At 68.2% G+C, this 55,416-nt stretch carries 52 protein-coding genes; 25 read left to right on the top strand and 27 right to left on the bottom strand.

Annotation, left to right across the window (positions count from 1 at the left end):
- Positions 1–76: 76 nt before the first annotated feature.
- Entirely contained in the window at positions 77–574 is a 498-nt protein-coding gene (locus FBZ88_RS11895; protein ID WP_145617080.1) for a hypothetical protein, read from the bottom strand.
- A gap of 312 nt (positions 575–886) precedes the next feature.
- Between FBZ88_RS11895 and ispH the strand changes: the two genes are divergently transcribed.
- A complete protein-coding gene (gene ispH / locus FBZ88_RS11890; protein ID WP_004272219.1) occupies positions 887–1,834 on the top strand; it encodes a 4-hydroxy-3-methylbut-2-enyl diphosphate reductase in 948 nt (315 codons plus the stop codon).
- 130 nt (positions 1,835–1,964) lie between these two features.
- The gene (locus FBZ88_RS11885) at positions 1,965–2,567 is read left to right on the top strand and encodes a methylated-DNA--[protein]-cysteine S-methyltransferase (protein WP_145617078.1); all 603 of its coding nucleotides are present in this window, start codon (positions 1,965–1,967) and stop codon (positions 2,565–2,567) included.
- Positions 2,568–2,721: 154 nt separating this feature from the next.
- Here FBZ88_RS11885 and FBZ88_RS11880 read toward each other — a convergent pair whose 3' ends face one another.
- The 3 genes from FBZ88_RS11880 to FBZ88_RS30195 form a co-directional block, all read right to left on the bottom strand.
- Positions 2,722–2,994 carry a PspC domain-containing protein gene (locus FBZ88_RS11880; RefSeq protein WP_081486478.1) on the bottom strand — a complete coding sequence of 91 codons (273 nt, stop codon included), beginning with the start codon at positions 2,992–2,994 and terminating at the stop codon, positions 2,722–2,724.
- A gap of 113 nt (positions 2,995–3,107) precedes the next feature.
- Positions 3,108–3,785, bottom strand: a complete 678-nt coding sequence (locus FBZ88_RS11875; protein WP_145617076.1) for a PspA/IM30 family protein — start codon at positions 3,783–3,785, stop codon at positions 3,108–3,110.
- Between the two features lie 73 nt (positions 3,786–3,858).
- Positions 3,859–4,005 (bottom strand): hypothetical protein, encoded by a 147-nt coding sequence (locus FBZ88_RS30195; protein WP_186464355.1) that lies wholly within the window; start codon positions 4,003–4,005, stop codon positions 3,859–3,861.
- Positions 4,006–4,304: 299 nt separating this feature from the next.
- On the opposite strand from FBZ88_RS30195, the gene FBZ88_RS11870 reads away from it, so the two are divergent.
- Positions 4,305–5,297, top strand: a complete 993-nt coding sequence (locus FBZ88_RS11870; protein WP_145617074.1) for a homoserine kinase — start codon at positions 4,305–4,307, stop codon at positions 5,295–5,297.
- Positions 5,294–5,767, top strand: a complete 474-nt coding sequence (gene rnhA, locus FBZ88_RS11865) for a ribonuclease HI (protein ID WP_145617072.1) — start codon at positions 5,294–5,296, stop codon at positions 5,765–5,767. The genes FBZ88_RS11870 and rnhA overlap by 4 nt, the downstream gene beginning before the upstream one ends.
- A gap of 99 nt (positions 5,768–5,866) precedes the next feature.
- Here rnhA and FBZ88_RS11860 read toward each other — a convergent pair whose 3' ends face one another.
- Positions 5,867–6,349 (bottom strand): peroxiredoxin, encoded by a 483-nt coding sequence (locus FBZ88_RS11860; protein ID WP_145617070.1) that lies wholly within the window; start codon positions 6,347–6,349, stop codon positions 5,867–5,869.
- 323 nt (positions 6,350–6,672) lie between these two features.
- On the opposite strand from FBZ88_RS11860, the gene FBZ88_RS11855 reads away from it, so the two are divergent.
- From FBZ88_RS11855 to FBZ88_RS11835, 5 genes are all read left to right on the top strand, one after another.
- On the top strand, positions 6,673–7,245 hold the full coding sequence (locus FBZ88_RS11855) for a YqgE/AlgH family protein (RefSeq protein WP_145617068.1): 573 nt from the start codon (positions 6,673–6,675) through the stop codon (positions 7,243–7,245).
- A 52-nt stretch (positions 7,246–7,297) separates the two neighbouring features.
- Positions 7,298–8,158, top strand: a complete 861-nt coding sequence (locus FBZ88_RS11850) for a DUF3108 domain-containing protein (RefSeq protein ID WP_186464354.1) — start codon at positions 7,298–7,300, stop codon at positions 8,156–8,158.
- Positions 8,159–8,497: 339 nt separating this feature from the next.
- A complete protein-coding gene (locus FBZ88_RS11845; protein WP_145617065.1) occupies positions 8,498–8,935 on the top strand; it encodes an NUDIX hydrolase in 438 nt (145 codons plus the stop codon).
- 422 nt (positions 8,936–9,357) lie between these two features.
- On the top strand, positions 9,358–16,722 hold the full coding sequence (locus tag FBZ88_RS11840) for a hypothetical protein (RefSeq protein ID WP_145617063.1): 7,365 nt from the start codon (positions 9,358–9,360) through the stop codon (positions 16,720–16,722).
- Positions 16,723–16,815: 93 nt separating this feature from the next.
- The gene (locus FBZ88_RS11835) at positions 16,816–17,316 is read left to right on the top strand and encodes a DUF2199 domain-containing protein (RefSeq protein WP_145617061.1); all 501 of its coding nucleotides are present in this window, start codon (positions 16,816–16,818) and stop codon (positions 17,314–17,316) included.
- Between the two features lie 22 nt (positions 17,317–17,338).
- Here FBZ88_RS11835 and FBZ88_RS11830 read toward each other — a convergent pair whose 3' ends face one another.
- From FBZ88_RS11830 to thrC, 3 genes are read right to left on the bottom strand one after another with little or no spacing between them, the layout of a single operon-like run.
- Positions 17,339–17,929, bottom strand: coding sequence for a GNAT family N-acetyltransferase (locus FBZ88_RS11830; protein ID WP_004272455.1), 591 nt, complete (start codon positions 17,927–17,929; stop codon positions 17,339–17,341).
- A gap of 51 nt (positions 17,930–17,980) precedes the next feature.
- Positions 17,981–19,252, bottom strand: a complete 1,272-nt coding sequence (locus FBZ88_RS11825) for a M16 family metallopeptidase (RefSeq protein WP_145617059.1) — start codon at positions 19,250–19,252, stop codon at positions 17,981–17,983.
- Positions 19,249–20,670: a threonine synthase gene (gene thrC / locus FBZ88_RS11820; protein WP_145617057.1), complete on the bottom strand. Its 1,422-nt coding sequence runs from the start codon at positions 20,668–20,670 to the stop codon at positions 19,249–19,251. The genes FBZ88_RS11825 and thrC overlap by 4 nt, the downstream gene beginning before the upstream one ends.
- A gap of 324 nt (positions 20,671–20,994) precedes the next feature.
- On the opposite strand from thrC, the gene FBZ88_RS11815 reads away from it, so the two are divergent.
- Both FBZ88_RS11815 and FBZ88_RS11810 read left to right on the top strand, forming a co-directional pair.
- Positions 20,995–21,567, top strand: a complete 573-nt coding sequence (locus FBZ88_RS11815; RefSeq protein ID WP_186464353.1) for a hypothetical protein — start codon at positions 20,995–20,997, stop codon at positions 21,565–21,567.
- Positions 21,564–22,142 (top strand): hypothetical protein, encoded by a 579-nt coding sequence (locus FBZ88_RS11810; protein WP_145617054.1) that lies wholly within the window; start codon positions 21,564–21,566, stop codon positions 22,140–22,142. Before FBZ88_RS11815 ends, FBZ88_RS11810 begins: the two co-directional genes overlap by 4 nt.
- Positions 22,143–22,284: 142 nt before the next feature.
- Here FBZ88_RS11810 and FBZ88_RS11805 read toward each other — a convergent pair whose 3' ends face one another.
- The 8 genes from FBZ88_RS11805 to coxB form a co-directional block, all read right to left on the bottom strand.
- A complete protein-coding gene (locus FBZ88_RS11805) occupies positions 22,285–23,052 on the bottom strand; it encodes an SURF1 family protein (RefSeq protein WP_145617053.1) in 768 nt (255 codons plus the stop codon).
- Positions 23,049–23,399 (bottom strand): DUF983 domain-containing protein, encoded by a 351-nt coding sequence (locus FBZ88_RS11800; RefSeq protein WP_326486328.1) that lies wholly within the window; start codon positions 23,397–23,399, stop codon positions 23,049–23,051. Before FBZ88_RS11800 ends, FBZ88_RS11805 begins: the two co-directional genes overlap by 4 nt.
- A 122-nt stretch (positions 23,400–23,521) precedes the next feature.
- Complete coding sequence (locus FBZ88_RS11795) at positions 23,522–24,391, bottom strand: cytochrome c oxidase subunit 3 (protein ID WP_040845183.1); 870 nt, start codon at positions 24,389–24,391, stop codon at positions 23,522–23,524.
- 186 nt (positions 24,392–24,577) lie between these two features.
- Positions 24,578–25,207: a cytochrome c oxidase assembly protein gene (locus FBZ88_RS11790; protein ID WP_281290126.1), complete on the bottom strand. Its 630-nt coding sequence runs from the start codon at positions 25,205–25,207 to the stop codon at positions 24,578–24,580.
- Positions 25,208–25,305: 98 nt separating this feature from the next.
- The gene (locus FBZ88_RS11785) at positions 25,306–25,500 is read right to left on the bottom strand and encodes a hypothetical protein (RefSeq protein ID WP_145617051.1); all 195 of its coding nucleotides are present in this window, start codon (positions 25,498–25,500) and stop codon (positions 25,306–25,308) included.
- Positions 25,501–25,544: 44 nt separating this feature from the next.
- Entirely contained in the window at positions 25,545–26,456 is a 912-nt protein-coding gene (gene cyoE / locus FBZ88_RS11780; RefSeq protein WP_145617050.1) for a heme o synthase, read from the bottom strand.
- Positions 26,457–26,590: 134 nt separating this feature from the next.
- Positions 26,591–28,204 (bottom strand): cytochrome c oxidase subunit I, encoded by a 1,614-nt coding sequence (gene ctaD / locus FBZ88_RS11775; RefSeq protein ID WP_004272470.1) that lies wholly within the window; start codon positions 28,202–28,204, stop codon positions 26,591–26,593.
- A 55-nt stretch (positions 28,205–28,259) separates the two neighbouring features.
- A complete protein-coding gene (coxB, locus tag FBZ88_RS11770; protein ID WP_145617049.1) occupies positions 28,260–29,150 on the bottom strand; it encodes a cytochrome c oxidase subunit II in 891 nt (296 codons plus the stop codon).
- Between the two features lie 582 nt (positions 29,151–29,732).
- Here coxB and tldD point away from each other — a divergent pair.
- The 3 genes from tldD (at position 29,733) to FBZ88_RS11755 (ending at position 32,311) form a co-directional block, all read left to right on the top strand.
- A complete protein-coding gene (gene tldD / locus FBZ88_RS11765; RefSeq protein ID WP_145617048.1) occupies positions 29,733–31,166 on the top strand; it encodes a metalloprotease TldD in 1,434 nt (477 codons plus the stop codon).
- A 23-nt stretch (positions 31,167–31,189) separates the two neighbouring features.
- Positions 31,190–31,774: a DUF5655 domain-containing protein gene (locus FBZ88_RS11760; RefSeq protein WP_145617047.1), complete on the top strand. Its 585-nt coding sequence runs from the start codon at positions 31,190–31,192 to the stop codon at positions 31,772–31,774.
- Between the two features lie 192 nt (positions 31,775–31,966).
- A complete protein-coding gene (locus tag FBZ88_RS11755) occupies positions 31,967–32,311 on the top strand; it encodes a hypothetical protein (protein WP_145617046.1) in 345 nt (114 codons plus the stop codon).
- A gap of 165 nt (positions 32,312–32,476) precedes the next feature.
- On the opposite strand, the gene FBZ88_RS11750 is transcribed toward FBZ88_RS11755, so the two are convergent.
- A complete protein-coding gene (locus FBZ88_RS11750) occupies positions 32,477–33,844 on the bottom strand; it encodes a glutamate--cysteine ligase (RefSeq protein ID WP_145617044.1) in 1,368 nt (455 codons plus the stop codon).
- Between the two features lie 86 nt (positions 33,845–33,930).
- On the bottom strand, positions 33,931–34,722 hold the full coding sequence (locus FBZ88_RS11745) for a 16S rRNA (uracil(1498)-N(3))-methyltransferase (protein WP_145617043.1): 792 nt from the start codon (positions 34,720–34,722) through the stop codon (positions 33,931–33,933).
- A gap of 197 nt (positions 34,723–34,919) precedes the next feature.
- On the opposite strand from FBZ88_RS11745, the gene ubiA reads away from it, so the two are divergent.
- Genes ubiA through FBZ88_RS11720 form a run of 5 tightly spaced genes read left to right on the top strand, consistent with a single transcriptional unit; the run spans position 34,920 to position 38,693 of the window.
- Entirely contained in the window at positions 34,920–35,852 is a 933-nt protein-coding gene (ubiA, locus tag FBZ88_RS11740; RefSeq protein ID WP_145617042.1) for a 4-hydroxybenzoate octaprenyltransferase, read from the top strand.
- Positions 35,849–36,502, top strand: coding sequence for a class I SAM-dependent methyltransferase (locus tag FBZ88_RS11735; RefSeq protein WP_145617041.1), 654 nt, complete (start codon positions 35,849–35,851; stop codon positions 36,500–36,502). The genes ubiA and FBZ88_RS11735 overlap by 4 nt, the downstream gene beginning before the upstream one ends.
- Before the next feature lie 58 nt (positions 36,503–36,560).
- Entirely contained in the window at positions 36,561–38,090 is a 1,530-nt protein-coding gene (locus tag FBZ88_RS11730) for a UbiD family decarboxylase (RefSeq protein WP_145617040.1), read from the top strand.
- Between the two features lie 44 nt (positions 38,091–38,134).
- Positions 38,135–38,374, top strand: coding sequence for a hypothetical protein (locus FBZ88_RS11725; RefSeq protein ID WP_145617039.1), 240 nt, complete (start codon positions 38,135–38,137; stop codon positions 38,372–38,374).
- Between the two features lie 28 nt (positions 38,375–38,402).
- Entirely contained in the window at positions 38,403–38,693 is a 291-nt protein-coding gene (locus tag FBZ88_RS11720; protein ID WP_186464352.1) for a type II toxin-antitoxin system RelE/ParE family toxin, read from the top strand.
- Here the strand turns inward: FBZ88_RS11720 and FBZ88_RS11715 are convergent.
- Together FBZ88_RS11715 and FBZ88_RS11710 are read right to left on the bottom strand one after the other, a co-directional pair.
- A complete protein-coding gene (locus FBZ88_RS11715) occupies positions 38,681–39,439 on the bottom strand; it encodes a copper homeostasis protein CutC (RefSeq protein WP_145617036.1) in 759 nt (252 codons plus the stop codon). The two genes, FBZ88_RS11720 and FBZ88_RS11715, sit on opposite strands and share 13 nt — an antisense overlap.
- 16 nt (positions 39,440–39,455) lie before the next feature.
- A complete protein-coding gene (locus FBZ88_RS11710; RefSeq protein ID WP_145617035.1) occupies positions 39,456–40,379 on the bottom strand; it encodes an ROK family protein in 924 nt (307 codons plus the stop codon).
- Positions 40,380–40,468: 89 nt separating this feature from the next.
- Here FBZ88_RS11710 and FBZ88_RS11705 point away from each other — a divergent pair, with 89 nt between their 5' ends.
- Complete coding sequence (locus FBZ88_RS11705; RefSeq protein ID WP_145617034.1) at positions 40,469–41,479, top strand: LacI family DNA-binding transcriptional regulator; 1,011 nt, start codon at positions 40,469–40,471, stop codon at positions 41,477–41,479.
- Here the strand turns inward: FBZ88_RS11705 and FBZ88_RS11700 are convergent.
- The 5 genes from FBZ88_RS11700 to FBZ88_RS11680 all read right to left on the bottom strand — a co-directional run bounded on the left by FBZ88_RS11700 (position 41,476) and on the right by FBZ88_RS11680 (position 45,463).
- Positions 41,476–42,255 carry a transporter substrate-binding domain-containing protein gene (locus FBZ88_RS11700; RefSeq protein ID WP_145617033.1) on the bottom strand — a complete coding sequence of 260 codons (780 nt, stop codon included), beginning with the start codon at positions 42,253–42,255 and terminating at the stop codon, positions 41,476–41,478. The two genes, FBZ88_RS11705 and FBZ88_RS11700, sit on opposite strands and share 4 nt — an antisense overlap.
- A 147-nt stretch (positions 42,256–42,402) precedes the next feature.
- On the bottom strand, positions 42,403–43,320 hold the full coding sequence (locus FBZ88_RS11695; RefSeq protein WP_145617032.1) for an isoaspartyl peptidase/L-asparaginase: 918 nt from the start codon (positions 43,318–43,320) through the stop codon (positions 42,403–42,405).
- Entirely contained in the window at positions 43,317–44,090 is a 774-nt protein-coding gene (locus tag FBZ88_RS11690) for an amino acid ABC transporter ATP-binding protein (RefSeq protein WP_145617030.1), read from the bottom strand. Before FBZ88_RS11690 ends, FBZ88_RS11695 begins: the two co-directional genes overlap by 4 nt.
- Positions 44,091–44,108: 18 nt before the next feature.
- Complete coding sequence (locus tag FBZ88_RS11685; RefSeq protein WP_145617029.1) at positions 44,109–44,780, bottom strand: amino acid ABC transporter permease; 672 nt, start codon at positions 44,778–44,780, stop codon at positions 44,109–44,111.
- The gene (locus tag FBZ88_RS11680; RefSeq protein WP_145617028.1) at positions 44,780–45,463 is read right to left on the bottom strand and encodes an amino acid ABC transporter permease; all 684 of its coding nucleotides are present in this window, start codon (positions 45,461–45,463) and stop codon (positions 44,780–44,782) included. The genes FBZ88_RS11685 and FBZ88_RS11680 overlap by 1 nt, the downstream gene beginning before the upstream one ends.
- Positions 45,464–45,993: 530 nt before the next feature.
- Here FBZ88_RS11680 and FBZ88_RS11675 point away from each other — a divergent pair.
- A complete protein-coding gene (locus FBZ88_RS11675; RefSeq protein ID WP_145617027.1) occupies positions 45,994–47,346 on the top strand; it encodes a TldD/PmbA family protein in 1,353 nt (450 codons plus the stop codon).
- A gap of 79 nt (positions 47,347–47,425) precedes the next feature.
- Complete coding sequence (locus tag FBZ88_RS11670) at positions 47,426–48,433, top strand: alpha/beta hydrolase (RefSeq protein ID WP_145617026.1); 1,008 nt, start codon at positions 47,426–47,428, stop codon at positions 48,431–48,433.
- Between the two features lie 53 nt (positions 48,434–48,486).
- Here the strand turns inward: FBZ88_RS11670 and FBZ88_RS31325 are convergent, their stop codons facing one another.
- On the bottom strand, positions 48,487–49,212 hold the full coding sequence (locus FBZ88_RS31325; RefSeq protein ID WP_145617024.1) for an RT0821/Lpp0805 family surface protein: 726 nt from the start codon (positions 49,210–49,212) through the stop codon (positions 48,487–48,489).
- A 208-nt stretch (positions 49,213–49,420) separates the two neighbouring features.
- Between FBZ88_RS31325 and FBZ88_RS11660 the strand changes: the two genes are divergently transcribed.
- Complete coding sequence (locus FBZ88_RS11660; RefSeq protein WP_145617023.1) at positions 49,421–50,569, top strand: helix-turn-helix domain-containing protein; 1,149 nt, start codon at positions 49,421–49,423, stop codon at positions 50,567–50,569.
- A 48-nt stretch (positions 50,570–50,617) separates the two neighbouring features.
- Positions 50,618–52,612 carry a S41 family peptidase gene (locus tag FBZ88_RS11655; protein ID WP_145617022.1) on the top strand — a complete coding sequence of 665 codons (1,995 nt, stop codon included), beginning with the start codon at positions 50,618–50,620 and terminating at the stop codon, positions 52,610–52,612.
- On the opposite strand, the gene FBZ88_RS11650 is transcribed toward FBZ88_RS11655, so the two are convergent.
- Positions 52,605–54,845 (bottom strand): primosomal protein N', encoded by a 2,241-nt coding sequence (locus FBZ88_RS11650; RefSeq protein ID WP_145617021.1) that lies wholly within the window; start codon positions 54,843–54,845, stop codon positions 52,605–52,607. The two genes, FBZ88_RS11655 and FBZ88_RS11650, sit on opposite strands and share 8 nt — an antisense overlap.
- A gap of 313 nt (positions 54,846–55,158) precedes the next feature.
- Here FBZ88_RS11650 and FBZ88_RS11645 point away from each other — a divergent pair.
- On the top strand, positions 55,159–55,416 hold a 258-nt coding region (locus tag FBZ88_RS11645; protein ID WP_145617020.1), incomplete at its 3' end, for an IS110 family transposase.

Raw genomic sequence — 55,416 nt, 5'->3', positions numbered from 1 at the left:
CGCCTTCCCCCTGGTGGTTCCCCGGCCCTGGCGCCCCTGCCCGGCCGGCCGAACCTTCACACCGTACTTCCTGCGCTTACTTCCCGGCCGGAACCGGCGGCACCGGCGGCTTGGAATTGAAGCGGATGTTGGCCTCCAGCTGCTCCGGGGACAGCTGGAAGCCCACCAGTACCTCGTAGTAACGGCCGTCGACTTCCGGGCTCAGCGGGATGAACTGGGTCAGCCGCTCCACCGAACCGCCGCTGCCGGTGCTGACATCCAGCGTGACGTTGTAGGTCTGCTTGGTCAGGATCTTGCGGTCGGCATCGGTGACGGCGACGAAATAGGTCAGCGGCAGCGGACCGCCGGTGTAGGCCGGCCCCGTGCTGGCGCCCACGCGCAGCTGCTCGGTCATGGTCACGCCCTTTTCGCTGTACTCGCAGCGGCCCTCGATGTTGGGCATCACGGCGGTGTAGCTCAGCTGGCCGTTGGCGCCGGGCACGCCCACCGACGAAGCGTCGCGCACGATGGCCACGGTCGGGCAACCCGGGCGGTAGCCGACATTCTTGTTGGCGCATGCCGCCAGCGACAGCATGAGAGGCATCCCCAAAAGCAGGGCCAGGCGGCCGCGGGTGCCTTTCCTGGTGGGCGAACCTATATTAGTGTCCGTGTGGATGTTCATTGAAGCGGGGCTCGTCTGGAGTTGGACGCCGGCCGGCGTCGGGGCCCCGCGACAATAGAGAAGCAGCCATACCGGCACAAGACATCGACTGCGCCGTCCCTATATTGAAGGGCGACGAGATTTAACGTAACGGCGCTGGCGATCCACAGACCCGCCGTTTTATGATCCGCCGCCATGATCGGCCCCGTACCCGGGGCTTACCGGAACCGAGTAGACCCAATCACCATGACCAAGCCGACGCTCAACATCCTCCTGGCTTCCCCGCGCGGTTTCTGCGCCGGTGTGGACCGCGCCATCCAGATCGTGGAGGTGGCGTTGCAGCGGTATGGCGCGCCGGTCTATGTGCGGCACGAGATCGTGCACAACCGCTTCGTCGTGCAGGGCCTGGAGGCCAAGGGCGCCATCTTCGTGGAGGAATTGGATGAGGTGCCGGATGGCCGCCCCGTCGTGTTCTCCGCCCACGGCGTGCCCAAGTCCATCCCGGCGGAGGCGGAAAGCCGGCAACTGCTGTATGTCGACGCCACCTGCCCTCTGGTGTCCAAGGTCCATCGCGAGGCGGAACGCCACTTCGCCGACGGCCGCCAGATCATCCTGATCGGCCATGCCGGCCACCCCGAGGTGGTGGGCACCATGGGGCAGCTGCCGCCGGGCGCGGTGCTGCTGGTGGAATCGGAAGAGGATGTGCGCACCGTCCAGGTGGACGACCCGCTGAACCTGGCCTTCGTCACCCAGACCACGCTGTCGGTGGACGACACGGTGCAGATCGTGGCCGCGCTGAAGGCCCGCTTCCCCGCCATCGCCGGGCCGCGCAAGGAAGACATCTGCTACGCCACCACCAACCGCCAGACGGCGGTGAAGGCCATCGCCGAGAAGGCGGACGCCATCCTGGTGCTGGGCGCGCCCAACAGCTCCAACTCCATGCGGCTGGTGGAGGTCGCGGCCAAGCACGGCTGCGTCAATTCCATGCTGGTGCAGCGGGCCACCCAGATCGACTGGTCCATGATGGACAAGGTCAAGGTGCTGGGCATCACCGCCGGCGCCTCGGCCCCGGACATCCTGGTGCAGGAGGTCATCGAGGCCTGCCGTGAGCGCTATGACGTCCAGATCGAGGAAGTCGTGACGGCGGTGGAAAACATCACCTTCAAGCTGCCGCGCGGCTTGGCGGCTGAATAAGTGTTCCTCAGGCGCCGGCGGGCCATCCGGCCCTTGGCTTGTCCTCCGTTTTGAGTCCGCTGCGCTCCCCGAAAACGTCCGGCGGCTGCGGTCGCAGCCTAGGGGCGGTAGTGCGGATGGAGTTCATGGCATGACCGTGCGCGCTCACATCCTGTTCGACACCGCCATCGGCGTTTGCGCGCTGGTATGGGGGCCGGATGGGATCGTGGGTGCCCAATTGCCGGAGGGCGGGCCCGAGCAGGCCGGGGCCCGGCTGGCACGGCGCTTCCCCGGCGCCATGGCGGCAGCGGAGCATGACCTGCCGCCCGTGATCAGCGAGGCCCGGGCCCGCATCCGGGCCCTGATGGCGGGGGAGGCGGTGGACATCGCCGACATTCCCCTCGACCTTGCCGGTCTCGATCCCTTCGCCCTTAAGGTTTATGCCGTGACCCGAGCCATTCCGCGCGGGGAGACACTGACCTACGGCACGGTTGCCGGCCGGATCGGCGCGCCGAAAGAGGCGGCGCGGGCAGTGGGCCAGGCGCTGGGCCACAACCCCATTCCCATCCTGATCCCCTGCCACCGCGTGCTGGCGGCAGGCGGCGGCACCGGCGGCTTTTCCGCCCGGGGCGGCATCGACACCAAGTTCCGCATCCTGGCCATCGAGCAGGCCAGGACGGAGGACGAGCCGCCCAGCCTGTTCGACCAGTTGCCCCTGGCCATCAAACCCCAAGCACTGAAAACGGGGCGCTGAAACCGGGGCCCTGAAGACAGGACGCTGAAAATGGAACCGGCCCCCGCCGCGCTTCCGGGCATCCCTGGCCTATTGGGCCGGGTTCCCGGGGCGGCGGGGGCCGGTCGGGACGGTCCCCCGCGAACCGTCCGATGCCGTCACCGGGCCGATGCGCTTACCAATGGGCGCGGTAGAAGCTGCGGCTGACGTAGATGTCCTCGCGGTCGGCGTATTCGCTGTCCAGCACCAGGGCCAAGACGCCGTAGACCACCAAGGTGGCGCCGAAGAAACAGAACAGGCTCAGCACCGTCAGGATGCGAATGAAGGTCGCCGGCAGGCCGGTGTAGCGCGCCAAGCCGGCGCAGACGCCGAACAGGACGGCGCGGCTGGGGTCCTTGGCCAGGCGATGGCGACGCATGGTGGCGGAAATACGCTGAAAGCTCCTCATAATCCCCTCTCCCGTGTTCATAAGGCGCGAGGTGCGCCGGTGTTCAGTGAAGCCAAGCGCCGGCGGGCGCTGCGGTCGTGCGGGTCGTCTCAAACTTGGCCTTGCGGGCGGGCTTAGCCTTGCGGGTTGGCGCGGGCGGCCACGCGGGCCTTCAGCGCCTCAAGCTCGGCGGTCACCTTGTCGTCGCCCAGGGCGTCGATCTCGGCGGCCAGGCCGCGCGGCTGGCGCCCCATCTCCATGACCTCGGCCTCGCTTTCCAGCAGGTCGATGTCGCGTTGCAGGGTGCCGTAATGGGACAGCGCCTCTTCCAGGCGGTTGTCGTGGATTTGGCTGCGCAAGCGCAGGCGGGCGGTGGCGCTGCGGTGGCGGGCCAGCAGGGCACCTTGGCGGCCGCGGGCATCGGCCAGCTTGGCCTCCAGCCGCGCCACGTCGTCGGCGCCCTTGGCCAGGCTGTCGCTAATGGCCTGGATCTCGCGCCGGATTGGGTCGGCGGCGTCGGCCAGCCGGGCCTTGGCCACCAGGGCGCCCCGGGCCAGATCCTCGCGGCCCTTGGTCACCGCCAGTTCGGCCTTGCGGTCCCATTCCAGCAGCTCGAACTCCACATCGCGGTAGCGGGCCTCCAGCTCCTTGCGGCGGGCCATGGAGCGCACGGCTTCCGCCCGCACCTCCACCAGCGTGTCCTCCATCTCCTGGATGACCAGGCCGATCAGGCGCTCCGGGTCTTCAGCCCGGTCCAACATGGCGTTCAGGTTGGCATCGATGATGTCGCCGAGGCGGGAAAACAGTCCCATGGCAGGCGTCCTTGAAATGAGGCGTTGGTGGCGGACGGGGGCGGTGACGGCGGGCGCTTAGAACAGGCTGGCCTTAAAACGCGCTGAGGATGGCGACCGACAGCAGGGCGGTCACGGCCAGCAGCGGCAGGTGCCGGATGGCGGCGGCCAGGCCCCGGGGGGCGTGGCCGGCGTGGGCGGTGAAGGTCCGGGTAGCGGCGGTCATGGTCAGGTCGGTCATTTCAATCTCCGTGAACGGAAGCTCGGTTGTCTCGGGGGCCGGTCGCCGGTGGCGGTGTCGGCCATGTCCCCTTGAAAGCAACCGCCGTGCCAGTTTCGGAGCGGAATGATAATTCATTGTTTTTGCTATATAAAATTTTCGGACGGCCATAGCGGACGGCAAAGGCGTGACAATTCTCGCCACTAAATCGCCGAACTCGCCACCAGCGCCATCTGTATCCTGGCGACGGGCCCGAAAAGGCGCGGTCCGCCCCGCCGCGACCATTGACCCCAGCCGGGAATCCCGCTACCTCGCAAGGCATGGCCGTCTATACCGAAGTCACCGATGAGGAACTGCGCGCGTTCATCGCCGATTACGCGATCGGCGAGGTGATCTCGTGCAAGGGCATCGCCGAGGGGGTGGAGAACTCCAACTACCTGCTGGTGACGACGGACGGGCCCTACATCCTCACCCTCTATGAAAAGCGGGTGAACCCGGCCGACCTGCCCTTCTTCCTGGGCTTGATGCGCCATCTGGCGGCGCGCGGCATCGTCTGTCCCCAGCCGGTGCCCGGCCGTGATGGCGAGGCCTTGCGCGTGCTGGCCGGCCGGCCGGCGGTGATCGTCACCTTCCTCACCGGCATGTGGCCCCGCCGCATCCTGCCGGAGCATTGCGCGGCCCTGGGCAAGGCCCTGGCCCAGTTGCACCTGGCCGGCGCCGACTACGCCACGCCCCGGCCCAACAGCCTGTCGCTGGACGGCTGGCGCGCCCTGGTGGCGGCGACGGCGGACGGGGCCGACGGCGTGAAGCCCGGCCTGAAGGCGGCTTTGGCGGATGAGCTGGCCGCCCTGGCGGCCCTGTGGCCCGGGCGGGACGGTCGCCCCAGCCTGCCGCAGGGCATCATCCATGCCGACCTGTTCCCGGATAACGTCTTCTTCCGGGACGGCGCCCTGTCCGGCCTGATCGATTTCTATTTCGCCTGCAGCGACATGCTGGCCTACGACCTGGCCATCTGCCTGAACGCCTGGTGTTTCGAGCCGGACGGCGCCTTCAACGTCACCAAGTCGCGCCTGCTGCTGGCCAATTACGCCAAAGTGCGGCCGCTGACGGCGGCGGAGGTGGCGGCCCTGCCCCTGCTGGCGCGGGGCAGCGCCCTGCGCTTCCTGCTGACCCGGCTATATGACTGGGTGAACACACCCGCCGGCGCGCTGGTGAAACGCAAGGACCCGCTGGAATACCTGCACAAGCTGCGCTTCCACCAGCAGGCCCGTGGCCTGGCCGACTACGGCTTGGCGCCGGAGGAACTGACGTGACCGACACCCCCGCCCACCCGAAGGTTCCCAGCCCGCGTGTGGAGATCTTCACCGACGGTGCCTGCAGCGGCAACCCCGGCCCTGGCGGCTGGGGCGCCATCCTGCGCTGGAATGGCACGGAGCGGGAGCTGAAGGGCGGGGAGCCCGACACCACCAACAACCGCATGGAACTGATGGCCGCCATCCAGGCGCTGGAAACGCTGAAGCGGCCGGTGAAGGTGGACCTGCACACCGACAGCCAGTACCTGCGCGACGGCATCACCAAGTGGATCCACGGCTGGCGGGCCAAGGGCTGGCTGACCGCCGACAAGAAGCCGGTGAAGAACGTGGATCTGTGGCAGCGGCTGTCCGCCCAGGCCGACAGGCACGAAGTGGTGTTCCACTGGGTGCGCGGCCATGCTGGCCATCCCGAGAACGAACGCGCCGACCAGCTGGCACGCGAGGGCCTGGCGGAGGCCAGGGCAAGATAGTTCGGTCGCCTCGAGCGCCGGCCCTGGGCGGCACGTCATGAAGAAGGCCCGCGCGGGTTGGGGAACCGGCGCGGGCCTTCTGGCGTTATCGTGCTGGTTTTACAAGTTCTTCAGCACCGCCTCGGCGCTGGACACCTCGAAAGCGCCCGGCTTTTCAACGTCCACCCGGGTCACGACGCCGTCATCGATGACCAGGGCGAAACGCTGGCTGCGGTGGCCCAGGTTGTAGGCGGTGCCGTCCATGGTGAGTCCGAGTTCACGGGTCAGCGTGCCGTTGCCGTCGGGCAGCATGAACACCGTGTCGCCCACGTCGTTGGCCTTGGCCCAGGCCTGCATTACGAAGGCATCGTTGACCGCGAGGCAGATGATGGCGTCGACGCCCTTGGCCTTCAGGGCCTCGGCGTTCTGGATGAAGCCGGGCAGGTGCTTGGCGGAGCAGGTGGGGGTGAAAGCGCCGGGCACGGCGAAGAGGACGACCTTCTTGCCCTTCAGCAGGGCGTCGGTGCTGGTCTCCTGCATGCCGGCTTCGGTCAGGTGCTTGACCGAAACGCTGGGGAAGGTATCGCCAACCTGGATGGTCATGGACTGGAACTCCCGTTGATGTTTGGCCTGGGATGTTTGGCCTGGAGCGTAAATGCCGGAGGTGCTGGATGGTTCAGGCCCTGTGGTTCTATGTCCCACCGGGCGGTATGGGCAAGGGAAACGGGTATCCACCCCTTGTCAGCCGGCGCCCGCGCGCAATATGACCAGAATAGGGATGTTTCCCCGCCCCCACGGGGGCGACGGAGCGATACGGCCATGCTACGCTGAAGGCATGGACAGGCAGTATGACAGCGTCGGCCACAGGGGCCGGCCCCGGTGGTCGCCCCTGGCGAAGGACCGGGTGACAAGGGAAGGCGCCGCCCATGAAGGACACCACCATCCGACGTTTCCTGACCGGGCAACTGCTGGTCGCCATGCCCGCCATGCCGGACGAGCGCTTCGCCCGTACCGTGATCTATGTCTGCGCCCATACCGACGACGGCGCCATGGGCCTGGTGATCAACCGGCTGTTCGACGGCATCGACGCCGGTGGCCTGCTGGAGCAGTTGGGCATCGACGGCGGTGATCCGGACGACCGGCTGCGCGTCCATTTCGGCGGGCCGGTGGAACCGGGCCGGGGCTTCGTGCTGCACAGCACCGATTATCAGCGCGAAGGGACGCTGCGGGTGGAGGATGAGGTGGCGCTGACCGCCACGGTCGACATCCTGCGCGCCATCACGGAAGGGCGCGGCCCCCGCCAGTGCTTGCTGGCCCTGGGCTACGCCGGCTGGGCGGCGGGGCAACTGGACCAGGAGATGCAGGCCAATGGCTGGCTGCACGTGCCGGCCGACGCCACCCTGCTGTTCGATGACGACATGGACACCAAGTGGGAACGGGCCATCGCCAAGCTGGGCGTCAGCCTGCCCATGCTGTCGGCCGAGGTGGGGCACGCCTGACGGCGCCCTTCATGCCTTGGGGCCGCCATCTTCACACCGCAGGATGGCCGGCATGACCTCGTTAGCCCTATCCCGTTGCGCACGCGCGACCACACTCTCAATGACGGTGCTGGTCCTTCCGCTGTCCGGCCACGCGGCTGAAGCCCCACAGCACCTGCGCCTGGGCTACGATGTCTATGTCGGCGGGCTGAAGATGGGGCGCATGACGCTGGAGACGGAGATCAAGGGCGAGGACTACCGCGTCACCGTGGCGGCAGAGGCCGGCGACATGCTGGCCCGTCTCATCAAGTGGTCCTATACCGCCGAGGCGGACGGGCACTTCGGCGGCGTCAACGGCGTCGCACCGCGCCACTTCCACAGCCTGCGCACCCTGCGGGACAAGAGCTGGGACGCGACGCTGAGCTATGCCGCCCCCTATGGCACACGCGACACGGCCGTGACCTTCACCCAGACGCCACCGCCCTCGCCCGACGACGCCACCGCCGTACCGGCGGACCAGCGCCCCGGCACCGTCGACCTGCTGAGCGCCGCCGTCGCCATCAGCCGCCATGCCGAGGGCGGCGACTGCGCCAGCCGCCTGCCCGTCTATGACGGCCGTCGCCGCTATGACGTGCTGATGGAAAGCCGGCCCCGCCGCCATATCGAAAAGTCGGACTATACGGTGTTCGACGGCGACGCCATCGGCTGTCACGTCGCCATCCTGCCGGTGGCGGGCTTCCAGCCGGCTGGGCGGGGCAGCCAGAACTTCTGGACCGCGGCGCCGGACGGCAAGCCGCGCGGCTTTGACCTGTGGATCGGCCGGCCGGTAGCAGGGGGCCCGGTGGTACCGGTGCGGCTGGAGGCGGGGGAACTGTTCTTCACCCACGTCATCGGCCATTTGGCCCAGGTTGACGTCTTGCCGCCATCGCCCTGAATCTCCTCCGTCAGGCGCGCCTGAGTCGGTCCTGCCCCCTTTCCCTTCCCGTGCAGGCGTCCCCTTTTCCAGCCCTGACCAGATGGTCAGGATAGGCCGAATGGGCGTCCCATCGGCCGCATGGACGCCCCGGCGCACATTTTGGTCTTAGATGACTGAAAACGTTTACGGCTTGGCAACCGTTCAGGGATTATATGAAACAAGGATGCGGGTGTACGATCGCAGGGGATCGTCTCCGCCACCGCGGTTGCCTCCACCCCTTTTTCAACACCACCTTTTGCGACAAGGTTCCGCCCGCTGTCCCACGCCGCCCCCCTTCTCGTTTCGGATCAACCAGCCATGGGCTGCGAGGCCGCCGAACGCCAGTACGCCGCCATTCCCGTCCGGGTGCAGGACGGGCAGCTGCAGGTGATGCTGATCACCTCGCGGGAGACGCGGCGCTGGGTGGTGCCCAAGGGCTGGCCGGAGAAGAAGCTGAACGCCCGCGGCGTCGCGGCGAACGAGGCGTTCGAAGAGGCGGGACTGGTCGGCACCATCCACAAGAAGCCGCTGGGCACCTTCCACTATTACAAGATCATGCCCACGGGCAAGCGCCTGCCCTGCGCCGTCGATGCCTATCTGTTCGAGGTGGAGCGGGAACTGGAGGACTGGCCGGAGAAAGGCCAGCGCGAACGCCGTTGGGTCAGCCCCTCGCAGGCGGCCCTGATGGTGGCCGAGGGCGGCCTGGTCAGCATCCTGCTGTCGCTGGCCAGCGTGGCGGTTAGCGACGAGGGCTGAGGTCCGGCCGCCCGAGTCTCGACCGCGCCTCGTTTTCATGCCTTGGGGCGTTCCTCTCCTTCGAACCGATGCGCTACACTTGTATTTTCACTTCCTGATGCACCGCTGACAGCCGGCGGCTCATAGCTCCACGCATTTAAATTTGCAAAAATGAATTAACAAATTAGCCGTTTGCTATATCGTCTCAGCCAAAACGTATAAGAGATGGGCTTTGAATCGATATGCCTGTTCCAGGTCACATTAACCTGAGTTCCACCGCGCGCCGACGAGCGCCAATTGCGTGCGCGCACCGGACTTATTTATGCCCGGTGCCGCCGGGTTAAGCCCCGCATTCCTCCGCAATCCATCTCCCCACCAGCGCGCATCCCGCCGCTGGGCCGATTCTTGACACTGAATTCATGTTTTCAGGAGCCTTTGCCGCCATGCGTACCGCCATCCCGACCCGTTCCAAAGCCCTTCTGCTCGGCGCTTCCGTCCTGGCGCTCGCCACCTCATGGCAACACCCGGCGCAGGCGGACATCAACGTTACGGGCACGTCTGCGGCCGTGACCATCACCTCGGGCAATCTGGCGAACAGCGGCACCATCAGCAGCAGCACGTTCATCGCGGCGGTCAACGCATCCGGCTCCGTGGGGACGATCGCCAACACCGGCACCATCAAATTGGTCGGCCCCTATGTCGGGCTGTCCGGCATTGGCATGACGATCCAGGGCGCGACGATCGCTGGCACCTATCAGCCCGCCACGATCGGCCTGCTGAGTAACGGCGCGGGCGCCACCATCCTGGGGGGTGCTTCCGGCATCCGGATCGACGGCGCCACGATCGGTACCATCGCGAACAGCGGCACCATCAAGACCTCTCCCTCCTACGGCTCGGGCGCGGCCATCAGCGGCGCGGCTCAGCTCTGGGCTGGTTCGGGCCTGCAGACCGTCACCATCGACACGTTGACCAACAATGCCGGCGGCGTGATCGGCGGCGGTATGGACTTCGCCGGCAGCACGATAGGCACCTTGGTCAACTCGGGCCTGATTATGGGGCAAGGCAGTTCTGGCGGCACCGCGATGATCGTTGGCAGCGCCACACTTTATTCGTCTTCGTTCAGTGGATCGATCTACACGTCACAGACGGTCGTGGCCCCCGGGGAAATCAGCACCATCATGAACAATGCCGGCGGCACCATCGCCGGCGACATTTTGGTCCGTGGGGGTAGCAGCACGATCGGAATTATCGACAATGCCGGCCTGATCACCGGCTCCATCACGGGGACGACGGCATCCATCGGCAGCCTTCACAATGAGGTCGGCGGCAGCTTGGCGGGTGTCACGCTCACCGGCAGCAGCATCGGCAGCTTCGTTAACAGCGGTACCATCGCCCCCGCCCCCAACAGCTATGTTTACGGCGGTGCTGTCAATCTGGGCGCGAGCAACGTTTACACTTGGTCCGGCACGACCATAACGCGCGGCACTATCGGAGCAATCGACAACCAGGCCGGCGCCACCATCGCCGGGGGCTTGTATGCGCAAGGGGCGACTGTCGGAACGTTCACCAACGCTGGTGGCATTGGTGGGGGCGTCAATCTCGGCGCCGCCACTATTTACGGCTCCAACACAACCGTCCTGCCCAGCAGCATCGGCACCATCAGCAACCAGGCCGGTGGCACCATCACGGGAGGCTTGGCCGCCACGGCGTCCTCCATCGGCACTTTCAACAACGCCGGCCTGATCAGCGGCGGCGTCAACCTGGGCGCCGCAAGCTCCTACACCTATTCCAGCAGCGGCACGGGCTATAGCTATATCTACGGCGCGGTGACCTCCACCATCGGCCAGTTGACCAACGCGGCCGGCGCCACGATCACCGGCGGCAGCGGCTTGTCGGCCATCGGTGCTTCCATCGGCACGCTCACCAACGCCGGCGTGATTCAGGGCAGCGTGAATCTCGGCGCGGCCAGCACCTCAACCTATAGCTCCAACGGGACAACGTATAGCAGTACGTATTCCAGTGTAGCATCCACCATCGGCACGCTGATCAACACGGCGAACGCCAGCATCACGGGTGGCGTCTACATCACCGGTACGGTGGGAACATTCGACAATGCGGGCCTGATCACCGGATCCATCACAGGGACGCAAGTATCCGTCGGCAGCCTCCGCAATGAGGTTGGTGGCAGCTTGGCGGGCGTCACGCTTACCGGCGGCGGCATCGGCAGCTTCGTTAACAGCGGCACCATCGCACCCGCACCCAACAGCTATGTTTATAATGGTGCCGTCAATCTGGGCGCGAGCAGCGTCTACAACGGGTCCACCACAACCGTCGTGGCCGGCAGCATCGGCACCATCGACAACCAAGCCGGCGCCACCATCGCCGGGGGCTTGTATGCGCAAGGGGTGACCATCGGAACGTTCACCAACGCCGGCGGCATCGGTGGGGGCGTCAATCTCGGTGCCTACAACAACTACGGGTCCAGTACGACCATTTTGCCCAGCAACATCGGCACCATCAACAACCAGGCCGGTGGCACCATCACGGGAGGCTTGGCCGCCACAGCGTCCTCCATCGGCGCCTTCAACAACGCCGGCCTGATCAGCGGCGGCGTCAACCTGGGCGCCGCAAGCTCCTACACCTATTCCAGCAGCGGCACGGGCTATAGCTATATCTACGGCGCGGTGACCTCCACCATCGGCCAGTTGACCAACGCGGCCGGCGCCACGATCACCGGCGGCAGTGGCCTGACGGCGACCGGCGCCTCCATAGGCACCCTTACCAACGCCGGCATGATCCAGGGCAGCGTGAATCTCGGCGGCGCCAGCACTTCCACCTTCAGTTCCAACGGGACGACGTACAGCAGCACGTATTCCAGCGTGGACTCCACCATCGGCACGCTGATCAACACGGCGAACGCCAGCATCACGGGTGGCGTCTACATCGGCGGCACGGTGGGAACGTTCGACAATGCCGGCATGATCGGCTCCATCGGCACCTACACCTACAACTCCTATGGCCTGAGCTTTGGCAGCAACTCCAAGGCCAGCGTCATCACGAACGAGGCCGGTGCCTCCCTCTCCGGTTTTGTCGGTCTAGGCCTGAGCGGTACGGACGTCGGAACGCTGAGCAACAGCGGCCTCATCCAGAGCCTGAACAACGCCGCCATCACCGGCGGCCTCAAGTCTTCTTACAACTCCGTGACGTCAAGCTATGAGTATTCGGCGGCCAGTATCGGCACTCTGTCGAATTCGGCCGGCGGCACCATTCAGGGTTATTACGGCGGCATCCAGTATCAGGGCACCATCGGCACGCTGATCAATGACGGCCTGATCGCCGCCACACAAGGCGGCAGCGGCATCTCAATCGCCGGGAACGGTGCCAGTGCGGGGATCGGCACGCTGATCAATGGCGTTCACGGCACTATCAGCGGCCTTTATTACTCGGGCGCCATTGCCGTTGCCGGAGCCACCATCGTGGGTCTGCAGAATGATGGTTTGGTAAGCGGCGGCACCTACGCCAACGCCATCTTGGTCTCCGGAAACTCATTTTACACGTACGACACTGTTCACGGCACCTATGGGACCACCTCCATCTCCGGACAGATCAACACCCTGACCAACAGCGCCTCCGGAACGATTACCGGCGCCACCGGGGTCCACGTGTCAGGAACCGGCCGTATCGGCACGCTCAGCAACGATGGGCTGATTCAAGGCTCCGCCAGTGGCGGCATCAAGATTGAGAGTTTCTATTCTGATAGCGGCCCCGTCACACCGGCTCTGGATACTCTGGTCAACGGGGTCACGGGCACCATTGCCGGGGGCTACGCGGGCGTCTTTGTCTCGTCGGGAACGCTGTCCACCTTGGTGAACCGCGGCTTGGTCACGGGCACGCAAGGGGCGATCGTGGCCAGCAACTTCGGGTCCTACTCCACCATCGCGCCCTCCATTGGCCAAATCACCAATCTCGGAACCCTGACCGCCACCGGCTCTACGCTAGCCTCCGTGATTTCGGGGACGGCCGCCATCTTAAGCGGTGTCGACGTCGGCACCCTTTCCAATAGCGGCCTGATTTCCGGGGCGATGGCCCTCTACGCGTTGAGCACGACGCTGAACAACAGCGTGGCGGTAGGCAGTGTCGGCCTGGTCGATAATCTGGCGGGCGGCTCCCTCATCGGCATGGGCTCTCAAGCGGCCGTCCTGCTTAACGCGCCGGTCGATACCCTGCGGAACGCTGGGCTGATCGCCGACCAGGGCACATCCACCCTCGCCTCCGCGGTCGCCGTGCTTAGCGGGACTCTTGGCACCCTGCTCAACCTGGCGGCTGGCACCATCGCCGCGCCGGGCGCCGCCCTGCAGGTCTCGGGCACCATCCGCGCCGTGGACAACGAAGGCATGATCCAGGGTGGCACCGCTGCGGTCAGCCTGAACCAAACTTCCAACTATTCCAGTACCACGGCCGCCCATTCTGGCAGCATTGGGACGCTCAGCAACAGCGGCGCCCTTAATGGTGGCCTGAATGGCGTTCAGGTGGCGGGCCGGATCGACGCACTGGCCAATAGCGGCACCATCACGGGTGGCACGGTTGCCGGCGTCCAGAACGTCGGCTCGGTTAAGTCTTCCACCATCACCTATAACTATCTGCCCAACAGCTTTAACTGGAACTACATCACCATCAGCACGGTGACCAGCCAAAGCGGCACCATCGCGGCGGTAACCAACCAAGGGGTGCTCAGCGGCGGCCAAAGCGGCATCATCAACGGCGTAACGGGGACGAGCACTCTTTCCACGGTGACATCCTCCCTCTTTCAGGGCCCACAGACGGTGACCAGTTCGGTGGTCAGCACCACCGGCCCCGTCGGTGGCACCATCGGCACGCTGATGAACAGCGGCACCATCCTGGGCACGACGGTCGCCGGTATCGACAATGGCGCCGCCAACGCCGTCATCGGCACCCTGGTCAACAGCGGCCTGATCCAGGGCGGCCAGACGGGCATCATCAACGCCGGCACCATCGGCACCCTGACCAACAGCGGCACCATCACCGGCGCCATGGCGGCCATCCGCGACAGCGGCGCGCTGGGCCCGGTCACCAACACCGGCGTCATCGCCGGCGACATCGTCCACACCGCCGCATCCGACCTGTCCATCACCGGCGGCAGCGGCACGGTGTTCGGCACCCTGACGGGCGTCAACGGCGCCCATGGCACCCTGGCCAGCACGGCCGGCAATGTGACGCTGGCCGGCAACCTCGTGCTGAACGACAGCGTCAGCATCACCGGCCACACCTTGGTGGAGAATGGCGGCAGCCTTGTGCTGGCGGCCCCCACCACCATCACCGGCAACTATGCCCAGGCGGGCGGCACGCTGACGGCCTTGGAGGCCGGCGGCACCGTGGGCGGGCTGCAGGTCAGCGGCAGCGCCAGCATCAGCGGCGCCACCGTGGTGCTGACCTCGCAATACGCCTACGGCCTGACCAGCGGCGCCAGCTACACCATCGTGGCGGCCGGCGACGCCGCGTCCAGCTATGCCAGCGTGACCGCGCTGGCCCCGGGCTACGATTCCACCACCGTCACCAGCACGGTGGTGGGCGGCCAGACCGACCTGATCATCAGCGTGGGCCACAGCAGCCTGTCGGCCGGCGGTACGGCCACCATCGCCGGCGGCGACGGGACCCTAGACCAGATGACGGGTGGCACCCTGGCCATTACCGGCGGCACGCCCACGGTGGGGTCCATCGCCGGCGGCACGCTGACCCAGACCAGCGGTTCGGCCAGCCTGGGCATCGTCACGGGCGGAACCATCACGCTGGCCGGTGGCGGCGCCACCCTGGGCACCATCGCCGGCGGCACGCTGACCCAGACCAGCGGTTCGGTCAGCCTGGGCACCGTCACGGGCGGCACACTGACCCAGACCAGCGGTTCGGCCAGCCTGGGCACCGTCACGGGCGGAACCATCACGCTGGCCGGTGGCGGCGCCACCCTAGGCACCATCAGCGGCGGCACACTGACCCAAGGCGCCGGGTCCACCATCGCCGGCACCACGGCGGTGCAGGTCCAGGGCGGCAGCCTGAACCTGGGCGGCACGGTTCAAGCACCCCTGGCCGTCACCGGCGGCCTGGTGGCGTTGAACGGCAGCGCCTCCGGCCCCGTCACCGTGGGCAGCGGCGGCACCCTGCGCGGGTCCGGCGTCATCACCGGGGCGGCCACCGTGGCCGGGGTGCTGCGCCCCGGCAATTCGCCCGGCACGCTGACCTTCACCGATGGGCTGACGCAAGCGGCGAAGTCGGTGCTGTCCATCGACATCGACGGCACGGGCACCGGCAAGGGCGCCGGCAACTACTCCCGCGTCCTGGTGACGGGCGGCAGCTACGTCATCGGCTCCGGCGCCGTGCTGCAGCCCAACCTGCGCGGCATGACGGGCAGCGCCAGCAACACCTACACCCCGGGCCTGGGCACGGACTTCAATATCGTCCAAGCGGCGGGTGGCGTCTCCGGCACCTTCGCCGGCATCACCCAACCCAGCAGCGGGCTGCTGGCCGGCACGCAGTTCACGGCGCTGTACGGCAGCAACGCCGTCGACCTGTACGTCACCCCCACCTACGGCAACTTGGCCAGCCTGGGGGCCAGCGCCAACCAGCAGACCATGGGCCGCGTCGTGGCGGGCCTGAGCAGCACCGGCAACGCCGACCTCAACACCGTGCTGAAGGCCCTCTACGGCCTGCCCACGGTGGGGGCGTCGCTGGATGCCCTGGCCCAGATCGGCGGCAGCAGCCAGGCGAACATCGTCGCCTACAGCCTGAACCGGGGCCTGGCCGCCACCCAGGTGCTGGGCCAGCGCCTGGCCGCGGTGCGCGATGGCGTGGCGGGCGGCATGCAGGGCACGATGCAGGCGCAGCTGGTCGGCCGCACGCTGTACACCAGCATGGCCAGCAGCGGTGACGCCCTGCCGGTGGAGGATGAGCGCGGTGTGGCCGCCGGCTCGGCGCCGGAGGAGGGCTGGCACTTCTGGGCCCAGGGCCTGGGGGCGTTTACCCGGGTGGACAGCGACGGCAACGCCGCCGGCGGGCATAGCAACACCGGCGGCGGCCTGTTCGGCGGCGACCGCACGGTGGCGCCGGGCGTGACCCTGGGCCTGGCCGGCGTGCTACTACAGAGCACCTCGGGCGGGTCCAATGAGACCAGCAGCTACGGCCTGTCGGCCTACGGCAACGTGGATCTCGGCGACGGCCTCTTCGTCACCGGCAACGCCGGCTACACCTACGACCAGTACGACACCGCGCGGACCATGGGCTTCGGCGGCCTCAGCCGCACGGCCTTCGGCCACACCAAGGGTGACGAGCTGAGCGCCGGTGTCACGGCCGGCTATCGGGTGCGGGTGTCCAACCTGACCTTGGAGCCGCAGGCCGGCATCCAGTGGCTGAAGGTGGGCCGCGACGGCTTCACCGAGACGGGCGCCGGCGCCTTGAACCTGGTGCTGCAGGACCTGGACGCCACGGCCCTGCAGAGCAGCCTGGGCGGCCGCGCCTCGGCCAGCTGGAAGACGGATGGCGGCACGGTGATCACCCCGGCGCTGCGGGCGGCCTGGCTGCACGACTTCCGCGACCGGGCCCTAACCAGCCAGGCTGCCCTGGCGGGCACCACCTTCGCCGTGACCGGCCCCGACACCGGCGCCAACGCGCTGGGCATCGGCGGCGGGCTGACCCTGCAGGAAGGCAACAACCTGAACCTCTACGCCAACTACGACGGCACGCTCCGCCGGCATGAGACCGACCACGTCTTCACCGCCGGCTTCCGCCTCAGCTGGTAAGACGGGTCCCAGGCTCACATGTGACAACGGCCCGGGTGACATCCACCCGGGCCGTTGCCATATCCTGGGGGCACAATGGCGAGGGAAACAGGCATGAGCGAGGCGTTCGTCTGCAGTGTTTGCGGCCAGACTCACGAGGGTCTGCCCACCCAGTGGGCCTGGAAGCTGCCTGACGCGGTCTGGGCCATTCCCGAGGGCGACCGCGAGAGCGCCGCCGATTTCACCGAGGACGTCTGCGCCTACGACGGGCGCTTCTTCATCCGCTGCGTCCTGCCCATCCCCTTCACCCACCAGGCGGACTTCTTCGGCTGGGGCGTGTGGGCGGAGGTGGGGCGGTCCACCTTCCTGCGCTATCTGGATTTATACGAGACGGACGGCAGTACGGAACCGCCGCTGCCCGGCACGCTGGCCAACGTCATCGACCTCTACGGCGCGCCACAGGGACATCCGGTGCTGATCCAGTTCGGTACCGCCAGCGAGCGGCCCATGCTGCGCCTGACCAACGACGACATATCGCCGCTGGCGCGGGAACAGCGGGCGGGCATGGGCGCCGACCGCCACCATGAGATCCTGAAGGCGCTGGGGGCCCTCTGACTGGGCCTCTGACTGGAAAGTGCTAACCGCGCCAGTCGTCGCGCAGGATGCCGTACAGCACATGGTCGGCCCAGCGGCCGTCGATGCGCAGATAGCCCCGGGCATAGCCCTCGCGCACGAAGCCCACCTTTTCCAGCAGGCCCTGGCTGGGCTGGTTGGTGGGCAGGCAGGCGGCCTCCACCCGGTGCAGGCCCAGCTGGCCGAAGGCGAAGCCCAGGCTGGCCTTGGCTGCCTCGCTGGTATAGCCACGCCGGGCGTAGGGCTTGCCCACCCAATAGCCCATGGTGGCCATCTGGGCCACGCCCCGGCGCACATTGGACAGGCCGATGCCGCCCACCAGCCGGTCGCTGGAGCGCTCGAAGATCAGGAAGCTGTAGGCTTCGTCATTGCGCCATTCCGCCGTGTGCCGGCGCACCCGCCGCAGGAAGGAGGAGCGCAACAGGGCGTCCGCCGGCCAAGTGGGTTCCCACGGGGCCAGAAAGTCCCGGCTGCGCTCGCGCAGGTCGGCCCATTCCCGCCAATCCTTGACCTGGGCCGGGCGCAGGTAGACCTGCGGCCCGTCCAGGCGGATGGCCGGTGTGCTCAGGATATCGGCATGTAACAGCCGTATCACCGCCGCAAGCCCCTCCCTACCCCCATCACCGCCGCCCCATCCTTACCGGCTTCAATGGCCCAGCCGGGCCCGGATGCGGTCATACGATTCCAAGCCGGCGAGCGGCCCCAGGGCCGTCACCACCGGCTCACTCTCCAACAGCCGGCGGGCGCACCGTTCCACAGCGTCCACGTCCACCGCGTTCACCCGGGCCAGCATCTCCGCCACCGGGATGGGGCGGCCGTGGATCAGCATCTGCTGCCCCACCTGCTCGCACCGCGCCATGCTGCTTTCCAGGGCCATGACCAAGCTGGACTTCAGCTGGGCGCGGGCGCGCGCCACCTCATCCTCGCGGATGCTGCCCACCAGGTTGGCGACCTCGCCACAGACCACGGGCACCAGTTCCGCCACCTGTTCCGGTCCCGTGCCGGCATAGATGCCGAACAGGCCCGCCTCGGCGAAATGGCTGGCGAAGCTGTAGATGCTGTAGACCAGCCCGCGCTTCTCCCGCACCTCCTGGAACAAGCGGGACGACATGCCGCCGCCCAGGAGGGTGGACAGCACCTGCGTCGCGTAGTTGTCCTCGTGATGGACACCCACCGCCTCGAATCCCAGCACGACGTGGGTCTGTTCCAGGTCGCGCTCGTCCCGGAAATCGCCGCCGCGATAGCTGGCCTTTTCGTGCGTCCAGTCCCGATGCTCCGGCAGGGCGCCGAACATCCCGGCCGCCATGTCCACCATGCGGGCATGCTCAATTCGGCCGGACGCCGCCACCACCATGGCCGGGCCGGAATAATGACCCTGCACATAGGCGTTCAGATCATCGCGGCTGAGCCTCTCCACGATCTCCGGCAAGCCCAGCACCGGGCGGCCCAGCGCCTGGCCGGGAAAGGCCGTCGCCTGGAAATGGTCGAAGATGATGTCGTCGGGCGTATCCTCGGCCTGGCCGATCTCCTGCAGGACGACCGTGCGCTCCTTGGCCAACTCGTCGGCATCCAGGCTGGCGTGCTGCACCATGTCCGCCACGATGTCCAGGGCCAGGCCCGCATCCTCCTTCAGCACCTTGCCGTAATAGGCCGTGTGCTCCCGCGTGGTGTAGGCGTTCAGGTGGCCGCCCACATCCTCGATCTGCTGGCTGATCTGATAGGCGTCGCGCTTGGGCGTGCCCTTGAACAGCATGTGCTCCACCAGGTGGGCAACGCCGTTGACCTCGGGCGCCTCGTCCCGCGTGCCGACGCCGACCCAGACGCCCAGCGACACCGTCTCCACCCCGGTCATGCTGTCGGTGACGACACGCAGGCCGTTGTCCAGCGTGGTGACCTGGATTCCGCTTCCGTCGCTCATTGGGCGGCTCCCGTGACGCGGGATTTGGAGCGCACGAAGGCTTTCACCGCCTCGACGTCGTTGGGCAGGACGGTCACGCGCTCCTCCCGTTCATAAAGGTCGGCCAGATGGCGGGGCAGCGGCGGGTGCACGCCGGTGGCCGCCTTGACCGCGTCCGGGAACTTGGCCGGATGGGCGCAGGCCAGCGACACCAGCGGTACCTCGGCCGGCACGGTGCCGGCGGCGCGGGCCTGGGCGGCGGCATGCACGCCCACCGCCGTGTGCGGGTCCAGCAGATAGCCCGTGGTCTCGAACACCCGGCGCATGGTTTCCGCCGTCTCATGCTCACCGGCGCGGAAGCCGTCGAACAGGCCCCGCGCCTCGGCCAGCTGGCGCTCGTCCACCGTGAAGCGGCCGCTGGCGGCGAAGCCGTCCATCACGCCCGTGACGGCGGCACCGTCGCGGCCCAGCAGATCGAACAGCAGGCGTTCGAAGTTGCTGGACACCTGGATGTCCATGCTGGGGCTGATGGTGGGGACCACACCATTGGTGGCCATGGTGCCGGACTGGAAGAAGCGGGTCAGGATGTCGTTGCTGTTGGTGCCCACAACCAGGCGCTGGATGGGCAGACCGAGGGCCCGGGCGCCATAGGCGGCATAGACGTTGCCGAAGTTGCCGGTGGGAACGGAGAAGGCCACCGGCCGGTCCGGCGCGCCCAGGGCCACGCCGGCCGCCAAGTAGTACACCACCTGGGCCAGGATGCGGGCCCAATTGATGGAGTTGACGGCGGAGATGTTCAGCTCATCCCGGTAGGCCTGGTCATTGAACAGGGCCTTCACGATGGCCTGGCAGTCGTCGAAGGTCCCTTCCAACGCCACATTGTGCACGTTGGGCGACAGGACCGTGGTCATCTGCCGGCGCTGCACCTCGGACGTGCGGCCCTTGGGGTGCAGGATGACGATGTCTACCAGCTCACGGTCCCGGCAGGCCTCGATGGCGGCGGAACCGGTGTCGCCCGAGGTGGCGCCTACGACGGTGATACGACGGCCGCGCTTGGCCAGCACATGGTCGAACAGGCGGCCCAGCAGCTGCAGCGCCACGTCCTTGAAGGCCAGGGTGGGGCCGTGGAACAGTTCCAGCACCCAATCCCCCTGCCCCAGCTGGGTCAGCGGGGTGACGGCGGCGTGGGCGAAGCTGCCGTAGGCGTCATGCACCAGGGCGCGCAGCTCATCCTGGGAGATGGCGCCGCCCATGAAGGGGGTCATCACGCGGGTGGCCAGCTCGCCATAGCTGAGGCCGCGCAGGGCGCGCAAGGCGCTGGCGTCGAAGGCCGGCCAGGCCGCCGGCACATACAGTCCGCCGTCACGGGCCAAGCCCGCCAGTAGCGCATCCTCAAAGCCCAAGGCCGGCGCCCGGCCCCGCGTGCTGATATAATCCACCCTAGGCATCCATCCCTTGGCTTAACTTGAACCCCTACAGTAGCCAGTGGCGCCAAGGTCCCGCAAGCCCGCCGGCCTCCCATGGAAACATGGGTGATTCGCACGGGAAGACCAGCGGCGTGTCAAGGCCCCGGCGCGGGGTTCCAGGACATCCAATTTTCCCGGAAATGACACTTGGAAACCGCCTTCGGTTGCGCTGCAATAGAACCGATGGTCGGGGCATGCCCCCGCCGTTCAATAGCAACATTCCCCGCCAGGATGAACCGGACGAGGCATCGTTCCGGAACGCCGTGGGGTCTTCGAGATGGGGCGTTCCGCGGCACCATGGGGCTGATGCACGCGATCATGCTGGCCGGTACCCTGGCGGTGGTGGCGGGCCTGATCATCCTGGTTCTGGGCAAGTTGGGCGAGGCGGCGGTGGAACGCCAGCCGGACTTCCGCCATGCCCTCAGCCGCCTGCCCCTGGGTGCCCAGATCGAGAATCGGCTGGAGGGGCGCGAAGCGGAGCTGCGCGCCGAATTAACGGCCCTGCAAGGCGCCTTGGGCGAGGTGCGCCGCCGCCGCTACGCCCTGGACAAGGACCTGGAAGACGCGCGCCGCAGCGCCCAGGCGCCCGTGCGCGTAGTGGGGCGCGAGGACGCCGGCCTGAACCGCTTCGTCGCCTGGATGGTCAACCGCCTGGTGCAGCAGGCCCAAGGCGACTCCAAGACCGCCGTGGCGCTGGACCCGGAGTGGGCCGGCCCGCAGATGATCGAAGTGTGGTCGGAAAACCTGGCCGACGCCCGGCGCGACCTGCAGCGCTATTTTCCCGCACCCTTGGGCTATGTGCTGCTGAGCATCCAGCTGGCTAACAGCGGCAAGGCCGACGCGGCCGCGCAAAAGGAGAGCACGGCATGATCGCCTTGATGCTGACCCTGCTGGCGGTGACGGTCACGGCAGGCCTGACCGGGGAACGCGCCTGGACCCGCGTCAGCGAGGCCAAGGCCCGCCGCCGCCAGGCCCTGAACCGGCAGCGTGAACAAAGCCAGCGCATCCGCCGCCTGGCGCGCGCCACCTACAGCCTGAAGCAGCAACGCCGCCACATCCAGCTGACCATGGAGACATTGCAGGACGAATGCGCGCGGCTGGAGCAGGACATCAAGCGCATCGCCCGCCCGGAAAACCGCATCTTCGTGCTGGAGGAGCGCCGCAACCCCGCCGACGCCGCCTGGATCGCCACGGTGGAGGTGGGCGGCACCGTCGCCGACAGCGCCCTGCCCGCCGCCGTGCCGTGGCAGCGCCGCCGCTTCCTGCTCTGGGCCGGCGACGACGAGGGGGCAAGGGCACGCCTGGAACGCCGCTTTCCCCATGGCAGCGGCTTCCGCGTCAGCCAGCTGATGCTGCGCCCCAGCCACGCCGCCGCCCCACCGGCCGCCACCAGCGGCGGGCTGGAGACTCGGGCGGCAAAGGCCGCGCGCATTGCGGCTAGTTAGTTTGGTTCCTCAGACGCCGGCAGGCCCATCGGGGCCTTTGGCTTATCCTCGCCTTTCAGTCCACTGCGTTCCCCGAAAGGCTCCGGCGGCCCTGGTCGGGGCCTAGGTCGCTGCGCTCCCGCTTGCCCTCGCTGTCGGGCACTCAGTCACTCTCCACCCGGCTGAAGCGCAGGTAGGCGATGACCGCCAGGGCAACGGCCAGGCAGTACCAGGTGATGGCGTACTGCAGATGATCGTTGGGGATGGTGACGCGGGTCTGGCCGCCCACGGGGAAGCCGCCGGGGTTGGGCGTGGCACCGGCCTCCACCACCACGGGCTCCGGCACCTCGGTCCCCGCCTTGGCCGCCATGGCGGGCAGGTCGTACCAGAGCCAGAAATTGTCGTTCACCAGATTGTCCGGCTGCATCCAGCCGCGCGGCGGCGGCACGCGGGCCACCCCGTCCACCGTCACCTCGCCTTCCAACTGGCCTTCAGGCCGGCGCGCCGGGTCCTTGCCCTGGGTGGGAACCCAGCCGCGATCGACCAGCACCACGCCGCCGCCGTCCGCCCGCACGAAGGGCGTGACGACGTCGTAGCCGGGGGCACCCTTCAGGGAGCGGGCGCCCAGGTATAGCTCATGATCGTTCAGGAAGTGGCCGGTGATGCGCACCCGGCGGTAATCCCAAGCCTTGGGATCATCGATCTTGGCCGGCAGCTCGGCCGGGGCGGCCGCCATCTGCTGTTGGATGTGGTCCAGGATGCCCTGCTTCCAGAACAGGCGCTGCACCTGCCAAGTGCCCAGGCCCGCCATGAACAGGATGGCACCGCCAGCCACCAAGCCGCCCCAGAAGGTCGGGCGGAAGCGCCGGCGCCCCTTCGCGACGGGGCCGGGTGTGGCGCCGGTGGGGGAAGCGGTGGACGAAGAAGTCATGCGCCAGGATTCCTATCGCTGTCACTATCGCCATGCCCCGCGCCATGTCCGGGCATGTCTTCATGGGGCCCCTCGAATTCGGCCCGGCGGTAGCGGTATTGCAGGGCGAACACCACGCCCTTGGCCGGGCGCAGCAGGCCCAGCGTGCCACCCAGGATGACAACGCCCCAGACCAGGCCGGTCAGCCATAAGGGCCAATCCACCCGCATGGACACCATCAACGCGACGGGCACGATGACGAAGCCCAGGATGAAGATCAGGAAGACGGCCGGGCCATCGCCACTGTCGCCCCGGGCCAGTTCGAGGCCGCAGACGGGGCAACGCTCCGCCACGGTGAGGAAACCCACGAACAAATCGCCCCGACCACAGCGGGGACACTTGCAGCGCAAGCCCGCCAGGATCGGGGCGACGGAGGAGGCATCAGGTTCCAAGGTTCATTTCCGTCAGGAACGGAGCGACGGTCCCGGCGTCAGTGCGGGATCACGCCGCGCGGCGTGGAACCCCACCAGTAGATGCTGACGAACAGGAACAGCCAGACCACGTCCACGAAATGCCAGTACCAGGCCGCGGCCTCGAAGCCGAAGTGGCTCTTGGGCGTGAAGTGGCCGGCGCGGGTGCGGAAGAAACAGACGATCAGGAAGATCGTTCCGACGATGACATGGAAGCCGTGGAAGCCGGTCGCCATGAAGAAGGCCGAGGTGTAGGCGTTCTGGGCGAAGCCGAATTCGGCGTGCATGTACTCGTAAGCCTGGAAGCAGGTGAACAGCAGGCCCAGCAGGATGGTGAAGCCCAGGGCCCGGGCCGCTTCCTTGTTGCGGCCCTCGACCAGCGCATGGTGCGCCCAGGTGACCGTGGTGCCCGACAGCAGCAGGATGACGGTCATCAGGATGGGCATGTCGAAGGGGTTGACCGGTTCGATCCCCTTGGGCGGCCAGACGCCGCCGTTGGCGGCAACGCGGCCGATCTGCTGCGCCTCGTTGAAATAGATGCTGGTGTCGAAGAAGGCCCAGAAGAAGGCGACGAAGAACATGACTTCCGACGCGATGAACAGCGTCATGCCGTAGCGCAGGCCGATCTTCACCACCGGGGAGTGGAGCTTGCGCACCACCGATTCGCCGATGACGTCACGCCACCAGGCGAACATGACACCCAGCACGCCCAGGAAGCCGACGATGGCCAGGATCCAGCCATGACCATGCATGCCCAGCACGGCGCCGCTGGTCAGCAGGCCCGCCGCGACGGAGGCGACCAAGGGCCACGGGCTGGGGTCCACCAGGTGGTAGGGCTGCTTTATGCCCTCAGAATTTCCGGGAGCGGAGTTAGCCTGGACATCAGCCATGTTCTTGTTTCCCTCGGATCAAAACAACGCGGTGGTCGTCAGATATCGGCGGACATTGCCGCCCCGGTCCTTATTGGTGCCCTCCCTGGTCCCCCGCGTTCGGGGGACTGGACACACCCTTGGTAAACGTTCCTGCCCCGCCCGTCCAGAGGTTGTACAGTGGCGAAGCCGTTGCCCGGGTACGCTTTAGCCGCCCGGACGCGCTTTGACGGTCTGGTCCTGAACGGCCGCCGCCGTCTGGTCGGCCGCCAGGAAGAAGGTGTAGGACAGGGTGATGGTGGCCACGTCCTTCATGTGCGGATCGTCGGCCAACGAGGGGTCGACGAAGAAAGTCACCGGCATGTCCAGTTCCTGCCCCGGCTCCAGCCGCTGGCGGGTGAAGCAGAAGCACTGGATTTTATTGAAATAAATGCCGGCCTTGTCGGGGGTGACGTTGAAGGTGGCGGTACCCACCAGCGCCTTGTCCGACAGGTTCTTGGCGTGGTAGCGGATCTCTCGCACCTCCCCCAGCTTGACCTGCACGGCATTCTGAAGGGGACGGAATTGCCAAGGCAATTCCCGGTTCACTTCGGCATCGAAACGAACGGTGACGGTACGGTCGATCACGCGGTCGGCGCCCCTCTCCGCCACCTGTGTCGTGCCGCCGAAGCCGGTGGCCTTGCAGAACACCTGGTAGAGCGGCACGGCGGCGAAGCTGAGCCCCACCATGGCGGCCACAATGGTCAGCGCCCCCACCAGCATGCGGCGGTTGCGCCGGGCCAGGTCGGGCCGCGCGGGCTGAGTATGGGGGGAATCGGGACCTGGGGTGTCAGCCAACCTGTCGCCTCCCTGGCTTTGACGACGACCCTTGCGGTGGGCGGCCGTCCTTGCGCGCGATGGCGGGTTCGCCCGCCGAATTCTTATTGGGAAAAAGGTTACTGGCCTTGCGCGTGCAGCCCCATGCGCACGATGGCCACGACATAGATCAATGCCACGAAGCCCAGCAGCGAGAAGAATAGCGCCAGGTTCTTGCCACGCTGGCGGCGCGCCCGCTCGGCCGCGTCGAGGACGGGCTCGGCCGAGGAGGAGGTGCCAGCGGGGGTACCGGTGGGATTGACGGTGTTGGCCATGCGGTCGGGGTTCCTATGCGGAGGGGCCCTCTCAGGCGAGGGCGTCAGGCCACCAGCTTCTCACCGATCAGGATGGCGAGCAGCAGGAAAAGGTAGAGGATGGAATAGGCGAACATCTGCTTGGCGGCACGGTGGGTCTTGTCCAGCATGACCCGCACGGCGCAGAGGATGAACAGCAAGCTGAGCACCGTGGCGCCCACCAGATAGGCCATGCCGCCCACGCCGAACCAGTGCGGGGCGATGGCGATGGGCAGCAGCAGCAGGGTGTAGACCAGCATCTGGCGCTTGGTGGCGGTCTCGCCCGCCACCACGGGCAGCATGGGTACGCCGGCGCGGCTGTAATCGCCGCTGCGGAACAGGGCCAGCGCCCAGAAATGCGGCGGCGTCCAGAAGAAGATGAGGCAGAACAGCAACACCGGGCCGATGCTGACGTCGCCCGTCACCGCCGCCCAGCCGATCATGGGCGGAAAGGCGCCGGCGGCCCCGCCGATGACGATGTTCTGCGGCGTGCGGCGCTTCAGCCACATGGTGTAGACGAAGACGTAGAAGGCGTTGGCCACGCCCAGGATGGCGGCGGCCACCCAGTTGACCGCCAGGCCCATCAGCAGCACCGAGGCCACGGACAGCACGACGCCGAAGGCCAGCGCCTCATCCGGGTTGACCTTGCCCTGGGGGATGGGCCGGCCGCGGGTGCGCTCCATGACGGCGTCGATGTCGCGGTCGTACCACATGTTGATGGCGCCGGCGGCACCGGCGCCCACGGCGATGCACAGCAGGGCCACCACCGCCAGGACCGGGTGCAGGGTGCCCGGCGCCACCACCAGGCCGGCCAGGCCGCTGAACACCACGAGCGACATGACCCGGGGCTTCAGCAGGGCGATATAGTCGGCCACACTGCCCGGCAGGCTGGCGGCCTGGGCCGGGGCGGTCTGGCCTTCGAAGGCGGTATCGGTCATCTGTCTTCGCATCTCATCCGACGTCGTCGGCTCCATGCGGGGAACCGATGGCGTCTTTAATCAGGCAAAACCGCGCGGGAAGCCACCCCTCCCGCGCGGTCGTCGCCTATGCAGCCGGTGCCACCCTCAGCACCTTACTTGATGCGGGGCAGAACCTCGAACTGGTGGAACGGCGGCGGGCTGGACAGCGTCCACTCCAGCGTCGTCTCACCGGTGTTCCAGTAGTCGGCGCCGACGCGCCGGCCGAACATCAGGGTATAAAGGGCCATCACGACGAAGAACAAGGTGGAGCCGAAGGAAATGTAGGCCCCGATGGAGGAGATCTGGTTCCACATGTGGAACGCGTCCGGATAGTCCGGAATACGGCGCGGCATGCCCTGCAGGCCCAGGAAGTGCTGGGGGAAGAAGATCAGGTTCACGCCGATGAAGGTGGTCCAGAAGTGCAGGTGGCCCGCCCATTCCGGATGCTCCCGGCCCGACATCTTGCCGATCCAGTAGTAGTAGCCGGCGAAGATGGCGAACACCGCACCCAGGCTCAGCACGTAATGGAAGTGCGCGATGACGTAGTAGGTGTCGTGCAGCATCACGTCCAGGCCGCCGTTGGCCAGCACCACGCCGGTGACGCCGCCCACGGTGAACAGGAAGATGAAGCCGATGGCCCAGACCATGGGCGGCTTGAACTCGATGGAGCCGCCCCACATGGTGGCGATCCAGGAGAAGATCTTAACGCCCGTGGGCACGGCGATGATCATGGTCGCCGCGGTGAAGTAGGCGCGGGTATCGACGTCCAGGCCCACGGTGAACATGTGGTGCGCCCAGACGATGAAGCCCACCACGCCGATAGCGACCATGGCGTAGGCCATGCCCAGGTAGCCGAACACCGGCTTGCGCGAGAAGGTGGAGACGATCTGGCTGATGATGCCGAAGGCCGGCAGGATCATGATGTACACTTCGGGATGGCCGAAGAACCAGAACAGGTGCTGGAACAGCAGCGGGTCGCCGCCGCCGGCCGGGTCGAAGAAGTGGGTGCCGAAATTGCGGTCGGCCAGCAGCATGGTGATGGCGCCGCCCAGCACGGGCACGGCCAGCAGCAGCAGGAAGGCGGTCACCAGCATCGACCACACGAACAGCGGCATCTTGTGCAGGGTCATGCCCGGCGCCCGCATGTTGAAGATGGTGGTGATGAAGTTGGCGGCACCCAGGATGGACGATGCGCCCGCCAGGTGCAGGGCGAAGATGCCCATGTCGACCGAGGGGCCGCTGTGTCCAACGGTGGAGGACAGCGGCGGGTAGATGGTCCACCCGGTGCCGGCGCCCGGGCCGATCAGTGAGGACGAGACCAGCAGCAGGAAGGCCGGGACCAGCAGCCAGAAGCTGATGTTGTTCAGGCGCGGGAAGGCCATGTCCGGCGCGCCGATCATCAGCGGCACGAACCAGTTGCCGAAGCCGCCGATGACGGCGGGCATGACCACGAAGAACACCATGATCAGGCCGTGGGCGGTGATCAGCACGTTCCACTGCTGGCCGATGTCGGCCGACAGGTGGTTCAGGATCTGGATGCCCGGCTCCTGCAGTTCCATGCGCATGATCACCGAGATGGCGCCGCCGATGAGGCCGGCGATCACGGAGAAGATGAGGTAGAGCGTGCCGATGTCCTTGTGGTTGGTCGAGAACAACCACCGCTTCACGAACCCGGGCTTATGGTCGTGATGCGCGTCATGAGCCGTATCGTGGGCTGCGTGCGCCATAATTCCAGTTCCCCTCGTTAATCTCTGCCGGGGTTAAATGTCAGACGGGGCGGGCTCAGCGCGCGGCGCCATTGTCCGTCGCCAGGGCGGTCCTGGTGGCCCCTTTCGCGGCCTCGAGCGACGCGAGGAACTCGCGGCCCGCGTCGATGCCGGCGGTCTTGGTCTTCTCGGCCCAGGCCTTGTAGTCCTCCTTGCTGACGGCATGGACGACGATGGGCATGAAGCCGTGGTTGGTGCCGCAGATCAGCGTGCACTGGCCATAGAAGGTGCCTTCGGTGCTGGCCTGCAGCCAGGTCTCGTTGATACGGCCGGGCACGGCGTGCAACTGCACCCCCAGCGAGGGCACATACCAGGAGTGGATGACGTCGGCACCGGTCAGCAGCAGGCGGACCGGCGTGCCCACCGGCACCACCATCTCGTTGTCCACGGTCAGCAGGCGGGGCTGCCCCGGCTTCAGGTCGCTGTCGGAGACGATGTTGCTGTCGAAGGAGATGTCGTTGTTGTCCGGGTATTCGTAAGACCAATACCACTGGTGGCCGGTGATCTTCACCGTCATCTCAGGATTGGGCGTGCGGTCGCCGTAGTAGAGGACGCGGAAGGACGGCACGGCCACGATCACCAGGATCAGCACCGGCACCACGGTCCACGCCACCTCCAGCAGGGTGTGGTGGCTGGTCTTGGACGGGACGGGGTTCGCGCGCTTGTTGAAGCGCACCATGACCGTCAGCAGCAGCAGCGACACGAAGGCGACGATGCCGATGATGATGTAGAGCAGCAGGTTGTGGAAGTTCTCCAGCTGCACCGCCACGGGCGAGTAGGCATGCTGCATGCCCAGCTTGCCCGCCTCCGGCATGCTCACCACCGGGTCGGCCAGCGCCACGGAAGCGCGCCCCGCCAGGGCCGTCAAAAGGGCCGCGAAGGCGGCGGCGTTCTTGCGTACGGACATCCCTTACCACTCTCTCGTTGCCGGGGACGCGCGACACGTCCCACCCGAAGATTGTCCTGGTGACCCACGCCGGCCCCGCACGCCCCCTGTTCAGGCGCCGCACCGAACGCGGGATGCCGTCCCATCCTCCCGTTTATTATGGGGGCCCGTCCTTGATCGACCTGCCCCCGCCCCCACCTCCCGTTGCGGCGGGACGAAGCGGCGACGGCGTCGGCGATCGGGGCACCTGTCCGGGAGTTTAGACCCAGCATCGCAAGCGTCCCCGATGGTTAAGGGACACCTGCATCGTGGCAGACCATAACGTTCCCAATCCTTGACGTAAAGCGGACAACGCGTCCCAGCGCATACCGTTGGGCGCACTGACCCGCCCGCCGGACCCGCCAGGGTGGCGCAAAAGCGGCCCGGCGCTACAGCCTTGGCGTGCTTGAGGATTCCCGATCCCGTCCCCCCACCTTCGAACGGCGGCCTTTCCCCTGGCGATGGCGGCATCGACGCGCCATGTTATGAAGGTCATGCCCCGCCCGGGTGGCCGGCCCCGCGGCCGCCCCGGCTTTTCGGCCCGTTCCTTGGAGTTTCGCGACCATGAGCCTGCTCGCCCAGACCGACGATCTGTTTTTCACCCGCGCCGGACTGGACCGCGCGCGCACCGAATCGATCGTCGCCGACGCGCTGAAGGGCGGCGACGATGGCGAGCTGTTCCTGGAGTACGCCCAGTCCGAAGGCGTGTTCTGGGATGACGGCAAGCTGAAAAGCGCCAGCTTCGACACCACCCAGGGCTTCGGCCTGCGCTCCGTCGCCGGCGAGACCACGGGCTTCGCCCATGCCTCCACCCTGACGGAGGAGGCGCTGAAGCGCGCCGCCGCCACCGTGCGCACCGTACAGGCCGGCCATGGCGGCACCTATGCGGAGCCGCCGGTGGGTACCAACCGCGCCCTCTACGCCGCCGACAACCCCTTGGCCATCGTGCCGTTCGAAGCCAAGGTGAAGCTGCTGGCCGACATCGACGCCTATGCCCGGGGCCGTGACCCGCGCGTGCGCCAGGTCAGCGCCAGCCTGACCGGCGAGTGGCAGGCCGTGCAGATCATCCGCGCCGACGGCCACCGCGTGGCCGACATCCGCCCGCTGGTGCGCCTGAACGTCTCCGTGGTCGTCGGCGAGGGCGACCGCATGGAGGCCGGCAGCTTCGGCGCCGGCGGCCGCCTGGCCTATGAGCGCTACATGCAGCCGGAAACCTGGCGCCACCATGTCGATGAGGCGCTGCGCCAGGCCCTGGTCAACCTGGCCGCCATCCCGGCGCCGGCGGGCGAGATGCCCGTGGTCCTCGGGCCCGGGTGGTGCGGCGTGCTGCTGCACGAGGCCATCGGCCACGGGCTGGAGGGCGACTTCAACCGCAAGTCCACGTCCGCCTTCTCCTCCCTCATCGGACAGCGGGTGGCCGCCCCCGGCGTCACCGTGGTGGACGACGGCACGCTGGAGGGGCGCCGCGGCTCCATCACCGTGGATGACGAGGGCACGCCCAGCCAGTGCAACACCCTGATCGAGGACGGCATCCTGGTCGGTTACATGCAGGATCGCATGAACGCCCGCCTGATGGGGGTGAAGCCCACGGGCAACGGCCGCCGCCAGGGTTTCAGTAGCGTGCCCATGCCGCGTATGACCAACACCATGATGCGCTCCGGCGACCGCACCAAGGAGGAGATCCTGGCCTCGGTGAAGCGCGGGCTGTACGCCGTGAACTTCGGCGGCGGCCAGGTGGACATCGTGTCGGGCAAGTTCGTCTTCTCCGCCTCGGAGGCCTATCTGATCGAGGACGGCAAGATCGGCCCGTCAGTGAAGGGCGCCACCCTGATCGGCAATGGCCCGGACGCCCTGACCAAGGTCACCATGATCGGCGACGACAGCTGCCTGGACGAGGGCATCGGCGTCTGCGGCAAGCAGGGGCAAAGCGTGCCGGTGGGCGTGGGCCAGCCCACGCTGCGCATCGACGGCCTGACCGTCGGCGGCACCGCCGCCTGAATCGGATACGAGGGAGGGTGGCCATGGGCAAGAGCCCGGACGAGATGATGGCCGCCATCCTGCGCAACCTGCCGGCCAAGACCGGCCGGGACGCGGGCGCCTGGACCGCCCTGATCAAGGCGGAGGGGCCGGCCGAGCCCAAGGCCTGCGCCCGCTGGCTGAAGCAGGCCCACGGCTTGGGCGGCGCCACGGCACAGGTGCTGGCGGCCCATGCCCTGGGCGGGATCCATGACCTGTCACCGGAACAACGGCTGGATAAGCTGTATCAAGGGCGGGAGGCCCTGCGCCCCATTGGCGACAGGTTGACCGCCCTGGCCCTGGGCCTGGGCGTGGATGTCACCAGCACCGTCCTGTCCACCATGGTCTCCTTCAGCGTGGGATTGAAGTTCGCGGAGGTTAAGCCGGCGGGTAAGGGCCGAATCGACCTGGGCCTGGCCTTGGGCCGGGAGCCGCTGCCGCCAGGCGCCGTTTCCCTGAGCCCGGTCAAGACCGCGGATCCCAGCGATCGCATCACCTACCGAATCCCATTGGCCTCGGTGGAGGACATCACCGAGGAGGTCGCCGCCTGGCTGGCGCGCGCCCATGCCCGGGTCGTGACCCGCGATTGAATTTCCGCCGCCATCGCGGCAGGGACCCCGCCGTCGCCCAACCGGCCGGACGGCGACCTCAAGCCGGCGCACGGGCCACTTCCCCGCCAAATTCCGGATACCCTACCAACCGTCCGGAACGCCGCCGCGTTAGGGGGATCTTTGCGCGTTTTGGCCATTCCTGCGGCCTGGATGCGTCAGACGCGGGACTGGATGGAAACCGGTATCAATTTTGCAACGCTTCCGGACAAAAGACTGGTTGCCCACATCGCCGAGGTACGCATAAATCCGTTTGTTGCGTTGTCCACATCAAACGGAGTTCTTATGCGTCACTATCAGTTATTGGCAGCAACTTTTGGTCTCGCCCTGCTCACGGCCGGTTGCCAGACCCAGCCGGACGCCGCCCAGACGGCCAACGCCGCCGCGCCCAAGGCCGCGGCCCAGCAGCGGTGCGTGAACACGGGCAGCCGCCTGGCCGGCAATTGCAACGACGTCGGCCACGCCGACCCCAAGGATATGCTGAACCGCCCGCTGGGCACCAAGGTCCCCGGGTCGTAAGCCTGCGGATCACGCGATGGGAATGACGCCACCGGTTTCCGGGGGGAAGCCAGATGGTGTCCCAAATGGCGTCCCAGATGGCGTCGATTATAGGGAGGAATCCCCGGCCATAGCCGGGGGCCACATAAACAACGCGAGGCACCAAGGTCCGCTGAACGGCCAGCCTCAGTACGCGTATTCGGCGTAGACGCGATCGATATCGCCGCCCCATTCCCCGTTGAACTTGTTCAGCAACTCCGTGGCCGGCGAAACGCCGCTGTCCACGATGGCCTGCAGCGCGTCCAGGAAGTGGCTTTCGTTGTCGCCCATGCCGGCCAGGCGCGCCCGGTTGTCCAGGCCGCTGCGCGAAATGGCCACCGTCTGACGTGCGAGGTCCAGGACGGTGCCCTTGCGGAAGGGCGTATCGAGACCCAGGCGCGGCACGTTGTTGCGCAGTTGCGCCCGCTCCTCCTCCGTCCAGTCCTTGATCATGTCCCAGGCGGCGTCCAGCGCCGTGGTGTCGTACAGCAGGCCCACCCACAGGGCCGGCAGGGCGCACAGGCGGGCCCATGGGCCGCCGTCGGCGCCGCGCATCTCCAGGAAGCGCTTCAGCCGCACCTCGGGGAACAGGGTGGTCAGGTGGTCCACCCAGTCGGTGATCAGCGGCCGCTCACCCGGCAAGGCCGGCAGTTCCCCCCTCAGGAAGGCGCGGAAGTCCTGGCCCGAGGCGTCGATGTACTGGCCGTCGCGATAGACGAAGTACATGGGCACGCCCAGCGCATGGTCGGCGTAGCGCTCGAAGCCGAAGCCATCCTCGAACACGAAAGGCAGGTCGCCGCAGCGGTCGGGGTCGGTATCCGTCCACACATGGCTGCGCAGGCTCTGGAAACCGTTGGGCTTGCCTTCCTTGAAGGGGCTGTTGGCGAACAGGGCCGTGGCGATGGGCTGCAGCGCCAGGCTGACCCGGAACTTCTTCACCATGTCGGCTTCGGAGCTGAAGTCCAGGTTGACCTGCACCGTGGAGGTGCGGGTCATCATGTCCAGGCCCATGGTGCCCTTCTTGGGCATGTAGTCGCGCATGATGCGGTAGCGGCCCTTGGGCATCCAGGGAATATCTTCCCGCTTCCACTTGGGATTGAAGCCCAGGCCGATCATGCCGATGCCGAGATCGGCGCCGATCGCGCGCACCTGGGCCAGGTGCTCCGACACCTCGCCGCAGGTCTGGTGGATGGTGCTGAGCGGCGCACCCGACAGCTCGAACTGGCCGCCCGGCTCCAGCGTGATGCTGGCCTGGCCCTTGGTCAGGGCGATGATGTTCTCGCCCTCCTTCACCGGGGCCCAGTCGTAGCGGGTCGCCATCTCGGACAGGATGCGGCCGATGCCCTGCTCGCCCTCATAGGGCAGCGGACGGTTGTCGCCCAGGCGGAAGGCGAACTTCTCGTGCTCCGTGCCGATGCGCCAGGCATCCGCCGGCTTGTTGCCCTGTTCCAGGTATTCGACCAGCTCGCGGCGGTCGGTGATGGGGGCACCCGGGCTCTTCGGCGGCGCAGACATCAGGTCGGTCCTTCTTTACAAGGCTTGGCTTCACAAGGCTTGGGTATCAAAGCGCGGCTGGGGGCCGGGGACAGGGAACGGGATACTCAACGGAACGGCGGGCGCGCGTCCTGCCCTGGGGCGGCGGTCCAGTCGCCCGCCAGCGCCTGCCACAAGGCAAGCACAGCGAAAGCGGCCGTGTCCGCCCGCAGAATGCGTGGACCCAGTCCTACCGGGACAACAAAGGGTGTTTTGGCAAGCTGGTCAAGCTCACCGGGATGGAGGCCCCCCTCCGGTCCCACAAGGAACGCCGCCGGGCGCCCCGACGCAGTAGCCGCCGTCACAGCCGTGGCCAGGGGCTGGGCCGCCCCCGTCTCCGCCGCCACAAACAGCGTGCGATCCCGGGTCAGGGGGCTGGCGGACCAGCCGGCCAGCACGGACGACAGGTCGGCCAGCGGATCGACCACGGGCACGGAAAGCCGCTCGCACTGTTCCGCCGCCTCCACCGCGTTGGCGCGCAGGCGGTCCAGGTTCACCCGGGGCACGTCGCCCCGGCGGGTCAGCACGGGGCAGAGGCGGGCCACGCCCAGCTCAGTCGCCTTTTCCACCACGTACTCGGTGCGACCACCCTTCAGCGGCGCGAACAGCAGCCAGACGTCCGGCACCGCCACCGGCGGCCGCGTCTGTTCCAGCAGGGTGATGGTGCCGCCCGACTTGGTCAGCGCCGATATCTCCCCCAGCCATTCGCCGCCGGCCTCGTTGAAGGCCAGCAGCCGGTCGCCGGGCGCCTGGCGCAGCACGCCGCGCAGATAGTGCGCCTGGTCGCCCGACAGCGGTGCCGACTGGCCGGCGGCCAGGGGCGTGTCGATATGCAGGCGGGTGCGGGGGCGGTCGGCCATGGGGTCAGTCGCGGAGAAAGGAGGCGGAACGGGAGAGGTCTAGATGCGGAACAATCATTCCTTTGTCCATTCTACCATTGAACACTCGAGCATTTTTCAAGGGTCTGCCCGTCCGCCTGAAGGGTGACCGGCCGCCCTTTCTTGACGGCCAGGTTCCCGCTAAGGTCCCTGCAAACACCTGAACAAGGCTTTCCCGCATGCCCAGCGAAACCATAGGCGCCGGCCATACCGACATCCGCCAGGGCGACTGGATCGACCGGCATGTGCCGACCCGCGCCCGCCCCTATGCTCGGCTGGCGCGGCTGGACCGGCCCATCGGCACCTGGCTGCTGCTGCTGCCGGGGCTCTGGTCCATCGCCCTGGCCGCGGAACCCGGCCACCTGCCCAAGCTGTGGCTCATGCTGCTGTTCGCCGTGGGCTCGGTCGTCATGCGTGGCGCCGGCTGCACCATCAACGACATCATCGACCGCAAGTTCGACGCCCTGGTGGAACGCACCCGCGTGCGCCCCATCCCCAGCGGTGCCGTCAGCGTGCCCCAGGCCATCGCCTTCCTGATCGCCCAGTGCCTGGTGGGCTTGGCCGTGCTGGTGCAGATGAACCGGCCCACCATCGTCATGGGCGCCGCCTCGCTGGTGCTGGTGGCCGCATATCCCTTGATGAAGCGCATCACCTGGTGGCCCCAGGCCTTCCTGGGCCTGACCTTCAATTGGGGCGCCCTGCTGGGCTGGGTGGCGGTCACGGGCGAACTCGCCTGGCCGCCGGTTCTGCTCTACGCCGGCGGCATCCTGTGGACCCTGGGCTACGACACCATCTATGCCCACCAGGATCGCGAGGACGACGTGAAGGTGGGCGTGAAGTCCACCGCGCTGCGCTTGGGCGCCGCCTCCAAGCGCTGGATCCTGGGCTTCTATGCCGGCGCCACGGCGCTGTGGGCACTGGCCCTGGTGGCTGCCGGCGTCCACCCGCTGGCCTACCTGGGCGTGGCCCTGACCGGCGGCATGCTGTTGCGCCAGGCCTGGCAGTGGCGCCCCGAGGATCCGGCCGACAGCCTGGCCGCCTTCCGCGCCGCCCGCGTCGCCGGCTGGGTATTCCTGGCCAGCATCATCCTGGGCATGGCGGCCGCGTCTTGAGCGAGACCGATCGCGCCGCCTTCATCCACGCCAACACCGCCCCGGAAGCCCCGGCCCTGGTGCCGGAGCTGACACTGCTGACCGCCAGCGAGATCACGCCCCTGTGGCAGGCGACGGAGGCGACGCTGGCGGCCAAGGATCTGCCGCCCCCCTTCTGGGCCTTCCCCTGGGCCGGCGGGCAGGCCGTCGCCCGCCATGTGCTGGACCATCCGGAGCTGGTGCGGGGCGCCCGCGTCCTGGACTTCGCCGCCGGAAGCGGTCTGATCGCCATCGCCGCCGCCAAGGCGGGGGCCGCCAGCGTCACCGCCGTCGAGATCGACACCTACGCCATCGCCGCCATCGCACTGAACGCCCGGCTGAACGGCGTGACCGTGACGGCGGTGGAGCGCGATGTGGTGGGCCAGCCCCTGACGGACATCGATGTCGTGCTGGTGGGCGACGTCTGCTACGAGAAACCGATGGCGGAGCGTGTCATGGCCTGGCTGCGCGCCCTGGCCGGCGACGGACTGGTGATCCTGATGGGGGATCCCGGCCGTACATACCTGCCGAAGGACGGGCTGGTTCCCCTGGCCACCTACCGCGTGCCGACGACGCTGGAGCTGGAGGACCGCACCCACCGAGACAGCGTCGTCTGGCGGGTGGAGGCTTGACCTGGCGGGGCCGCATCCGCTCCTTTACCGCCTGATTCCCTACCCTGGACGTTTCCCCATGCCCTACGCCTCCCTGCGTGAGTTCATCGACCGGCTGGAACAGTCGGGCCGCCTGGTGCGGGTCAAGACCCCGGTGTCCACTGTGCTGGAGATGACCGAGATCCAGACCCGCCTGCTGGCCGAGGGCGGCCCCGCCGTCCTCTTCGAGAACGTGACCAAGGCCGACGGCACCCGGTCGGAAATGCCGGTACTGATCAACCTGTTCGGCACGGTGGAGCGGGTTGCCTGGGGCATGGACCGGGAGCCGCATGAGCTGCGCGACGTGGGGGAGACGCTGGCCTTCCTGAAGCAGCCGGAGCCGCCGCGCGGCCTGCGCGACGCATGGGAGATGCTGCCCCTGGTGAAGACCGTCATGGCGATGCGCCCGCGCACGGTGGGCAGCGCACCGTGCCAGGAGGTGGTGCTGACCGGCGACCAGATCGACCTGGGCCGCCTGCCCATCCAGAGCTGCTGGCCCGGTGAACCGGCGCCCCTGATCACCTGGCCCCTGGTGGTGACGCAAGGCCCCACGGCCAACGACAGGGATGGCATGGCGGAGGACCGCTTCAACCTGGGCATCTACCGCATGCAGGTGCTGGGGCGCGACCGCACCATCATGCGCTGGCTGAAGCACCGCGGCGGGGCCCAGCATCATCACCGCTGGAAGGCTGCCGGCAAGCGCGAGCCCCTGCCCGCCGCCGTGGTGCTGGGCGCCGATCCCGGCACCATCCTGGCCGCCGTGACCCCGGTGCCCGAAACGCTGTCGGAGTACCAGTTCGCCGGCATGCTGCGCGGCAAGAAGGTGGACTTGGTCGACTGCAAGACCGTGCCGCTGAAGGTGCCGGCCCAGGCGGAAATCGTCCTGGAAGGCTACGTCTCGCTGGACGAGTACGCGGACGAAGGTCCCTACGGCGACCACACCGGCTATTACAACTCTATGGAGAAGTTCCCCGTCTTCCAGGTCACGGCCATCACCATGCGCCGCGACCCCATCTACCTCTCCACCTTCACCGGCCGGCCGCCGGACGAGCCGTCGGTGCTGGGCGAATCCCTGAACGAGGTCTTCATCCCCCTGCTGCGCCAGCAGTTTCCGGAGATCATCGATTTCTGGCTGCCGCCGGAGGGCTGTTCCTACCGCATCGCCGTGGTGTCCATGCGCAAGGCTTATCCAGGCCACGCCAAGCGGGTGATGATGGGCGTTTGGTCCTTCCTGCGGCAGTTCATGTACACCAAGTGGGTGATCGTCGTGGACGACGACATCAACGCCCGCGACTGGAAGGACGTGATGTGGGCGGTATCCACCCGCATGGACCCGGCCCGCGACATCACCGTCATCGAGGGCACGCCCATCGACTATTTGGACTTCGCCAGCCCCGAATCCGGCCTGGGCGGCAAGGTCGGCCTGGACGCCACCAACAAGCTGCCCCCCGAAACCCACCGCGAGTGGGGCGAGAAGATCGCCATGGACCAGGGCGTGGTGGAGGAGGTCAGCCGCAAATGGGCCAGCTATGGCCTGCCAGGGACTGGGAAGCCGATCTGGCGGAAGTGAGGCATCCACTGGCGCAACGGCAGCCCACGGCATATGCTGGGGGCATGGCTGAAACCGTCATCCGTACCACTGTCGACAAGCTGTCAGACGAACTTGCCCCCTTCGCCGGCAACCGCCGCGTCGAAGTGCGAATCATTGACGCGACGGAGGAAGAGGCGGAAGCCCATATCCGGGCCATACTCCAGGCCAGAGCATCAGATGGGCAAACACCTATCCCCGCGGAAAAGGTGTTCGGTGACCTGAAAGCCCGCTTGCTCGAAATGAAAAAGGCGCAGGCTCAGTGAGCCTATGCCGAGGGCCTTCTTCCATCCCTTGGCTGAGCAAGACCTGAAGGACATCACTTATTTCATCGCCCAGGACGACGTGGATCGTGCGCTCGCGTTCGCTGAAGAACTTGAGGCCATCTGCCAGAAGCGCGCTCTTTTTCCCGCCGCCGGAAAGGCTTGCGACCATCTTCTGTCTGGCGGCCGTTGTTGCCCTTACAAGGACTATATCATCTACTACCGCTCAGTCCCAAAACTGAACGCGATCGAAATTCTCCATATTCTTCATGGTGCTCGCGACCATGAACGCATCATGCGGGACGAGCATTACGGCCACTGATCGGCCTCGATATCCCGGATCGCTGCCGCCAGCCACATGACCGTCGCCGCGTCCGTCTCCCGGGCGCCGGGCTGGACGAAGCCGAAGTGCAGCAGGTGCTGGTCCACCACCGCCGGGGCCATGCCGCAGGAGGCGTGGACCTCGGTCACCCCGGTCTGGCGGATGAGGTCGACGGCGTTGTCGGGGGTGACGCCGCTGCCGGCCATGATGCTGATACGGCCCTGGGCGTGGTCCACCAGCTCGGCGATGGTTTCCGCCCCCTCGACCGCCGTGCGGGCGCAGCCGGAGGTCAGCACGCGTTCGAACCCCAGTTCGATGGCGATATCCAAGGCCTCGATGGGGTCGGGGGTCAGGTCGATGGCACGGTGCAGGGTCATGCCCAGGCCGCCGGCACGGTCCACCAGGATGGATAGGGCGGCGGCGTCCAGTTCACCGCTGGGCAGGCTGGCGCCCAGCACCACGCCGGGCAGGCCCAGGGCCCGCACCGTGTCAATATCATCCCCCATGACGTCGAGGTCGGCGGGGCCATAGACGAAGTCGCCCGGCCGGGGACGGATCATGGCGTAGGCGGGCCGCCCGCTGGCCGCCGCCAGCGCCATCAGGCCGCGGGACGGCGTCAGGCCGCCCACCACCAGGGCGGCGCACAGCTCCAGCCGGTCGGCGCCCCCCTTGATGGCGGCGGCCACCCCTGCCGGGCTGTCCACGCACACCTCAAGCCGCACGCGATTCGCATCCACCCGGGTCATGCCCGCAGTCCCCTTTTCAAGCCCTGTTCCGTTCCAGCCACCGGGCGCCCAGGATGGCCGCCCCCAGCATGCCCGCCGCCCCGCCCAGCGCCGTGGGCACCAGCAGCGGCGTGCCCGTGCGGCGCAGGATACGGGCCCGCACCGCCTGGTCCAACGCCGAAACAAGGGCGGCGTCGGACGACAGGCCGCCCCCCACCGGCACCAGGCCGGCGCCCACGGCGTTCACCACCACCGCCAGGGGATCGGCAACCAGATCGACATAGATGTCCATCGTACGCGTGGCATCGCGGTCGCCGGCATGCCAGGCCGCCGTCAGCGCCTGGCTGTCCAGCCGCACGCCGTGCAGGGCGTGGTGCAGGCGCTCCAGCCCCCGGGCGCCGCCAATGGTGTCGACGCAGCCGGCCTGACCGCAGCCGCAGGGAAGGCGGGCCAAGGTGATAGGCGGCGCACCCGCCACCTGCTTCACCACCGGCCCATGGCCCCACTCCCCAGCACCCGGCACCAGTTGGCCGCCCACCACCAGGCCGCCGCCCACGCCCGTGCCCAGGATGATGCCGAAAACGGTGTCCTGGCCGCGCGCCGCCCCCACCGTCGCCTCCGCCAGGACGAAACAGGCGGCGTCGTTGCCCACCACCACGGGGCGGCCCAACGCGGCCGTCAGGTCGGCCACCAGGGGCGTGCCCGTCAGGCAGGGGATGTTGGCGCAGCTGGCCAGCCCCGTCGCGGGGTCGATGTCACCGGCCAGCGCCAGGGCCACCGGCGCGTCCTCGGGCCCTGGCGCCTGATCGATCAGGCTGGCCAGCGCCTGGACGAAGGCGGCGCGGTCGCGGGCCGGCGTCGGCACCCGGCCAACACGGGTCAGCGCCCCTGTCACCGCGACATCTGTACTGGCTGTCCCCAGGGAAATGTATGACCCGCCGATATCGAAACAGTATATCAAGATTGAAATCTTCTTTCGTTAATGTGCCCGGTTTTATAGGAAACCGCCGGCACCTTATCGGCGTTGGGAAAGAATAGGGAATGGTTGGGATGGACGGGAACGGAACCGACAAGCTGTGCGCACCCCTTCCGGCCAACCCCACCATCAGCGACGTGGCCGAACGGGCCGGCGTGTCGCGGGCGGTGGCGTCCCGGGCGCTGTCGGACGAACAACGGCCCGTCTCGGCGGAGAAAAAGGCGCGCGTGCTGCAGGCGGCGCAGGAGCTGGGATTCCGCCCCAACCTGCTGGCCCGCAGCCTGACCACCAAAAGCGTCAACTTGGTGGCCGTCGTCGTCAACCACATCCATGATCTGAGCGACCTGGATCTGTTCGATCCCCTGCTGGCCGCCGTACAGAACATGGGCAAGCAGGTGATTTTCATCCGGGTGGGCTCCAGCGACCGCGTGGAGTCCTTCCTGCGTACCGGCGTCGCCTATCACGTCGACGCCGCCATCGTCTTTTCCGATTTCGCCGATGCCGCCACCGCCCGCACGCTGTTCCGAAGCGACCAGGTGCTGATGCTGAATGGCCGGCACGATGACCAGTCCCCCGCCGTCATCCCGGATGAGCGGGTGGGCATCGCCGAAGCCATGGCCCACGCGGCGCGCCAGGGGGTGAAAAGCGCCGCCCTGGTGACGGGCCGCCTCACGTCCGCCCTGGAGCAGGCACGCATCCGTTTGTACCAGGCGGCCCTGGCGGCCCAGGGCATCCGGCTGATGGCCAGCCTGCAGGGTGACTACTCCTATGCCAGCGGCCACAAGGCGGGGGAGGAGCTGGCGCTCACGCCCCGGCCGGATGCCATCTTCTGCACCTCCGACGCCATGGCCATGGGTGTGCTGGACCGCCTGCGGGCGGACTTCCCCCAGGGGCGTGCCACCACCACCCGCCTGTACGGCTTCGACAATCTGTCGCTGATGGATTTCGACGCCTATCCCATTTCGTCCATCGGCTATGACAAGCAGGCCTATGTGGCGGCGGTCATCGCCGTGCTGACCGGTGCTGCCACCGGCCCCTGGCCCCTGACCCTGCCCACGCGATTCCATCCCCGGCTGACCGGCTAACCGGCCGACAGGGCCGGAACGGCAGCATCCCGGCCCCACCATTTGCGGTAGTTCGCCTCATATGCCCCGGACTTGATGTAGTCGGCGACGAAGCCGTTCAGCCAGCGCAGGAATTCCAGATCGCCCTGGGCCAGGCCGATGGCGATGGGCGCGTTGGAATAGAGGTCGGGCAGTATCTTCAGGGTGGGGTAGACGCTGGCCAGATAGTCCATCATGGATGAATCCTCGATGCCGGCGTCCACCCGCCGCTGCACCAGCAGCAGCACGCCATCGGGCGCGAAGCTATCGGTGTGCACCAGCTTCGCCCCCGGCACCGCCTGGCGCAGGAAGACCTCCCCCGTCGTGCTGCGGCCCACCACCACCCTCTTGCCCGCCAGATCCGACAGCTGGTTGATGCCGGCGCTTTTCTGAACGATGACGCGCAGGCCCGCGCGGTTGTAGGGAATGGTGAAGGCGATGGTCTTGGCGCGTTCCGCCGTGGCCGTCAGATTGGCCACCGCCACGTCGATCTGGCCCGACACCAGCATGCTGACCCGGGCGTCGCCGGAAACGTCGGTGTATTCCACCCGCACCCCCAGCTTGTCCGCCAGGCGCTTGGCCACATCGACGTCATAGCCGGCGGGCGCGTTGCGGTCGTCGCGGAAGCCCACCGGTTCCCCGCCCAGCGACACCCCCACGCGCAGCACGCCGCGCTGGCGGATATCCTCCAGCTTGCCGGCCCAGGCGGGCGTCACCAGCAGGAGGACGGCGAGCATGGGCAACAGCTTGCGCAGCATGAGAATTCCTTATGCGATCCTCGGACGCCGAACGCCGCCATCCGGCGGCTTGGCTTCCTCAGTTTCCAATCCACTGCGTTCCCCGGAAATCTCCGGCGGACACAGCCGTGTCCGACAGCGGCATGAGCCGCGTCTCATGCCGCTGGGCTAAACCGTGCGGGCGACCCGTTCCTCAGGGGCGGATAGCGACGGATCCCAATACCAATAGCGGATGGCGGGGCCGCAGCGGAAGCTGACCACCTCATGGTTGCCGTGGGCGTCCAACGCGTGGATGACCACGCCGGCCAGGAAGCCCTCGCGCAACTCCGCCAGGTCCGCCACCGCCAGGTCCACCGCCTCGCGCAGGGATTTGCCCAGTTGCAAGGCCAGGACGATGGCGCGGGCGGTACCGCAGCGCACTGTCATCTCCCCCGTATGGGTGCAGGCGGCGGCGCCGAAGCGGCTGTCGGCATAGAAGCCGGCGCCGGCGACGGGTGAGTCGCCCAGACGGCCGGGGTACTTCCACGCCCAGCCCGAGGTGCTGGTGGCCGCGTGCAGGTCGCCGCCGGCATCCCGGCCCAGGAAGACGGTGGTGTCGCGCACCCGCTCCGGATCGGTGATGGCGCGGCTGAGCGGTGCCAGCGGGATGTTGGGGAAGGCGGCAAGGTCAGCGGGCGGCAGCTCCTTTTCCAGCCGCTCCCACCACACCCGGCGCGAGTCCTCCAGCAGCGTCGGTTCCACGTCGAACCCGCACTCCAGGGCGAAGCGGCGGGCCCCGTCACCGGTCAGCAGGGTGTGCGGCAGGCGGCGCATGACCTGCAGGGCCACAGCGCTGGCCGGGATGACGTCGCGCAATGCCCCGACGGCCCCCACCTGGCGGGTGCCGCCGTCCATGACGCCGGCGTCGAACTCCATCTCCCCCAGCATGTTGGGCCACCCGCCGTAACCGACACTGCGCACCGTCGCCTCGCGCTCCACCCGCGCGATGCCGGCCACCAGGGGGTCGGGCCCCCGCTCCCCCGCCCTCAGGCGGTCAACGGTGGTCTGGAACCCGGGCCAGGCCTCGGAATTGGCGATCAATATCATGCGGGAATCTCGGCAAGGGGGGCGGCGGGCGCCATCTTGGACAGGAATTGACGGATGCGCGGATGGGCCAACCCCCCGTCCGCGGCGAAGAACTGGTCCGTGGGCAGGTCGATGATCAGGCGCCCCTGGTCCAGGAAGACGATGCGGGTGGAGATGCGCCGGGCGAATTCCACCTCATGCGTCACGAACAGCATGGTGGTGCCGGCCCCATCTGACTGACGCGCCGCCAGTTTCCCCAGGATGGCCAGCACCTCCGCCGTCATCTCCGGATCCAGCGCGCTGGTCACCTCATCCAGCAGCAGATAACGCGGATTCATGGCCAGTGCCCGGCAGATGCCCACGCGCTGGCGCTGCCCGCCCGACAGCTGGCCGGGATAGGAGTCGGCCTTGCCCACCAGCCCCACGCTGGCCAGCAGGGCGCGGGCCTGCGCCTCCACCTCATCCCTGGGGCGCCTCAGCACCAGTTCCGGCGCCAGGGTGATGTTCCGCAGCACCGTCATGTGGGGGTAGAGGTTGAACAGCTGAAACACGGTGGCCGACAGGCGGCGCGCCTGGGCCAGCTGGCGCGGGTCGGACACGTCCAGCCCATCCACGGTGATGCGGCCGCCGTCCAGCGTCTCCAACCCGTTGACGCAGCGGATCAAGGTGCTTTTGCCCGACCCGCTGGATCCCAGGATGGTCACCACCTCCCCCAGCGCCACCGTCAGGCTGACCCCGTCCAGCACCGTGTGGGCGCCAAAGCGCTTGATCACGCCCTCCACCGCTATCATGCCGTCATCTCCAGCCCCCTAAAGCCCCAGCGGGGCGGCATGGGCGCGCAGCCGCCGCTCCCATCGATTGCCCAGCAGCGTCAACGTCTTGGCCGCCGCGAAATACAGCATGCCCACCATGGTCCACACGGCGAAGGGCCGCAGGGTCCGCAGGTTCAGGATGTCGCCGGCCTTGGTCAGATCGACCACCCCGATGACCGAGACCAGGGAGGTCACCTGCAACTGGTTGACCGCCAGGCCCACCAGCGGCGCGACCGCGAAGGCGAGCGCCTGGGGCCCCAGAATGTGGCGCACCAGCTGGACACGGCTGAGGCCGAAGGCGCGCGCCGCCTCCACCTGGTCCCGCCCCACCGCGTCCAGGCCGGCAACGGCGATGAAATAGACGAAGGCCGCCGTGTTGGCCGACAGGGTCAGGCCCGCGGCGAAGATGGGCGTCAGCGGCTGGTGGAGCAAGGCGGGCACACCGAAGAAGACCAGGAACAATTGCACCAGCACGGGTGAATTGCGCAGCAATTCCAGGCCGGTGTGCAGCAGGGTACCCAGCGCCGGCGCACGGAAGTGGCGCACCACGGCCGCACCCGACCCCAGGACCAGCCCGATGAGGAAGGTGCCGGCGAACAGGCCAAGGCTGACGCCCAGGCCCTGGGCCAGCAGGGCGCCGTCATGCCAGGTGAAGCCGACGTGCCGCATCAGGCCCCTTTCCCAGCCGTGCGGCTGGTCATCATGTGCCGGTTCAGGCGCCGATGCAGGGCATTGATCGCCAGAGACACGGCATAGGTCAGGCCGGCGTAGGCGGCCAGCAGGAAGGCGTAGACCTCGAACGGGCGGTAGGTTTCCGACGCCACGCCCCGGGCCGTGCCCGTCACCTCATCCAGCGTGATCATGGACAGGATGGAGGAGCTGAGCACCAGGTTCACGAAGACGGAACCCAGGGGCCGGATGGCGGTGCGCAGGGCGATGGGCAGGACGACGCGGCTGATGATGGCGAGCCGGGACAGGCCGCTGACCTTCGCGGCCTCGACCACCCCGGGCTCGATCGCCAGGATGCCGCTGCGCACCACATCGCTGCCATAGGCGCCGCCCACCAGGCCGAGCGCCAGCACGCCGGTCCAGAAGGCGTCGATGTACACGCCCACCTCGGGCAGGCCGTAAAACAGGAAAAAGACCTGCACCACGAAGGGCACATTGCGGAAGACGTCGACATACAGCCGCGCCAGTCGCCCCGCCCAACTTTCGCCCACCGCCGCCAGCCCCAGCATCGTGGCCAGCGCGAAGGCGCCGGCGATGCCCAGCCCGCAGACCTCGGCCGTCAGCGCGGCACCGGCCAGCAGCGCGTCCAGATGGGGCGTCAGCACCGTGAGGTCGAAGGGCAATGACGATTCCCCGTTTTGTGAAATCGGTTTCAGTTGGACTCGGGCCTGGGCCGTACCGTCTTCACCACCATGGGGAATCTCGGCCGCCGATGCCAGAAAAGAAAACAGGGCCGCGGGGTTGGCGCCCGGGCCCTGTCAAGGTTGATGGACTACTTCCGGGAAGAAACCCGAAAGGTTGACCGAACGAACCGGGGCGGCAGATCCCCGTAGTGGTCCATTCGACCGACCGAATGCGTCAGGCGGGGCAGCCTTTGCGCATTGGCCTGGGGAACCTAGACCCGGTCGGTAACAAACGGATGTCACTTGTTGATAGGCTAAGAAACAAATCGTTGCAATTGTGCTTTCAGTTACCTTTCAGAAACATTTCCGGCTGAAGGCGGGCTTTTCCCGTCCCGCCAACCCCGCCATGCAAGGTCAGGCTTCCCCCGGAGCCCCGCCACCTGGCAAGCTGGCGCCGAATGCCCACATGTGGCCTTGCCCCTTTGGCTCGCCCTGGGGCACCGTGATCTAAGCCTGGAGCTTGCGCACCCATGCCCCCCTTGCCCCCCGACGCCACCGCCGCCGGCATCCTGGACGACCTGCTGACCCTGGCGCGCAAGGCTGGCGCGGATGCCGCCGACGCCCTGCTGGTGGACAGCGCCGCCATGTCCATGAGCCAGCGCCTGGGCAAGCCGGAGGAGGTGCAGCGCGCCGAATCGGGCGACCTGGGCCTGCGGGTGTTCGTGGGCAAGCGCCAGGCCATCGTCTCCTCCACCGACCGCAGCCCGGCGCTGCTGAGGGAATTGGCGGAGCGGGCGGTGGCCATGGCCCGCCTGGTGCCGGAAGATGATTTCTGCGGCCTGGCTGATCCTGACAGCCTGGCCCGCGATTGGCCGGACCTGGACCTGTGCGACCCATCCGAGCCGGTGGCCGAGGATCTGCTGGCCCAGATCGCGGAGCTGGAGGAGACGGCGCTGGCCGTGCCCGGTGTCAGCAATTCCGAAGGGGCGGATGCCGGCTGGTCGCGCTCCACCGTCACGCTGGCGGCCAGCAACGGCTTTTCCGGCGGCTACAGCGTCAGCCGCCGCAGCCTGTCCGTCTCCGTCCTGGCGGGCAGCGGCACGGGCATGGAGCGGGACTACGACTATCATTCGGCCATCTATGCCGGTGATTTGGAGTCGCCCGTCACCATCGGTCGCCGCGCCGGTGAGCGGGTGGTGGCCCGCCTGAACCCGCGCAAGGTGGCGACCCAGGCCGTGCCGGTGGTGTTCGACCCGCGCGTGGCCGGGGGTCTGGTCAGCCACCTGACGGGCGCCATCTCCGGCGCCGCCATCGCGCGCGGCACCAGCTTCCTGAAGGACAAGATGGGCCAGGCGGTGTTCGCGCCCGGCATCACCATCGTGGACGACCCGCACATCCGCCGCGGCCTGCGCTCCAAGCCCTTCGATGCCGAGGGACAGGCCAACGGCCGCCGCAACCTGATCGACGGCGGCGTGCTGACCACCTGGCTGCTGGACTGCCGCTCCGCCCGCCAGCTGGGCCTGGCCTCCACCGGCCACGCGTCGCGCGGCACTGGCGGCCCGCCCGGCCCCAGCGCCACCAATGTCTATCTGGCCCCGGGCGAGGAGACGCCGGAGCAGCTGCTGGCCGACATCCGCCAGGGTTTCTACGTCACCTCGCTGATGGGCAGCGGCGTCAACGGCATCACCGGCGACTACAGCCGGGGCGCCTCGGGCTTCTGGATAGAGGATGGCAAGATCGCCTTCCCCGTGGCCGAGGTCACCATCGCCGGCAACCTGAAGGACATGTACCTGACCCTGCGGCCGGCCAACGACCTGGAATTCCGCCACGGAGTGGACAGCCCCACCCTGCGTGTGGAAGGCATGACGGTGGCCGGCACCTGACGCGGACTGGCATTCCCGCGGCGCTCTCGGCTAAGTTACCGGTAACAGAAACGGAACAGCCTTGAGGGAGGCAGCCCCCATGACCTTCACCCTGAACCGCCGCGGCCTGGCCCTGGCCGCCGTGGCCGGCGCCGTCCTGGCGCGGTCCGCGAAGGCGGACGGCACGCCCGCCACCGACTTGGTACGCCTCTCGCGCCAGCATCGCGACCCGGACGTGCTGCTGCCGCTATGGCCCGGCACCCCGCCGGGCGGCGAGGGCGTGGCGGTCAAGGATGTCGTCACCGACCATGGCCCCGTGGGCGGGCCGCCGGATCGCGTGGCGGAGAGCGTGTCCACTCCCACCCTGGCCTTCTTCCGCAGCGCCAGCCCCGGCCCGCGCGCCACCATCCTGGTCATCCCCGGCGGCGGCTACTCCAGTGTGTGGTTCGACAAGGAGGGCTATGAGATCGCCCGCTGGCTGAACGCCACCGGTCTGCACGCCGCCGTCCTGACCTACCGCCTGCCGGCGGAAGGCTGGAAGAACGGCGCGGACGTGCCGCTGCAGGATGCGCAGCGCGCCATGCGCCTGCTGCGCGCCAAGGCCAAGGCCTGGGCGGTGGATGGCGGCCGCATCGGCATCATCGGCTTCTCCGCCGGCGGCCACCTCGCCGCCAGCCTGCTCACCCGGCACGACGCCGCCGTGTACACGCCGGTGGACGAGGCCGACAAGCTGCCGGCCGGCCCCCAGCTGGCCTGCCTGGCCTATCCCGTCATCTCGATGGACGAGTCACTGACGCATCCGGGCTCGCGCCAGCATCTGCTGGGCAACAGCCCGTCGGCCGAGCAGGTGAGGGCCTATTCGCCGGACCAGATCGTGCGGACGGGTGCCTGCCCCACCTTCCTGTTCCACGCCGCCGATGACGACACCGTCCCCGTGGGCAACAGCCTGGCCATGTTCCAGGCCCTGCGTCGCCAAAACGTGGCGACGGAAATGCACATCTTCGAATCCGGCGGCCACGGCTTCGCCATCCGCGACACGCCCGGCCGTCCCGCCGAACCCTGGCCGGATCTGTACCGCCGGTGGTTGAGCCGGCATGGGTTTGCGTGAGGTTCGCGGTAACGGCGGCAGGGAAGTCCTGCCGCCGGTCACGCTGATGGTGTTTAATTCACAATCTTCCACTGACCGTCGGGCTGGCGGCAGGCGGTGCCGGTGACGGTCTGCTTGCGGCCGCCCACGGTGGCCACGCTCTGGTATTCGCGGCAGTAGTTGTCGGCCGATTCCTGCCAGGTTTTGACCGGGGTCATCTGGTAGCGCGCGCCGTTGTCCGGGTTGTTCCAGACGATCTGCTGGCCGTCCGGCGCCTTTTCCATGGCCTGGGCGAAGCAGCCCTCGTCACTCTGGTCCATGCTGTTGAAGGCGGCGTTGCCCGCCAGGGCGCCCAGCAGCACGCCGGCACCGGTCATGGCGGCCTTGCCGCCGCCGTGGCCGAACTGGGAACCGGCCAGACCGCCCAGCAGCGCGCCCACCACCGTGCCGACGTTCAGGCCAACGGCGCCACGATCGCAGCGGCCTTCATCGATGCCCACGTCGGCGGCGTAGAACTCACGGTAGTGCGGGGAGCGGCGGTCAACGTAACGGGGCGGCGGGCCTCGGTGGTCATCGCGCCAATGGTCATCCCCGCGGTGATCGTCCCGCCAGTGGTCATCACCCCGGCGATCATCGTCCCGCCGGTCGTCCCCCCGGTGGTCGTCATGCCAATCCCGGTCCCGATAGCGATAGCCGGACGCCTCGGCCCAGGGCGGCGGATCGGCCCAGGCCGGCAGGGTGGCGCCCAAGGCCACGACGGCGGTCGCGGCGGCGGCGATGAGACGGGAAGAGCGCTTCATGATGGCCCTCATTTCTTCCGATGCTTGGGTGACGGCATGTCACCGATAGGGGTCGTATCAGCGACATTATGACGCCGATCGTGGCGACCATGGGGCAGCCCTAGGGGGCGCGTCATCTGTCCTTCCGGTGTAGCTGGCCGGTGTAGCCGGAAAAGCCTGCCCTTCCAGCCGGCGGCCGGACTGTCTTAGACTGACGGACGGAGGAGCCATGATCCGCTTCGGTCCGTGGAGCACGATGTTGGGCATGGCCGCCGGGTTCGGCGCGCTGGTGGCCCTGCTGTTGCTGAACGCCCCCGGCAACCGCGTGGCAAACCGCCTGCTGGCGGCCCTGCTGGGCGTCGCCGTGCTGCGGCTGATGCCCTATGTCCTGGGCTTTGCCGGCTTTTACGACGCGTATCCGTGGCTGTCGTTCGCGCCCTTCAACTTCGCGCTGGCCACCGGGCCGCTGCTGTACCTCTACGTCCGCCGCCTGGTGACACCGCGCCTGCCGCGCGGATGGTTCTGGCATTTCACGCCGGCGGCCCTGAACCTGCTCTATACCCTCTGGGCCTTCGCCCTGCCGCTGGATGAGAAGACGCGGTGGAACGACGCGGTGCATGCCCGCTGGATCGACCCGGTACAGACGTGGGCGGGCGTCCTGTCGCTGACGCTCTATTTTCTGGCGGCAGCCGCATTCCATGCGCGCTACGGCCGCTGGCTGGCGGGTGCCGTCAGCAATCCCCGGGAACGGCAGCCGCCCTGGCAGCGGACGCTGCTGGTGGCGCTGGGCTTGTGGCTGGTGGTGACGGTGGCCTTCGATGCCGTCGATGCCCTGCTGGCGCCGCTCAGCTACTACGACCGCTTCCCCCAGTACCTGACGTTCGCCGCCATTGTCCTGGCCCTGGGGCTCGAGGGGTGGCGTCATGCGGGGCGCGCCTATCCGCCCATGGGGTCGCCGGCGCCGGAACCAGCCCGGCCGCGCGAGCGCGACTGGACGGAGACCGCCACCCGGTGGCAGGCCACCATCCGCCGTGAAGGATGGTGGCGTGAACCGGGCCTGACCTTGGCCGAGGTCGCCCAGCGCCTGGGCACCAATGAGACCTACCTGTCCCGCGCGCTCAACCAGGGCCTGGGCCACACCTTCAGCGCCCTGGTCAACGGCTTGCGGGTGGAGGCGGTGCAGGCCCGGCTGCGCCAGGCGGAACCGGGGGACCTGCTGTCGGTGGCGCTGGACTGCGGCTTTGCGTCCAAGGCCAGCTTCAACCGGGTGTTCCGCGACCATACGGGCATGAGCCCCAGCGCCTGGCGCGCGGCTCAAAAGACGGAAAACGGCGGATTTACGGGGAATGAGGCGACGGTGGGCGGCGATGGCGGCTAGCTGGGGCTCCGCGCCGGAAAGGTCCCGGCGCAACCCCAGAGGTAACCGATGCGCCCTTCCCGCCTTCTCCTCTCCCTGCTGCTCGCCGGTGCTTTGGCCGGTCTGTCCACGGCCCAAGCCGATGAGCCGCCCCGCTATGCCCCCCTGCCCCTCACACCGGCGCAGGCGCAGGCCGACGTGGCGCTGCTACGCCAGGCCCTGGAAACCATCCACCCCGGCCTGTACCGCTACAGCGGCCCCGCCGGGATCGATGCCGCCTTCGCCCGGCTGGAGCAGATCGCCACCGCGCTGGCGACCGACCTGACGCTGTGGCGGGCGGTGGCGGAAATGCTGGCGGCCATCCACTGCGACCACACCAAGCCGGAGGCTTCGCCCGCGATCGAGGCGTGGCGTACGGCGCACGCCACCCACCTGCCGTTCCGGTTCACGGTGGTGGAGGGGCGGATGATCGTGGTGTCCAACGACGGCCAGCCCGGGGCGCCGCCGGCCGGCGCCGAGATCACCGCCCTGAATGGCATGCCGGTGCCGCGCATCCTGGATACGCTGGCGGCGGCCGTCGCCTATGACGGCGCCACGACGCCCAGCATGGCCACCAAGCTGGCGGACGACAGCGACCTGATGGGTGACGATGTGGACGAATACTGGCCGGCCTACTACGGCTTTCCCGACCGCTGGCAGGTCGACTGGAAGCGCCCGGGCGACACGGGGCTGTCGCGATCCGACCTGGCCCCGCTAACCTTCCCCGCCTGGCGCGCCCTGGCCGGCCCGGCGGCACCCTTCCGGACGGAACTCCACACCGGGCTGACCTGGCGCCTGAGGCCGCGATACGCCTATCTGCGCATCGACACCTTCGTGAACTACCGCAACCCGGTGGACGCGCCGGCCCTGCTGTCCGCGTTCTTCAAGCCGCTAAAGGCGCGGGAGGTGCCCCGGCTGGTCCTGGACCTGCGCAACAACGGCGGTGGGTCGGACGATGCCGTCCTGGCGCTGGGCAGCCTGCTGCTGGCCCGTCCCTATACCTGGTCCCACCCACCACTGCTGAAATCCATCCGGTACGGCACGCTGCCGGACCACATGGAAAGCTGGGGCGATCCCAGGGCCCTGTTCGAGCCGCCCACGGAGGCGTTCCGCCAGACCGCCGACGGCTGGTGGGAGCGCAAGCCGGTTGCGGACGATCCGGATGATGACGGTTTCCGGCGGCAGGTGCCTTCGCCGATCCGGTACGCCGGGCGGCTGGTGGTGCTGGCCGGCCCCCGCAACGCCTCGGGCGCCACGCGTCTTCTGGCGCAGCTGAAGGACAAGAGCGACGCGCTGATCGTGGGCGAGGACAGCGGCGGCAGCGCCGAGGGGCCCACCGCGGGCCACATCTTCCTGCTGACCCTGCCCAACAGCCACCTGAAGGTGCGCATCCCCAACGCCTGGAACCGCACCGACCTGGACAGGCCGGCCGGCGGCCCTGGGCTGGGCGTGGCCGCGGACCTGGTGGTGACACCGACGGTGCTGGACCTCGCCAGCGGCACCGACCGCGCGCTGGCGGTCGCCCTCCAGGCGGAGCCCGGTCCCGACGCGATGCCGGACGCCGGCGCGCTGGGCGCGGCGCTGGCCGGCGGCTGGAGCGGCACCCTGGACTATCGCGACTACGGAACGGACCGCCGCGTCGTCCTGCCCACCCAGATGTCGGCCACCGGGGGCACGTCGCCGGGTACGGTGACCACGCTGGCCTTCACCTTCGACGACGGCCCGGGGAAAACCGTGCAGGCGCGGGAAACCTGGTCGCTGGACACCGCGCGGCGGGCCTGGTGCCTGACAAGCGGGGAGACCAGCCGATGCCACCGGGTGGTCGAATTCCGCGCGGGCCCGGGGCCCGGCGACGTGACCCTGGTGGCCGACGGCACGGGGGAGGAAAATGGGGAAGCGGTGGCCTCGCGTCTGATCCTGGCCCGGCGGGGGGACACGCTGAGCTTCAGCACCCTTACCGCCCCGCCCGGCCATCCGCTGCTGATGCGCCACGCCTATTGGCTGAACCGTGTTCCCCCTACATGAAGCTATAGGGGTCGACGTCCACCTGCACCCGCACGGCCGCAGGGATGGGCACGGACGCCAGCCAGGATTGCAGCAGCGGCTGCACCGCCACCCCGCGCGCCGTCTTCAGCAGCAGGCGCCGGCGGTGGCGGCCGCGCAGCAGGGCCAGGGGTGCCGGGGCGGGCCCCAGCACCTGCAGGTCGTCGCCCTGCGGCGCCGCGCGGGCCAGGTCGCGGGCCAGCTTGTCCACCTGGCGTTCATCCTCGCCGGAGATGATCAGGGCCGCCAGCCGGCCGTAGGGCGGCAGGTCCATGGCCCGGCGCTGGTCCGCCTCCGCCGCCAGGAAGGCGTCGCGGTCATGGGCGGCCAGCGCCTGCATCACCGGATGCTCCGGCATGTGGGTCTGCAGGAAGACGCGGCCCGGCCGGCTCTCGCGGCCGGCACGGCCCGCCACCTGGTGAAGCATCTGGAAGGTGCGCTCCGCCGCGCGCAGGTCGCCGCCGCCCAGGCCCAGGTCGCCATCCACCACCCCCACCAGGGTCAGCATGGGGAAATGGTGGCCCTTGGCCATCACCTGGGTGCCGATCAGGATGTCGACCTTGTGGGCCCGCACATCCTCGATCACCGTCTGGATGGCGTGTGGGCCGACCAGTGTATCGCTGGTCATCAGGGCCACCCGCGCATCGGGGAACAGCTGCGCCACCTCCTCCGCCACGCGCTCCACCCCCGGGCCGCAGGCGACGAAGGAATGCTCCGCCTCGCAGGACGGGCAGGTTTCGGGCAGGCGGTCGGTGTAGCCGCAGTGGTGGCATTGCAGCCGGCGGCTGAGGCGATGCTCCACCAGCCAGGCGGTGCAGTTGGGACATTGCAGGCGGAAGCCGCAGCTGCGGCATAGGGTCAGCGGCGCGTAGCCCCGGCGGTTCAGGAACAGCATGCCCTGCTCCCCCGCCGCCAGCGTCTCGGCCATCGCCTGCGTCAGGATGGGGGACAGCCAATGGCGGGCCGGCGGCCGGCTGTCGGGCCGGCGCAGGTCAATCAGCGTGACCTCGGGCAGGCTGGCGCCGCCGTGGCGGGCCGGCAGATCGATGCGGCCGTAGCGCCCCGTTTCCGCATTCGTCAGCGTCTCCAGCGACGGCGTGGCGGAAACCAGAGCCACGGGGATGCCGCCGAGGAAGGCGCGCGCCACCGCCATGTCGCGGGCATGGTAGATGACGCCGTCCTCCTGCTTGAAGGCGGCCTCATGCTCCTCATCCACCACGATCAGGCCCAGGTCGGGATAGGGCAGGAACAGGGCGGAGCGCGCCCCCACCACCACCGGCGCCTCGCCATTGGCGATCGCCCGCCAGGCGGCGCGGCGATGAGTGCCGGCAAGATCCGAATGCCATTCCACCGGCCGCACACCGAATCGCCGGGCGAATCGGTCCAGCCACTGGCTGGACAGGGCGATTTCCGGCAGCAGCACCAGGGCCTGGCGCCCCAGGCGCAGGCAGGCGGCGATGGCCTCGAAATACACCTCCGTCTTGCCGGACCCGGTGACGCCATCGACCAGGGTGGCGGAATAGGTGCGGGCGTCCACCGCCGCGCACAGGGCGCCGGCGGCCGCCGCCTGGTCGGGTGACAGCTCCGGCCCGGCCCTGTCGGCGTCGGGGATGGGCGGGCGCGGCTGAGCGCGCAGGGCCACGGGCGTCAGCAGGCCCGATTCGGCCAGGCCCCGGATCACGCCGATGCCGCAGGCCGCGTCGCGCGCCAGGTCGGCCGGGGTGCGGGGCGGCCCGTCCTCCTCCATCAGCGCCAGCACCCGGCGGCGCGCGTCCGTCATCTTGAAGCCCGGCGGCGGCGAGTCGCCCGACGGCAGATAGGCCAGCAGTTGCTTGGGATCCTCCAGCGCCGCCGACACACTGACCGCCATGCGCAGCACCGAGCCGGGTGCCGACAGGGTATAGGCAGCCACCCAGTCGACGAAGCGCCGCGACACCTCGGGCATGGGTGGCAGGTCGAAGCGGCGGATGACGGGCTTCAAGCGGCTGGCCGCCACGCCCGCCTCCCAATTGTCCCCTGGACCGCCCACGGCCCAGACAACGCCGAAGACATGGCGGGGGCCCAGCGGCACCTCGACATAGGCGCCGGCCTCCAGCTCCATGTCGTCGGGGACGCGGTAGTCATAGGGGCTGGCCAGGGGCAGGGGCAGCAGGACGCGCACCCGCCGCACCGGTGGGGCCGCCGTCTCCATCCCGCTTGCCGTCAACAGATCCATGGCCTTGCTGTTACCACTGGGCACCCCCTGGGCGCCACCGTTCCCTATATGGTCTTATGCCAGCGGCATTTGACCGTGGCCGGTCAAATGCCGCCCTCAGGCGCCGGGCGGCCACATCCGTGGCCTTGGCTATCCTTGTAACTTGAATGAGGCCGCGTCGGGTAAGCTACCAGACGCGGTGGCAGGCAAGAGGCCGCGCTATCCTAGGGCCACCAAGCCCGTAAGCGAGCAAGGTCCTTTGCCTGCCGTTCCATCGAACCCGAACAGTCGCTTGGGCCGCTTGCGAAGCCCGTTTGCGCAAGGAGGGGTTAAGATGGACGCCATCGTCGGCATTGATGTCTCCAAGGACCACCTGGACGTTCACATCCGGCCAGAGGGACGGGCCTTCAGCGTCACGCGTGACGCTGAAGGCCTGGCAAGCCTGGTCGACCAACTGGCGTCGCTTGACGTCAAAGCCATCGGTGTGGAGGCGACCGGTGGCTTCGAGACGGTGGTCGTGGCTAGCCTGGCGGCCGCCGGCCTGCCGGTTGTCGTCGTTAATCCCGCCCAGGTGCGGGCCTTCGCCACTGCG

This window comes from Nitrospirillum bahiense (genome assembly GCF_007828025.1).
GTDB classification, from domain to species: Bacteria; Pseudomonadota; Alphaproteobacteria; order Azospirillales; family Azospirillaceae; genus Nitrospirillum; species Nitrospirillum amazonense.
Note: the sequence above shows the minus strand (reverse complement) of the source record. Positions and strands in the feature narration are given on the sequence as shown.

What these genes read in the sequence shown, in the direction of transcription:
- FBZ88_RS11895 (WP_145617080.1), bottom strand. Translation starts at nt 574, where the DNA reads ATGCTGTCGCTGGCGGCATGCGCCAACAAGAATGTCGGCTACCGCCCG.
- ispH (WP_004272219.1), top strand. Translation starts at nt 887, where the DNA reads ATGACCAAGCCGACGCTCAACATCCTCCTGGCTTCCCCGCGCGGTTTC.
- FBZ88_RS11885 (WP_145617078.1), top strand. Translation starts at nt 1,965, where the DNA reads ATGACCGTGCGCGCTCACATCCTGTTCGACACCGCCATCGGCGTTTGC.
- FBZ88_RS11880 (WP_081486478.1), bottom strand. Translation starts at nt 2,994, where the DNA reads ATGAGGAGCTTTCAGCGTATTTCCGCCACCATGCGTCGCCATCGCCTG.
- FBZ88_RS11875 (WP_145617076.1), bottom strand. Translation starts at nt 3,785, where the DNA reads ATGGGACTGTTTTCCCGCCTCGGCGACATCATCGATGCCAACCTGAAC.
- FBZ88_RS30195 (WP_186464355.1), bottom strand. Translation starts at nt 4,005, where the DNA reads ATGACCGACCTGACCATGACCGCCGCTACCCGGACCTTCACCGCCCAC.
- FBZ88_RS11870 (WP_145617074.1), top strand. Translation starts at nt 4,305, where the DNA reads ATGGCCGTCTATACCGAAGTCACCGATGAGGAACTGCGCGCGTTCATC.
- FBZ88_RS11860 (WP_145617070.1), bottom strand. Translation starts at nt 6,349, where the DNA reads ATGACCATCCAGGTTGGCGATACCTTCCCCAGCGTTTCGGTCAAGCAC.
- FBZ88_RS11855 (WP_145617068.1), top strand. Translation starts at nt 6,673, where the DNA reads ATGAAGGACACCACCATCCGACGTTTCCTGACCGGGCAACTGCTGGTC.
- FBZ88_RS11850 (WP_186464354.1), top strand. Translation starts at nt 7,298, where the DNA reads ATGACCTCGTTAGCCCTATCCCGTTGCGCACGCGCGACCACACTCTCA.
- FBZ88_RS11845 (WP_145617065.1), top strand. Translation starts at nt 8,498, where the DNA reads ATGGGCTGCGAGGCCGCCGAACGCCAGTACGCCGCCATTCCCGTCCGG.
- FBZ88_RS11840 (WP_145617063.1), top strand. Translation starts at nt 9,358, where the DNA reads ATGCGTACCGCCATCCCGACCCGTTCCAAAGCCCTTCTGCTCGGCGCT.
- FBZ88_RS11835 (WP_145617061.1), top strand. Translation starts at nt 16,816, where the DNA reads ATGAGCGAGGCGTTCGTCTGCAGTGTTTGCGGCCAGACTCACGAGGGT.
- FBZ88_RS11825 (WP_145617059.1), bottom strand. Translation starts at nt 19,252, where the DNA reads ATGAGCGACGGAAGCGGAATCCAGGTCACCACGCTGGACAACGGCCTG.
- FBZ88_RS11815 (WP_186464353.1), top strand. Translation starts at nt 20,995, where the DNA reads ATGGGGCTGATGCACGCGATCATGCTGGCCGGTACCCTGGCGGTGGTG.
- FBZ88_RS11810 (WP_145617054.1), top strand. Translation starts at nt 21,564, where the DNA reads ATGATCGCCTTGATGCTGACCCTGCTGGCGGTGACGGTCACGGCAGGC.
- FBZ88_RS11805 (WP_145617053.1), bottom strand. Translation starts at nt 23,052, where the DNA reads ATGACTTCTTCGTCCACCGCTTCCCCCACCGGCGCCACACCCGGCCCC.
- FBZ88_RS11795 (WP_040845183.1), bottom strand. Translation starts at nt 24,391, where the DNA reads ATGGCTGATGTCCAGGCTAACTCCGCTCCCGGAAATTCTGAGGGCATA.
- FBZ88_RS11785 (WP_145617051.1), bottom strand. Translation starts at nt 25,500, where the DNA reads ATGGCCAACACCGTCAATCCCACCGGTACCCCCGCTGGCACCTCCTCC.
- cyoE (WP_145617050.1), bottom strand. Translation starts at nt 26,456, where the DNA reads ATGACCGATACCGCCTTCGAAGGCCAGACCGCCCCGGCCCAGGCCGCC.
- ctaD (WP_004272470.1), bottom strand. Translation starts at nt 28,204, where the DNA reads ATGGCGCACGCAGCCCACGATACGGCTCATGACGCGCATCACGACCAT.
- coxB (WP_145617049.1), bottom strand. Translation starts at nt 29,150, where the DNA reads ATGTCCGTACGCAAGAACGCCGCCGCCTTCGCGGCCCTTTTGACGGCC.
- tldD (WP_145617048.1), top strand. Translation starts at nt 29,733, where the DNA reads ATGAGCCTGCTCGCCCAGACCGACGATCTGTTTTTCACCCGCGCCGGA.
- FBZ88_RS11760 (WP_145617047.1), top strand. Translation starts at nt 31,190, where the DNA reads ATGGGCAAGAGCCCGGACGAGATGATGGCCGCCATCCTGCGCAACCTG.
- FBZ88_RS11755 (WP_145617046.1), top strand. Translation starts at nt 31,967, where the DNA reads ATGGAAACCGGTATCAATTTTGCAACGCTTCCGGACAAAAGACTGGTT.
- FBZ88_RS11750 (WP_145617044.1), bottom strand. Translation starts at nt 33,844, where the DNA reads ATGTCTGCGCCGCCGAAGAGCCCGGGTGCCCCCATCACCGACCGCCGC.
- FBZ88_RS11745 (WP_145617043.1), bottom strand. Translation starts at nt 34,722, where the DNA reads ATGGCCGACCGCCCCCGCACCCGCCTGCATATCGACACGCCCCTGGCC.
- ubiA (WP_145617042.1), top strand. Translation starts at nt 34,920, where the DNA reads ATGCCCAGCGAAACCATAGGCGCCGGCCATACCGACATCCGCCAGGGC.
- FBZ88_RS11730 (WP_145617040.1), top strand. Translation starts at nt 36,561, where the DNA reads ATGCCCTACGCCTCCCTGCGTGAGTTCATCGACCGGCTGGAACAGTCG.
- FBZ88_RS11725 (WP_145617039.1), top strand. Translation starts at nt 38,135, where the DNA reads ATGGCTGAAACCGTCATCCGTACCACTGTCGACAAGCTGTCAGACGAA.
- FBZ88_RS11715 (WP_145617036.1), bottom strand. Translation starts at nt 39,439, where the DNA reads ATGACCCGGGTGGATGCGAATCGCGTGCGGCTTGAGGTGTGCGTGGAC.
- FBZ88_RS11705 (WP_145617034.1), top strand. Translation starts at nt 40,469, where the DNA reads ATGGACGGGAACGGAACCGACAAGCTGTGCGCACCCCTTCCGGCCAAC.
- FBZ88_RS11700 (WP_145617033.1), bottom strand. Translation starts at nt 42,255, where the DNA reads ATGCTGCGCAAGCTGTTGCCCATGCTCGCCGTCCTCCTGCTGGTGACG.
- FBZ88_RS11695 (WP_145617032.1), bottom strand. Translation starts at nt 43,320, where the DNA reads ATGATATTGATCGCCAATTCCGAGGCCTGGCCCGGGTTCCAGACCACC.
- FBZ88_RS11690 (WP_145617030.1), bottom strand. Translation starts at nt 44,090, where the DNA reads ATGATAGCGGTGGAGGGCGTGATCAAGCGCTTTGGCGCCCACACGGTG.
- FBZ88_RS11685 (WP_145617029.1), bottom strand. Translation starts at nt 44,780, where the DNA reads ATGCGGCACGTCGGCTTCACCTGGCATGACGGCGCCCTGCTGGCCCAG.
- FBZ88_RS11675 (WP_145617027.1), top strand. Translation starts at nt 45,994, where the DNA reads ATGCCCCCCTTGCCCCCCGACGCCACCGCCGCCGGCATCCTGGACGAC.
- FBZ88_RS11670 (WP_145617026.1), top strand. Translation starts at nt 47,426, where the DNA reads ATGACCTTCACCCTGAACCGCCGCGGCCTGGCCCTGGCCGCCGTGGCC.
- FBZ88_RS31325 (WP_145617024.1), bottom strand. Translation starts at nt 49,212, where the DNA reads ATGAAGCGCTCTTCCCGTCTCATCGCCGCCGCCGCGACCGCCGTCGTG.
- FBZ88_RS11660 (WP_145617023.1), top strand. Translation starts at nt 49,421, where the DNA reads ATGATCCGCTTCGGTCCGTGGAGCACGATGTTGGGCATGGCCGCCGGG.
- FBZ88_RS11655 (WP_145617022.1), top strand. Translation starts at nt 50,618, where the DNA reads ATGCGCCCTTCCCGCCTTCTCCTCTCCCTGCTGCTCGCCGGTGCTTTG.
- FBZ88_RS11650 (WP_145617021.1), bottom strand. Translation starts at nt 54,845, where the DNA reads ATGGATCTGTTGACGGCAAGCGGGATGGAGACGGCGGCCCCACCGGTG.